The organism is Marinobacterium jannaschii DSM 6295, from assembly GCF_000620085.1.
In the GTDB taxonomy this organism is placed as follows: domain Bacteria; phylum Pseudomonadota; class Gammaproteobacteria; order Pseudomonadales; family Balneatricaceae; genus Pontibacterium; species Pontibacterium jannaschii.
Genome location: NZ_JHVJ01000030.1, coordinates 1 through 57,671 on the forward strand (window position 1 = coordinate 1; position 57,671 = coordinate 57,671).

A 57,671-nucleotide genomic window follows, 5' to 3' on the forward strand; every position below is an offset into this window, starting at 1 on the left:
CATCACCGATGGGTTCATCACGAAAGAGTGCCATACCCAAGACCATCCATAGAACCTGATCAGACGGTAGACGTCGTCGGCGAATACTCGCCTTGTCAGTCAGGGTCAGCGCTGACTCTATCCATTCAATCGGGATGTTCTGAGTGAAGGTGCTTTGATCTGAGAACTGGTGCAGCTCATCAATCTCAAGCAAGGTTTGGTGTAGGGGCATAAAAAAAATCCAGCAACCGACAGGGATGCTGGATTTTATTCAATTATGCCGTTTTTGGCTTAAGTGAACAGCATTGGCTTAACCAGCCGCCTTTTTTGTGCCCGCAGGTTGGATGTCTGCTGAACAGTAACTGCGGTTAATGGCTGTACAGCGACTTACCGCCATCCACGGCCAGGACCTGCCCGGTAATAAAGGGCGCGCGGGCAAGGAAGGCGACAGCGCTGGCGATATCCTCTGGAGTACCCGCTCTTCCAAGCAGGGTCTTATCCAGAATAGCCTGCTGCTCTGCAGGACTGATCGCTGCCGCAGCCTCGGGCCACAGGATTGGCCCCGGCGCGACACCGTTTACCCTCACCTCCGGCGCCAGTTCCTTGGCCAGTGACAGAGTCATCATCTGCAGACCCGCCTTGGCGATCGAATAGATTGGATAGCCGGGCAGGGCCCGTTGTGCATGGATATCAATCAGATTAATAACGGCGCCGTTATGCTGTTTCAGCTGATCGGCCAGTCTGGCACAGAGGAAGTAGGCACCGCGCAGGTTGGAGTTGATCAGGCTGTCCCACTGCTGCTGGTCGCTGGATTCCAGCGGTGTCGGGTAGAAGTCAGAGGCGTTATTCACCAGCAGGTCGATACGGCCGAAGCTATTTGTTGCCTCGACGGCCAGCTGCTCGACCTGATCCATCTGCTCCAGATCCGCCTGCAGCAGGCGGCAGCTGTCGGTGCGGATCGCGTTGAGTTCTTGCGCCAGCGCCTCGGCACAGGCAAAAGAACGGCGATAATGCAGCAGTACGCGATAGCCCTGATAGTGCAGGGTACGGGCGATCACCGCACCGATGCGTTGGGCGGCACCGGTCACCAGTGCCACTTTGGCCACTTCAGCCATTGTCAATCTCCAAGCTGAACTGCTCACACAGTTGTAACTGGCGGCGGGCTATCTCAGTCCCCAGAGCTTTGCCTTTAAAACCCTCAGCCATCAGTTGTTTGGGTGCGATTGCATTCAGCTGTACCAATAGTGCAGGCAGGGCCTGGTTAAGGGGCGAGGACCGGCCCCCGGACAAGGCTTCGCTGCAGGCGAGGAGGCCGGACAGGCGCTGTTCCCGGCGTAACAGATCTACACCCCCGATCAGTTCCAGCCGTTCTTCCCCACTGATCTGGTCAAACCGCTGTAATGCCTGATACCACTGGCGGCAGTGCAATGCCTGTTCTCGATAGAGTTTCGGGCTACGCAATCGCTCACACAGGGATTCGATCAGTGCGAGTGCGGTCGGGGATTCCAGTGATGCGGTTGCGAGGGTCAGCAGGACGCTAAAACGGTTACAGCTGTTGCTGCCCCGGGTCACCTTGTCGGCGATGCCATCGAGCTCTCCGTTTTGATAGAGCGGTAGTAGCTCTGGCAATAGTACTTCCAGTGCACCGGCTTGAAACAGCACATCAAAGAACACCATCGGTGAGGGCTCACCCAGCGCCCGTTCCAGCTCTTTCCATACCCGCTCGGCCGTCAGGTGCTCCAGCTCATCTCCGGCAGACAGTTGCTGCATCAGCGCGATAGTTTCGTCGGCCACACGGAAGCCCAGATGGGCATAACGGGCGGCAAAGCGAGCGACCCGCAGCACCCGCAGGGGGTCTTCGACAAAAGCCTCGGAGACATGGCGTAACAGTTTAAGCTGCAGATCCTGCTGGCCATTATAGGGATCGATCAGTTCGCCATTTGCCGACTTGGCGATGGCATTAATCGTGAGGTCGCGGCGGATCAGATCCTCTTCCAGCGTCACGTCCGGGCTGGCATGGTACTGAAACCCGGTATATCCCTTGCCAGACTTGCGCTCGGTGCGGGCCAGCGCATACTCTTCGCCACTCTCGGGGTGAATGAACACCGGAAAATCCTGACCCACCGGCTTAAAACCCCGGGCCAGCATCTGCTCAGGTGTTGCCCCGACCACGACCCAGTCCTGGTCGTAGACCGGATAGCCCAGCAGCTCATCGCGGACAGCGCCGCCAACCAGATAAATCTCCATCAGCGTTCGATCTGCTCCGGCTGCTCGACCCGCCAGCCCTCAAAGCCGCCGTTGACGCTGTAAACCTCATCAAAGCCCTGGTGGGCTAGATACTGGGCTGCTGACTGACTGCTGATGCCGTGGTAGCAGCATACCAGCAGCGGCTTATCCATATCAGCGGCGGCGATAAAGTCTGGCAGGTTTTCGTTGTTAACATTGATGGCGCCTGGCATATGCCCCTGGGCATAACTTTCAGGGTCGCGGATATCGGCGACAGCCGCGCCATTCTGCAGCAGGGCCAGGGCTTCGGGAGAGTCGATGCAGCGATACTGATCCATGAATATTACCTTTGTAGAAAAGCAGGGGTATTAAGTTTGGGGTTATGGGTATTGCGCAGCCCTATACAGGCGTAGCTAAACAGCTGGCGGTCTTCTAGGCGCATCGCCGTCAGGGTGTTGCCCCAGACACAGCCGGTGTCGAGTGCAAAAACATGCTCCGCCTCGGCTTCACCCTCCAGCGCGGCCCAGTGGCCGAAGATGATCGGCAGATCCGGGTTTTTGCGTGGCTGGCGGAACCAGGGCAGGAAACCATCCGGCTGGGTGTCGAGGCCGCCCTTGGCACTGAAGTCCAGCGTACCCTGGGCATCGCAGAAACGCATCCGGGTGAAATAGTTCGTGATACAGCGCAGCCGGTCCCAGCCTTCCAGGTCCCGGTGCCAGCGATCCGGGTGATTGCCGTACATATGCTGAAAGTATTCGCGGGCCAGGGTGCCTCTGAGCACCGTTTCTACCTCTTTGGCCCGTTTGCGCGCTTTCTTGACACTCCACTGTGGCGGAATTCCCGCGTGTACCATCACATAGCCCAGGGATTCATCGGCGATCACCAGATTCTGCTGCCGCAGCCAGTGCATCAGCTCGTCACAGTCGGGGGCCTCGAGAATCTCATTCAGGGTATCACCACGTTTTGCGCTAGCGGCACCGTAGTAGACGGCCAGCAGGTGCAGATCATGGTTACCGAGCACGATCCGGGCTCGATCGCCCAGCTGTTTCAGGAAGCGCAGTGTTTCCAGTGACTTCGGGCCGCGATTGACCAGGTCGCCGGCGATCCAGAGCTGATCGTCCGGCGAGAACTGGATCTGTTCGAGAAGCTGCTGCAGTTCATCAAAGCAACCCTGAATATCACCGATCGCATAGGTAGCCATAGTGGTGCTTGCTGTCCTTTATGGGTTAACTGATTCTGCTGGCGATTCTACCAGATTCGGCAGCGGCAATGCCTCAGGCGGGTTGCCGGACGGGTGCAGGGTATTTGAATGAATAGAAAATCTAATGCTGTTGGGGCTAAATTCTGTGATTTATCGGCGAAAACTGTCACCTAAGTGCAATCAGTGGCTTTTAGCATGGCGCTTATCAATTTCCGAGTCACTCATCCATTAGTGAAGCTATTACTACAATGAGCAAGCTTATCCTCATCATGGTCGACGGAATCAGTGCCGACTACTTCGAAAGTATCCGTCACCAGTTGCCCCATCTCGACCGCCTGGCTCGCAGCGGGACACAGGTAAACGGTGTTACCCCGGAGATGTGCGGTACCTCCTGTCCGGGGCGGACCTCTATTGTGGCCGGTGTCGCCCCGTCCGAGCATGGCATCTATGGCAATCATATCTGGGATGGCGAGCAGTTTCGCTGGGCTAACCCGGAAGATGTGCGGGTGCCGACGCTACCAGCCTACGCCAAGGCGCAGGGTCTGGATGTGGCCGGTCTTGGTTACGGCATGATCCGGCCGCAGGACTGTTCGCTCTACAAAGGCCCCTGGTGGGTGGATGAGATGCTGATGCGTGGCCGGGATGCCGAGCCCATGCCAGCGGATACCGTCTGGCTCAGTGCCGGTGCCGACTACGATGATCAGGGCCGCCTGGCGGCACTGCAGGCGCAGGGGATCAATCTGGAGATTGTCGCGCCGAATAAAAACCCGGATATCAAGCTGCAACTGGGGATGCTGGCCGACCAGCAACTGCTGGATGTGGCCGCCGGCCTGGCTGCCTCTGCACAGGCTCCGGACTTTATGCTACTGGAGATCGGTATCACCGATTACTTCCTGCACAAGTATGGCGCCGATCATGCCCTGACCGAATGGTCGCTGAGGGCGGCTGACGCCCAGATCGGCACCTTACTGGAGCGACTGGAGCAGGCGTCTGTGCTGGACCGGTACAACCTGTTGATCTGCAGTGATCACGGGCATGCGCCGATGTGCAGTGGTCTCTATGTCGACCGCCTGCTGGGAGATGAGGTGGTCTGGTCCAGCGAAGGTGGCGTGCTGATGGTGAAGCCGCGCGATCAGGCTCAGGCCATCTGGGTTCAGGCCGCACTGGCTGAATACGGTATCGAGCTTTGGAACAACGATCACCTGCCGCCAGAGCAACAAGACCAGTTGCTGACCTTTGTGGTGCCTGAAGGCTCCGATATCAGCTTTGAAAGCCAGATTGTCGGTGCATCCGGTGTCTCCGGCCCATCCAAGTATCTGTCTAATCACGGTATGCGCCCCGGCAGCCGCGCCGATATGCGCTTCTGTATCTTCAATGGTCCGGCGATACCACGGCAACGCATTGAGTCCGGCCTGGCGAATCAGATCGCTCCGACCATGGCGGCAATCCTCGGTGTCGAAACACCCTGGCAGGCCGAGCCATTGTTTACCCCGCTGACACCGTCAAATACCTCGATTGAGTGCGCCCGCGACAGCGCCGAATGATCTGACTTTACGAATAAGGAATAACTCCAATGAAACGCCTGCTTTCTACTGTATTGATCTCTGCCGCTGTCCTGGCTGGCACTGCAACCGCCGGTACCTTCCGCATGGCCCATGATGTGGGTTACGCCGGTGCCGAATCCCTGGACCCGATCTCACCCAGCCGCTTCTTCGATGCCAATCAGGTGTTGTACTCCCGCCTGGTGCGTCAGGATGCGAAAGGTATGCCCAGCCCGGATATCGCCACTGACTGGCAGGCTTCTGCCGATGCCAAAACCTGGACCTTCGAGCTGCGCAAAGGGGTGAAATTCCATGACGGTTCCGACCTGACCGCCGTTGATGTGAAGTACTCCCTGGAGCGTATCAAAGACCCCGAGATTGATTCGCCAGTGGCGGCGGTACTGGGTGTGATCGACCGTGTCGAGATCATCAACGAGCACAAAGTGGCGATCAAACTGTCTGCGGCACATGCCGATCTGCCGCTGCTGTTGATGGATTACCGCGTGCGGATGATCCCGGAAGGTTCCGGCGACACGATCGCTAAGACCGGTATCGGTTCCGGCCCGTTTATGTTGGAGGAGCTGGATCCTGAGGGCACCACTGTATTGAAGGCTTTTCCTGACTACTGGGAAGGGCGTCCGGCGGCTGACAGATTCGAGATTATCGGTATCGCCGATTCCCAGGCCCGTGTCCAGGCACTGATGGCCGGCCAGCTGGATTTTGAAGACAGCGTGATCTCGCAGCAGGTACGCCTGTTCCAGAACCCGAACTTCAAGACCCAGAGCATCGCCACCGGCGAATGGCGTGCCCTGGTGTTCCGCACTGATACCGCGCCATACGATGATGCCCGGGTGCGTAAAGCGCTGCGTCTGGCGGTAGACCGCGAAGGTATGATGAAACTGGCGTCCGGCGAAGGTGCAGGTACCGTGACCTGTGACCATCCGGTCTGGTCCGGTGACCAGTACCGTGCCGAAATCGATTGCAGCCAGAACATCGCTGAAGCCAAGCGCCTGCTGAAAGAGGCGGGCTACCCGAACGGTATCGATATCGAGATCAGCGCGGCGGATAACGAGCCGGAGTGGATCCGCATGATTGAGGTCTACCAGCAGCAGGCGAAGCAGGCCGGTATCAGCGTCAAGCTGAAGGTAGCAGCCTCCGATGGTTACTGGAGCGATGTCTGGATGAAGGAACCGGCTTTCGCAACTCGCTGGTCCCAGCGTCCGGCCGATCAGGTACTGAACGAAGCGTTCCGTTCTACCGCCGCCTGGAACGAATCCTTCTTTAAGAATGAGACGTTCGACGGCAAGCTGGATGCGGCCCGCAGTGAGCTGGACTTCACGAAGCGTAAAGCGCTCTACGCCGGCTTGCAGAAGTCTCTGTGGGAAGAGGGCGGCGCGCTGATCCCATACCACCTCAACCAGACCCGCGTGATGCGTGCCGGTGTCACCGGCCTGGATCCGGTCGAGCGGTTCTCTATCCGCTGGAACAAAGTGGATGTGAAGTAACGCTCCGCCGCTGGCGAACGGCTACCGCTGACCCTAACAGGGTCGGCGGTTCTTTGGTTTCCTGCCGCAACTGTCCCGGCGAAACCGTCCCTCTTTGACAAGCCTGTAAAAACTCTGCCGATGCTGAAACTGATACTGCAACGACTGGCGCTGGCCATGCTGACACTCTTCGCTGTCTGCATCCTGGTGTTCAGTGTAACCGAAGCCCTGCCCGGCGATGTCTGTACCGCTTACCTGGGACGTGATGCCCAGGGAACCCGGCTGGAAAACTGTCGCCAGCAGCGCGGCCTTAATAAGCCTGCTTTCGAGCGCTTCAGCGACTGGGGTGCGGGGGTTATTCAGGGTGACCTGGGTACTTCGCTGAAACGCGATAAACCGATCAACGATATGCTGGCCAACCGGATGCGCAACACCGCAGTACTGGCCTCGGCAGCGGCGGCGATCGGGATTCCGCTGGCAATTCTACTCGGGGTCTTTGCCGCTTTGCGCCGCGACAAGCCATTGGATGTAGGACTGTCGACCGGAGCGATCTTCGCCATGACCATTCCGGAATTTGTTACCGCCACTTTACTGATCTTTGTTTTCGCCATTCAGCTGCAATGGTTCCCGGCGGTGACCACGGTGCGCAGCAGTGCGCCGATCTCGGAGCTGCTGCCCAATATCGTGCTGCCGGTGATCACCCTGGCCTTCGTGATGGTGGCACATATTATGCGCATGGTGCGCAGTTCGATGATCGAGGTGATGGCCGGTGACTTTGTGCAGATGGCCCGCCTCAAGGGCGTGCCTTACTGGCGCATCGTCTGGTACCACGCGCTGCCCAACGCCATGTTGCCGACTATCAATATTATCGCCCTCACCATCGCCTGGCTGCTGGGCGGGGTGGTGATTATCGAGCAGGTGTTTAACTACCCCGGTGTCGGCACCCTGATGATCAAGGGGATCTACGACCGTGACCTGCCGCTGGTACAGGCGATCGCCCTGGTACTGGCCGCCGTCTATATCGGCTGCAACCTGCTGGCGGATCTCGCCAGTCAGGCGCTTAATCCGCGCCTGAGAACAGCCCGCTAAGGAGGCACTATGCAAGCAATCACTGCCAATACAGCGGATGCTGCTGTGAATAACTACCGTCAGACGCCGCGTTGGTTGCAGGTCTGGCGCAATATGCGCCGCTCACCCTCAGCATTGATCGGCCTGAGCATATTGCTGGGGCATATGCTGGTGGCGCTGCTCGCCCCCTGGCTGGCGCCCTATGACTGGACGCTGCAGAACGGCTATATCATGTTCCAGGCTCCAAGCGCCGAGTACTGGTTCGGCACCGATAATATGGGTCGCGACGTCTTTAGTCGTACTCTGATGGGCGGTCGTGAGGCGATCAGCGTGACCCTGCTGGGCACCCTGCTGGCGATGGGCTGGGGCGGTTTTATGGGGATGTTTCTGGGCTTTGTCGGCGGCCGTCTCGATGAGTGGATGATGCGGCTGGTGGATGCCCTGCTGGCGATCCCCTGGCTGCTGTTCCTGCTGCTGATCATCTCCATGGTGGGGCAGTCCGGTGTGACCCTGATCTTTACCCTGGGCTTCTTCTACGGTATCGCGGTGATCCGGGTGGTGCGCGGCGCCACACTGGATTTCGTCGCCCGTGACTTCGTCCTGGCCGCCAAGACCCGGGGTGAAAGCCGTTTCACCATCGTCGTAAAGGAGCTGCTGCCCAACGTACTGGATGCAATGCTGGTGGAAGGCGCGATGCGCTGGGCCTGGATGCTGCTGGCCTTCAGCTCACTGTCGTTCCTGGGCTTTGGCGTAGTGCCGCCAACCCCGGACTGGGGCCTGATGATTGCCGATACCCGCGGCATGATGTCAATTGCCCCCTGGGCTACGCTGTTTCCGGCCCTGGCCCTGTCGACCCTGATAATCAGTATTAACCTGACTGCCGACGCTTTTGGTAAAGCGATGGGACTGGACCGTGCCAAGGCACCGGTGTGAGGAGTGAGTCATGAATAACCAAGCGGCAAACGCTGAAACCCTGATGCATGTGGATAACTATTCGCTGGGTTACAGCAACAGTAAGGGTCAGTTGGTCTCGGTACTGCGCAATGTCTCGCTGCAGATCCGCAAAGGTGAGGCGGTGGGACTGGTGGGGGAGTCCGGTTGCGGCAAGAGCACCCTGGCGCTGAGTATGCTGGGCTTTTTGCGCAGCGGCAGCCAGGTGCAGAGCGGAGCGATTCGCTATCGCAAACAGTCCCTGTTTGAGCTGCCGGAAAAGGAGCTGGCTAAACTGCGTGGCGGCCGTATCGGCCTGATCCCGCAGAATGCCGGTCAGTCGCTGACTCCGACCATGACCATCGGTGCACAGATGATCGAAGCCCTGATGCTGCATTCGGAACTGGCTCCTTCGGCACGCCCGTCGCGTGCGATCGAACTGCTGGGTCTGGTGCGTCTGCCGACGCCGCAGCAGATGATGGATCGCTACCCTCATCAGCTGTCCGGTGGCCAGCAGCAGCGGGTGGCGATCGCCATGGCGCTGGCGGGCAATCCGGAACTGTTACTGCTGGATGAGCCGACCACCGGCCTCGATGTTACCACCCAGGCGCATATCCTGGAGTTGCTGCGCGAGCTGCGCCAGAAGCTGGGTACCACGATGGTGTTTGTCAGCCATGACCTGGGGGTGATCGCCCGTATCAGCGATCGGGTGGCGGTGATGTATGCCGGTCAGGTGATCGAACTGGGCGACAGCGGCGAGGTGCTGCGCCAGCCTGCGCACCCTTATACCCGGGGCCTGCTGGCCTCGATCCCGCGCCTCAATCAGCCGGGACTGCCGCCGTCGATGCAGGGTTATCCACCGGCGGTCGGTTCTGTCAGCAAAGGCTGTGCCTTTGCTGCCCGTTGTGAGCACTGCTCGCCGATCTGTCAGGATCTCGACCTGCCGCAGCGTAATCTGGCCGGACGTCAGGTGAAATGCCATCTGGATGATGAGGCGCTGCGCCAGCGGATTCCACTGCGCTCGGTTGAAGTGGAGGCGGCAGAGCTGGGCGATAACCTGATCCGGCTGGATCAGGTCGCGGTCAGCTACCATAAACCGGACCTGCTGGAGCGCTGGCTGGGGCGTGATAAGCAGATCATCCCGACGGTGGATGGCGTCGGGCTGCTGTTGCGCCGGGGGGAAACCCTGTCGCTGGTGGGCGAATCCGGCAGTGGCAAGTCCACCATTATGCGCGCCGTCTCTGGCCTGCAGCCGCCGCTTCGGGGAGATATCAGCCTCGGCGAGGAGAACCTCAACATGCCGGTGGAAAAACGCGATGGCCAGCTGAAACGTAAGGTGCAGATGATCTTCCAGAACCCGGATGCCTCGCTGAACCCGCGCCATACCATCGCCGAGATTCTGGAGCAGCCGCTGAAGCTCTACTTTGGCCTCAGCAAGGCGGAATGCCGCCAGCGCGCCGCCGAACTGCTGGCCCAGGTCCGCCTCGGCGAGCACTACCTCGACCGGATGCCAGCCCAGCTTTCAGGCGGTGAAAAGCAGCGGGTGGCGATCGCCCGGACCTTTGCCGGTCAGCCGGAACTGGTGCTTTGCGATGAGGTGACCTCTGCACTGGATGTGTCGGTACAGGCAGCAGTACTGAAGCTGCTGAAAGAGTTGCAGCGCGACAAGGGTGTCAGCTATCTGTTTATCGCCCACGACCTGGCGGTGGTGCAGGCGATCTCCGATCAGGTGGCGGTGCTCTATCAGGGCCGTCTTTGTCAGGTGGGGCCAACCGGGCAGATCTTTAACGGCGCAGCCCATCCCTACACAGAGACCCTGCTGGACGCGGTGCTGCAGCCCGACCCGGATCACCAGCCGATCCTGCACAGCGATGATGTGGTGGAAGCTTCACCTCCGGCCGCCGGATGTCCGTTCCAGCGCCGCTGCCCACGTAATCTGGGTGCGCAGTGCAACGAGCAGTCGCCTCCCTGGCAGGAGCAGGCGGGCAACCGTATCCGCTGTCATCTGCCGATCGAACAGTTGCAGCCTTCAACAATGATCGAGCCGTCGCAACGGGTCGCTGTTGGCTAGGCGGTTGTAACCTCTGTCGGATACCGGAAGGCGCCGGTGCAGATTGGTTTGCACCGGTGTTTACTTTTTATGACATCGGCCATGACTATTGCTGGCGAAGTGGTTATTTTGTCGTAGACTCTTAAATACTAAAATTGCAGCGGCTCTGTATAGCTGCTGCTCCTTCCACGGAACAAAAGGACGTTTCTCATGGCAGAGACAAAATACCGCCTGGTAACCCGTAGTGACTTTGATGGTCTGGTTTGTGCGGTGCTGCTAAAGCACATTGATCTGATTAACGAGATCAAGTTTGTGCATCCTAAAGATATGCAGGATGGCAAGATCGATATCACCGATCAGGATATCACCACCAACCTGCCTTACGTTCCCGAAGCCTGGCTGGCATTCGACCACCACCTCTCCGAGACCATTCGTAACGATAAGCAGGATAATCATATTATCGACCCTGATGCGCCTTCGGCGGCACGGGTGGTATTCGACTATTACGGTGGTTATGACATCTTTCCACGTGAGTGGGAGGATATGATGGTAGCGGTGGACAAGGCTGACTCCGCCCAGTTCAGTCAGGATGAAGTGCTCCGGCCGCAGGGCTGGGAGTTGCTGAACTTCCTGATGGACGCCCGAACGGGACTGGGACGCTTCCGCCAGTTCCGTATCTCCAACTACAACCTGATGATGGATCTGATCGACTACTGCGGCAACCACAGTATCGCCGAAATCCTGCAGCTGCCGGATGTACAGGAGAGGGTTGAACTCTATATGGCACAGCAGGATCTGTTTATCGATCAGATCAGACGCTGCGCCAGTGTACACGGCAACCTGGTGGTGCTGGACCTGAGAGAGGAGGAGACAATCTGGGCGGGCAACCGCTTTATGATTTACGCCCTCTATCCGCAGTGCAATATCTCCATCCATATGCTGTGGGGTCTGAAGCAGCAAAATACCGTACTGGCTACCGGCAAGTCGATCTTCGACCGCAGCTCGGCGACTAATGTCGGCGAACTGATGCTGAAGTATGGCGGCGGTGGCCACCAGGCAGCCGGTACCTGTCAGGTGGAAAACGATCAGGCGGAAACCGTGCTGGATGAACTGATCGCACGGATCAATGCGGACGGTTGAGAGCAGCTGACAGCTTAAAGTCTTAAGCTGTCAGCACGCACTGCGAATTCTCAGTCTTGAAGCTGACCGCTTTCAGCTTATGGCTTAACCAAGATGCCGGACCTTTTGGGTCCGGCATTTTTATGGGTGTATTTCCGGGAGGTGGATTCAGGCTGGTTGCAGCCCGATCCGACGTATTGCGTAACGCAGGCCGATTGTCAGTAGCAGCAACAGCGCCAGTGAGCTTAACCAGCCAATTGCCAGTACCATCTCCGCCAGACCGATCAGTGGCAGCAGCATCACCCGGACCACTGCACGGGCACTGTCGTTTGTGGCGATCCAGCCTGCCAACGGTGGTGACAGGTGATAATAGCTATCGACCAACCACTGACCCCAGCCGTAGGGCAGCAGGGCCTGATCACGGAACAGCCGCAGTCGCTGCACGCTGGCCTGTTGATAAGAACCAAAGGCCGCCGTCGCAATAAAGCAGCCGCCACTGCTATCCTCACTGCCGATAATCACATTGTTGCCTTCGCCGCCACCGACGGTGGTAAAGGCAAACAGGCCCTGGTCGGTGCCGCTGAGCAGGTCATCGAACACCAGTTTACGCACCTGTTCGTGATCCGGCTGGCAGCTGCTGCCATAGGCGCTCCAGCTGCTGCCGCCATCGCTGGATTCGCGGATACAGTTGCCGTAGGACACCCAGACATGGTTGGCATCGGTGACATCGACCGCCACTGAATTGAACTGGCTGGCGCCTGAGGCGGTTGGCGTGACCTTACTCCAGCTCCAGCTGGAGAAGCCGCCACTGCTGCCGGACGGCAGTTCGCCCTTATAGACGTTGTTGAGGGTGGTGATATAGACGCTGTAGCTGCCGCTGATCTTAACGCCATCGATGGCGGTGACCACTTCGGTCTGCAAGTCGGTAAAGGCCGCATCGCTGCTGCTCGGCTTCCAGAAACTCTGGCTGCCGCAAAGGCTGAGGCGGGCGCGGATACCGGTTTCGCTGCTGCGGCTGGCGCCGGTTCTGTCGCCCACTCCCACCCAGACGGTCGTGTCGCTGACCCAGAGGGCATTGACCGGCATCTTCAGCAGGGTTGACGGGTTTAGATCGTCGATAGTCCAGCTGGCACCGCTGTCGTCGGAGTAGAACACCCCGCCTTCGCTGCCGGTATCGTTATTGGCGGCGGTCATGTAAACGCGACTACAGCTGCCTCCCTGCTGGTATTCAATCGCGGTAGTGCTGGTGCGCTCGGAGCGGGCGCTCTCCAGCGGCTCGCCAACGCCATCAAAGTCGGCCGGATCGAAGGTGCGGCTCCATGTTGTTGCCGCCTGGGGAAGCTGGTCGGCCTGGGTGTTGCGGTAGATCTTACCGTTCCCGGCCAGTACTTCGGCATTGTTGCTGGGGTTGATCGCTACGGCCGTGGGCGGCGCGCCATCATCCAGCGGGAAGATCGGGTAGACCCAGTCACCCGCCGTGGTGGTACTGGCCGGATCGCTGGGGTTGAAGTTCAGTGCCTTGCCCAGGCCGCTCTTGGTGGCGATCCATAGATCTTTATTGGTAGCCGAGTGGGCGTAGAAATCCATATCGTTAATTACCACACCCTCGATACCGAGGGCATTACCCTTTTCAGAGCCGACACTTCCGGGGCCGGCCCAGGCGCTGTGGCTGATCTCACCAATCGCCAGGTCGGTGGCGATAAACAGGGTGTCAGGGTTGTTCGGGTCGATCGCCAGCGAAGGGTCGTTAGCGTGGGTGGTGAAGTTGATTACCGTCGGGCCTGAGGGGCCGCTTGGGCTGATCGTCGAGGAGAGGTTGGCCACCTGCAGCCAGGTGGGGGTACCGGCATCGTTATCCAGCTGAGAGGTCGAGACAAAGATATAACGGCTTTCGTTGCCACCGGAGGCGGTGCCTTTGAAGCGGATCACGCTGGGAAAGCCATCCATAAAGGCAAAGCCGGTACAGCCATTGGCGGGCAGGCTGCACTGGTAGTCCCAGCCCTGGTTCCAGCTGGTGCCGCCATTGGTGGATTTAAAGATCATGGCATTGACCGAGGAACCTGCGACATACAGTGTATTGCCGCTCGGATCGGCCGGATCGGATGCGACCAGACGCAGGTCGACAGCACAGCTACTGATCGGGCAGCTACTGCTGCGCTGTTGCACCGGCGCCTGGGTAGGCAGGCTGAGGAGTAAGTCGCTACCGGCAAAGTCGGTCAGGTAAAGGCGCAGGTTATTGCTGCCGTCACGTGTCAGGACATAGCCGCGAAACGGTGCATGCACTGCAAAAGAGATAATCTGTTCTCCACCGGGCGCAGTAAACACGGTGACAAAAGGTCCTGTCGCAGAGCCGCCATTCTGCCAGATCTTGCCCTGATTATCCGAGGCGTAGATACCGCTGCTATGGCCCACCAGCTGCTGGATCTCTGTGAGTTGGCTGCTGCCGGAATCGAGAGCGGCCTGCCAGCTGACCGCGCCGCTGCTGAGATCGCCACGATTGGCACTGACCCAGAGCCCCTTATTGACGCTGCCGGAGGAGATGACGGCATAGACATTACTGCTGAACCTGGGGTTGACCTCAACCTGGGTGGCGGTGCCGGAAAAAGCACCGGTCGTGGTTGCGGAAGGGTAGGTGGTGGAACGCCAGCGGCTGCCATCCCACTTAAAGATCCCTTTCTGGCTGCTGTCTACCGCAATCAAAAGGTCGGTGTTACCACTGCCATCGTCCAGCGCTTCAATATCCGCCACCTGACCGCCATAGAGGCCCAGATTGATCCGCTCGACGGCGGCCTGAGCCGCTGTAGCAGTGAGAAAGAGGGAGAGAATGAGGCTTAGGGTTAGCATGGGTGTTCGGCATCGGGCGGAACTTAAAAGTTGTTGCCAGCCGGGGGTTCCTGATCTCTGCATGAGCATCTCCTGATTGCAGACTCCATATCCGTTATCCAAGTGTAGGCAGAGAATGGCGATTCGGCATGAATGGGTGCATGCAAAGTGATCAGTTGTCGGCCGGAGTCCGGTGCCTGCTGCCTCGGTAATGATTCAGTGGCGGTAGCCGGTCAGGACTATAAGGCGTGCTTTAACCGCTGCAGTCAGCGGTCTGTTGGCTGAGAAAGCGCTGCCGGAATTCGTCTGCACTGACCGGGCGGCTGAACAGGTAGCCCTGAAACCGCTCGCAGCCGAGATGTTCTAACTGCTGCAACTGGGAGGGGGTTTCCACGCCTTCGGCCAGGCACTCAATACTGAGGCTGTTCGCGATGGTCATAATGCCGCTGACGATTCCCCGCTTGGTCGGGTCGCTGTCGAGTTCCTGAACGAAGCTCTGGTCGATCTTCAGGGTATCCAATGGCAGCCGGTGCAGGTAGGTCAGGGAGGAGAAGCCGGTGCCGAAATCATCGATGGCGATTCGGATGCCCATCGCTTTGAGCTGGACGAACAACTGGTTTGCGGCATCGGTATCGTGCAGGTAGATATTCTCGGTAATCTCCAGTTCGAGTGCGTCTCCGGGCAGCTGATGGCGCTGCAGCGCAGTTTGCACCGTCATCAACAGTTCATCCGGGTTGTGGCAGTCCTGGGCTGATATATTCACCGCCACATAGAGGTCCGGCTGGCTGTTACGCAGTTGTTTAATGGTTGTCAGCGACTGCTCCAGCACCCAGCCGGTCAGCTTCTCGATTAAGCTGCTCTCTTCCGCCAGCGGAATAAAGTCCCCCGGGCTGACCCGGCCCAGCTCCGGGTTCTGCCAGCGAAGCAGTGCTTCGATAGCGATCACCCGCTCGCCCAGCAATTGGGGCTGAAACAGCAGGTAGAGTTCGTCATTTTCGATCGCATTGTGCAGGGCGCTGTGTAACTGCTGGCGGTAACGTATCTGTTCTGACAGCTGTCCTGAATAAAACTGGTACAGGTTACGGCCCAGTGCCTTGGCGCGATACATGGCGATATCGGCAAATTTCACCAGATCCGCTTCATCCGTGGTGTGTTCCGGGGCCAGGCTGATACCGATACTGGCGCCGATAAACAGGTGATGTCCCTCCAGGGAAAAGGGCATGGACAGGGTGGTGATGATACGTTGCGCCGTCGCGCTGGCTTTCTGGCTGGCCTCCTTGCCCGGTAACAGGACGACAAACTCATCCCCCCCCAGGCGGGCGACCATATCGTTTTCACGTACAACCTTAAGGATGCGTTTGGCGACCTTCTGCAACAGCTGGTCGCCCACCCGGTGCCCCAGGGAATCGTTGACCGCCTTAAAGCGGTCAAGATCGATAAACAGCAGCGCGAAGGGCGATCTCTGACAGAGCTGTGCCATCTGTTTCAGGGCACGGTTAAACAGGTGGCGGTTGGGGAGGCTGGTCAGGGGATCATAATTGGCCTGATAGGCGACCCGCTGCTGAGCCTGAATACGCTCCAGCGTCGTACCAATAAAGGCCGCCAGGGTTTCCAGTACCCGGGTTAAGCGGTCACCGTCAGCGACCTCTATTGCCGTTGCGACGTTCAGAATACTTGTGACCGTTCCGTTGCAGCGAACCGGAATACTCCAGCCGGAGATCAGGCCTGCTTCAGACAGGCTCTGATGTTCCGGATATTCCGTCTGACTCATATTGGCAATAAACAGTGAGCGGTTTTGATTCAGTACCCAGCCCAGGGACGAGTTCTCGGCAGAGATAGCGGCATGCCCTTCGACAGCCCGCCTGCCGGAGAGACGTGAAATGCTGAAGCTATGTGTGGCTTCATCATAAACGGCATAGCTGGTGCGTTGGGCGGGCAGAATTTCCTGAATCGCTTCGGAGATGACCCGTAGCAGATCGCTTTCGGTGGTTGTGGCGGTGACCTCCTGGGCGGTGCGGTTAACGGTCTCCAGTTGCTGGGCATAGCGCTGATACTGACTCACCGCGTTACTGCGCTGCTGCAACAGTCGCCGACGTTCAAGGTTAATCGATACCAGTCGGGCGACCAGGCTTAGGAGTTCAAGGCTGTGGTGATCAAACCGGGCCGGGTCATTGACCGCACAGTTCAGCGTGCCGATCGCTTTTTCCTGCACCACCAGCGCGGCATTCATGCAGGCGGTGAGGCCTCCTGCCAGCAACGCCTGTGCATCGGTTTCCGGTGAATCGCTGCCCAGCCGGTTGGAGATGGTGGTTTGCCGGTGAAGGGCATTGCCTACCAGAGTGTTATTGATCGGCAGGGACATACCGACAGGCATTACACCTTCGCTGCCACTCAGGGCGAAGATATCCAGCGCCGTATCGTCGGCATTAAGTAAGGTAACGCTGGTGCGATCATTGGGGATCAGCTCATTAAGATGCTGTGCCAGGGTGACGTAGATCGCCTGTTCTGATTCAGCGTTGGTGATTTTGACAATAAAGCGACCCAGCGATAAAGCGCATTCCGGTGCCAGCTCAATGTGATCCTGATTGATAAGGCTTTCTGATAGTTCCATATTCACTGTCCGATTCCTGAGACTGCTCCCTTCAGAACTATCACCCCTGTGAGTAATCTGGTTAATGTCCTGATAATCCAAGATAGCACAGCACTCAGGCAGCTGCTTTTCACCCACCGAATAACATTTCAGATTTAGTTATTGCCCGCTACGGGACAAGGGCTGCCGTCCATGAATAGCGCTGGCGCGGCTCAGCTGCTTTCGCCGCTCCGGATCACATTGTCCGGTTGTTCCCTCATGGGATCACTTCGAACAAACCCTTGGTCAGTCAGTGAAGACATAGAATGCTGCTAGGTTTCAGGCTTCGATCAGGAATGCTAAGGCCGCAGAGGACTTCGTCGGCACCATTTCGATGATTTCATAGTTGGCAAGTTGCTCGCGATAAAAGGGATCTTGCGCCAGTATCTGCTCCAGCTTTACACGATTCTCGACCGTAGCCAGGATAACTCCGCCGGTACGAGGTTCTTTACGGCCCGATAGCTGGAAGTACCCACGCTCGTACTGGCTGTTCAGGAACTCAATATGTTGCGGAATATGCTGATCAATTTGTTCCAGCGGGGCGGTATAGGTAAGGGAAACGATAAACACTTTGATTCCTTGTGCGACAGGTTGTTTTTGGCCGTTAAAATATTTACGGAGCGTCAGTAACTGTGTTGTTGCTGGGGAAATTCTATAGATAACTCTAAGCTAACTGCGAGCTAATTCAGCCGCTGGCTGATCTGCTCGATCAGCAGCTCGACACTGAGGGGCGGATTGCCCGCAAAGGTATGCAGTGCGTAGACCGGTACCGGCGATAACTGGAAACCGGGCAGCAGCTCAACCAGCAGTCCCTGTTGCAGGCTTTGTTGGAAAATAAAGTCCGGCAAGATACCAACACCGGCGCCGGACTCCAGCAGGGTGCGACAAAGTTGCAGCGAGTTGGCCCGGCTGCTGGGGCGGTAACTGAGGCAATGCTCCTCGCCCTCGGCATTCACCAGGCGGTGCTCAATCCGCGTGCCCTGCCAGGTATTTGCTACATAGGGCAGGGCTTCTGCGCCCCTCTCCTGTAATTGCGGTGCGACACAGAGCACATCGCGAAACTGGCCGATACGGCGCTGGCGCAACTGGCTGGAGGCGGAGCTGCCGACCCGGATCGCCAGGTCGATCTGTTGCTGCATCAGGTCTAAATGCGCATCGCTGGCGATCAGTTCCGGCCGCAGCGCCGGGTGCTGGGTAACCAGCTGGCCTACCAGTGGTGCGATCAGGGATGTCATCAGCGCATCGGGTGCGGTGAGTCGGATAGGTCCACCCACTGTCTTATGCTGGCTCTGAACTTCAGTCCAGGCTTCTTCGGCAATACGGTTCAGCTCACGACAGCGTTGATAGAATTGCTCTCCCGCAGCGGTCAGGTGCTGACGTCTTGTGGTGCGTTTCAGCAGCATCACACCTAACTCGGCTTCGAGGTTCTTCAGGTGCTGGCTGACCACCGATTTCGATAGTTCAAGCTGCCCGGCGGCGGCGCTGATCGAGCCTGCTTCCACCACCCTGGCAAACAGCGACATCTGGCGCAGCTGGTTCATGTTTGATTGTCCGCTTTATCTAAACACAGGTTTCTGATTGTACTGTTTTTCGTTGTTTTCAGCTGACTAGAATAGAAACCATCACTGATTAAGCGGAGACAATCATTATGGATTCACAAGTTCTGCAACCTTGTCAGGCTGGAATTGCTGCCTGGCAAGCGGCGTTTAACCGTCAGGATGCAGCGGGCTGTGCGGCGCAGTATGAGGCCGATGCTGAGATGCGCGCTAAACCCTTCGGGACTTTCAAGGGGCGTGAGGCGATTCAGGCGTTCTGGCAGCAGATTATCGATCAGGGCTTTAGCGATGTGCAGTACAGCGATGTCGATTGGCAGCCTGCGGGGGAGGATGGCTACTACCTGTCATCCCGCTGGACCATGAACAAGGCATTCGGCCTCGTACATCGCGAGCACTGGAAGATCCAGCCGGACGGCACCGCGTTGCTGCATGACGATGAGTTTGAAGTGCTGGGTGAGCGCTAGATCCTCTGGCAAGGATGACAGTGCCATCTGAGTTAGCCAGATGGCTTTGCTGTTTGCCTAGCTACTTTTTACCGCCTGCGGGCTTTCGGCAATCTGCTCCAGCAACCAGTCGCGGAAGGCGATCACTTTTGGCGTCATCTGACGATTGGGCAGCACCAGATAGTGGGAACCGCTGGACTCCAGGGTGAAGGGGTGGGCTTGTACCAACTTGCCGCTGGCCAGGACCGGTTCCAGGTGGAAGCTGCGGGTCAGCAACAGGCCGACATGGTTGCAGGCGGCCTCGATCGCCATGGTGCTGGTATCGCTCTCCAGCATAGGCTCGATATTGATATCCATAATGCCCTGTTTACGGAACCAGATCGGCCAGTTCTCGCGATCGCCGATGGTGCTGAGCAGCGGATATTGCAATAGCTGCAGCGGATCATCCGATACCGGATGAGCATCGAGAAACTCGGGGCTAGCCACCACCAGCCACTTCTCCTGGGTCAGGCGCTCGACCTTCATACCGCCCCAGTCCCCAAAGCCGTTGGAGATCTCCAGGTCGGCTTCCTCCACTTCATCCTGTGAAGGCCATACCGCAGACATCAGGCGGATACGAATACCGGGATTCTTATCGTAGAAGTCCTTCAGCCGAGGTGTCAGCCAGCGGTGGATAAAGCTGGTGCCGCACTTGATGGTGAGCAGGGCGCGGTGATCGGTGCCAAACAGTTCATTGGTACTGGTCAGCAGGCTGTTAAAGGCATCGGTCAGTACCGGCAGGTAGGCCCGCGCTGCATCGGTGAGTTCCAGTTTGCGCGGTTTGCGGTGGAACAGCTGGGTATCCAGGTATTCCTCCAGCAGCTTTACCTGCTGGCTGACAGCGCCCTGGGTGACATGCAGCTCTTCGGCGGCACGGGTCAGGCTGCGCAGGCGGGCGGAGGCTTCAAAGGCCTTCAGGGCGTTCAGGGGCGGCAGGGACTTGCGGCGGTTGCTCATAGGGCGATGTTTATTGTTAGATTTTTTAAGGAAAAGAGGTGGTCAGCTCTCAGGGCGACCGTTATTCATACCAGCCTATCTTTACGGAATTGTTGCGATAAGTCCGCTGATTTCTTATGCCAGGTAGTTTTTTAGCGCTTTAAGCCTGTGCCCGGGCGACAGAGCCCCGTCAATAGGGGAGCTAACTTATCCCTGAGAAAATCTCGGGAATTCAGGAAGAAATGCTCCATTTTTTTCCGCCTGGCACCTCCCCACAATGGCGTTATCTGAAGTGACAAACCTAACAGGTAACGAAGATGACAGCCTCAACCGACCAGCAGGTCCAGGCGCGCCAGCGCTGGATCTCTGTGCTGGCTAAAGCGGACAGCGAACAGTTGCAGCAGCTCTGGCAGCAGTGCCTGATGCAGCTGGGCGCCGCGCCGGACTACCAGTTTATCCGTAAGCCGGAATCAGGCCTGACCATGCTGCGCGGCCGTATCGGCGGCAGCGGCCAGCCCTTTAACCTGGGTGAGATGACCCTGACCCGCTGTGCCCTGCGACTTGAGAGTGGCACTCTGGGGGTGAGCTATATCCAGGGCCGCAATCATCAGCATGCCCTGCTGGCGGCACTGGCCGATGCCCTGCTGCAGCAGGACGAACATGATCTGATCCAGCGGCAGCTGATCACGCCATTGGCGAGTCAGCAGCGGGCCGATCGGGAGGCCCGTGACAGCGCCAGCGCCGACACTAAGGTCGACTTTTTCACACTGGTAAGGGGAGAGGACTGATGGCTGTTGTAAGTGACCAGCTGATCGCCGGGTTTAGTGATCCGGTACAGGATTCCCAGACCCTGTTCCGTACCCTGCTGAAAGCGATGAGTGAGCCGGGCCTGATCCGCCAGATCGAACAACCTGAGCGCGCCCCGGGCCCGCTGTCATTGGCGGGCTGGGCTGTGGCGCTGGGGATGCTGGATGCCGATACGCCCCTGTGGCTGAGCCGCTCGCTGATGCAGGACAGCACCCTGAGCAGCAACCTGCGTTTCCACTGCCAGTCACCGTTGACTGCGTGTGCGGCAGAAGCTGACTTTGCGCTGGCGCTGGCAGCAGAGCTGCCGGAACTGGCGAGCTTTAATCAGGGCTGTGCTGAATACCCGGATCGCTCTGCGACCCTGATTATTCAGGTGGAAGGGATCAGCGATGAGCCGGACTGGACTCTGACCGGCCCCGGAATCGAGTCCGAGCGTGGCCTGACTATCAGGGGCCTGCCCCAGGCGTTCACAGAACAGCTGATCGCCAGCCGACGTCGCTTCCCGCTGGGCGTGGATTGCATCTTTGTCTGCGCCGAGCAGCTGGTGGCCCTGCCCCGTTCAACCCAGATCCGCATCGGAGGTGCCTGAGCATGTATGTAGCTGTTAAAGGGGGCGAGAAGGCGATCGACAACGCCCATGCCCTGATGGCCAAGCGCCGTCGCGGCGATACTGGAATCGCCGAACTGAGTGTCGAACAGATCCGCCAGCAGTTGCCGCTGGCAGTGGACCGGGTGATGAACGAAGGCTCGGTCTATGATCCGCAATTGGCAGCCCTGGCGCTGAAACAGGCCAGCGGCGATGCCGTCGAGGCGATCTTCCTGCTGCGTGCCTATCGCACCACGCTGCCGCGTATTGGTTATTCCGAGCCGCTGGATACCGAGGCGATGCAGATCGAGCGTCGTGTCTCCGGCACCTTTAAGGACCTGCCGGGCGGCCAGATCCTGGGGCCGACCTATGACTACACCCACCGCCTGCTGGACTTCAGCCTGCTGGCCGATGCTCAGGCTGAGGGCGCAGAAGAGGCGGCTGAGTCTGCTGATTCCAAGCTCGCTGTTGAAGTCGAAGCCTGCCCAAGGGTGCTGGAGCTGCTGAACAAAGAGGGGCTGATCGAGAACTCGCGCCAGCCGGACGAAGCCGACCAGGTGCCGGGCGATCTGACCCGCCAGCCGATCAGCTATCCGGCCGACCGTGCCCTGCGCCTGCAAAACCTGGCGCGCGGCGACGAAGGCTTTCTGCTCTCCCTCAGCTACGCCAGCATGCGTGGCTACGGCGACAGCCATCCCTTTGCCGGTGAGATGCGCTGTGGTCGGGTGACGGTAGAGCTGGTGCCGGAAGAGCTGGGTTTCCCGATTGAGGTAGGCGAAGTACAGCTGACCGAGTGTGAAATGGTTAACCAGTTCCACGGCAGCAAAGAGCAGCCGCCGCAGTTTACCCGAGGTTATGGCCTGGTGTTTGGGTACAGCGAGCGCAAAGCGATGAGCATGGCGTTGATCGACCGCTCCCTGCGTTGCGAGGAGCTGGGCGAGCAGGTGCTCTACCCGAACCAGGACCAGGAGTTTGTGCTCTCCCACAGCGACTGTGTTTCCGCCAACGGCTTTGTTTCCCATCTGAAACTGCCGCACTACGTCGACTTCCAGTCTGAACTGGAGATGATCCGTCGCCTGCGCAGTGAAAGCGTCGAGGTACAGAGTGGTGACAATGCAACCGAACAGCCGGAGGCAGAGGCATGAGCCAGACTGAAGGTTATAACTTCGCTTACCTGGATGAGCAGACCAAGCGTATGATCCGCCGCGCCATCCTCAAGGGGGTGGCAATCCCCGGCTATCAGGTGCCTTTTGGTGGCCGTGAGATGCCGCTGCCGCATGGTTGGGGTACCGGTGGTATGCAGGTGACTGCTTCGGTGATCGGTGCCGACGACCGCCTTAAAGTGATCGATCAGGGCGCCGACGATACCACCAATGCGGTCAGTATCCGCCGTTTCTTCGCCCGTACCGCCGGTGTCGAGACCACCGAGCGTACCGTTGAGGCAAGCCTGATCCAGACCCGGCACCGAATCCCGGAGACGCCGCTCAGCAACGATCAGATCATCATCTACCAGGTGCCGGTGTCCGAACCGCTGCGTTTTATCGAGCCGCGCGAGACCGAGACCCGCAAGATGCACGCCCTGCGGGAGTATGGCGCGATGCAAGTGAAGCTGTATGAAGATGTGGCCCGCTTCGGCCATATCGCCACCAGCTATGACTACCCGGTGCTGGTGAACGACCGCTACATGATGTCGCCGTCGCCGATCCCGAAATTCGACAACCCGAAGATGGACCGGATGCCGGCACTGCAGCTGTTTGGCGCCGGTTTCGAGAAGCGGATCTATGCGGTACCCCCTTACACCTCGGTGAAGAGTCTCGACTTTGATGATCATCCGTTTGAGGTGCAGCAGTGGCAGGAGAGCTGTGCCATCTGCGGCAGTGATCACAGTTTCCTCGATGAGGTGATCACCGATGATAACGGCAGCAAGATCTACGTCTGCTCCGATACCGACTACTGCGCCGGGCGCGTCGCTGCCTCTGAGGAGCCACAGCAATGAATGAAGTACAGAGCTGGCAGGATATCGAGCCCCTGCTAAGCGTGCGAAACCTGACCAAGTTCTACAGCCCGGGCAAGGGCTGCGGCGATGTCAGTTTTGATCTCTATCCGGGTGAAGTACTGGGGATCGTCGGCGAGTCCGGCTCCGGCAAGTCGACCCTGCTGAACAGCCTCTCCAACCGCCTGCGTCCGGACAGCGGTGAAATTCTCTATAACAGTGAGCAGTTTGGCGAGCTGAATCTCTACGCGGCGGAGGAGTCGGAGCGGCGCATTTTGATGCGCTCTGAATGGGGCATTGTGCACCAGCACGCCCGTGACGGCCTGCGGATGAATGTCAGTGCCGGGGCAAATATCGGCGAGCGCCTGATGGCGGTCGGCGAGCGGCACTACGGTGATATCCGCCAGCGGGCGCTGCAGTGGCTGGAAGCGGTGGAGATCGAGGCTGGTCGTATCGATGATAAGCCGAGCCAGTTTTCCGGCGGTATGCAGCAGCGGCTGCAGATCGCCCGCAACCTGGTGACCCATCCACGGCTGATCTTTATGGATGAGCCCACCGGCGGGCTGGATGTCTCGGTGCAGGCGCGTCTGCTCGACCTGCTGCGCAACCTGGTGGCCAACCTGGGGCTGTCGGTGATTATTGTTACCCACGACCTGGCGGTGGCGCGTCTGCTGGCGCACCGCCTGATGGTGATGCGCCGTGGTGAGGTGGTCGAGAGCGGCCTGACCGACCAGGTGCTGGACGACCCACAGCACCCGTACACCCAGTTGCTGGTTTCCTCCATTTTGCAGAATTGATGAGCTTTACGGACCCGCTATTACCGCGACGCTTTGCTTGCGGGGCCCTGTTATTGGGATTCGCAAGCTCATCCCAACCTACGGTCGCATCTGTAGGTTGGGAAGCGGAGTGTAGCGACAAATCCCAACATGAATTTTTCCCGCTCTTCTTGCGAAAGGGAATAGCGCGGGCCGTAAACAACAGGTATCAGACCGATGACAACCATGATCGAAGTTAAAGGGGTGGAGAAGCAGTTCACCCTGCACAACCAGGGCGGCGCCAGTTTTGATGTGCTCAAGGGCAATGACCTCAGCGTGACTGCCGGGGAGTGCGTGGTACTGCACGGTCAGTCCGGCGCCGGTAAAAGTACCCTGCTGAAGGCGCTGTATGCCAACTACAAGGTCAACAATGGCAGCATAAGCCTGCGCGATGGCGAGGAGCTGGTGGATATCACCACTGCGCTGCCACGGCGCATTATCGCCCTGCGCGAGCGCACTCTGGGTTATGTCTCCCAGTTCCTGCGGGTGATTCCGCGGGTGCCTACCTTGCAGGTGGTGATGCAGCCGCTGCTGGACCTGGGCGAAGAGGAAGCGGTTTGCGAGGCCAAGGCGAAAGAGCTGCTGAGCCGCCTCAATGTGCCGCAGCGACTCTGGACGCTGGCGCCTTCGACCTTCTCCGGCGGTGAGCAGCAGCGCGTCAATATCGCCCGTGGCTTTATCGTTGATTACCCGATCCTGTTGCTGGATGAGCCGACTGCCTCGCTGGATGCCGCCAACCGCCGGGTGGTGGTAGAGCTGATTGATGAGGCTAAGCAGCGAGGCGCGGCGATTGTCGGCATCTTCCATGATGAGGATGTACGCGAGGCGGTCGCTGACCGGCTGGTCGACCTGCGGGCCCTGTAACGGATATGAGTAACTGGCAGCCTGAAACGTGGGCTGCCTAATCTGAGCAAAGACAATGCAAGAACAGATTCTGAGTAACGCGCAGTTGATCCTGCGTGATGAAGTTAAGACCGGCACCCTGCTGGTTCGTGGCGGTAAGATCGCCGATATCAGCTTTGGCAACAGCAACCTGTCCCAGGCGGAAGACCTGCAGGGCGACTACCTGCTGCCGGGCCTGGTGGAGCTGCACACCGATAACCAGGAGAAGTACTTCACGCCACGGCCGAAGGTGGACTGGCCGGCGCATCTGGCGATGGCGACCCACGATGCCCAGCTGGCATCTTCCGGTATCACCACCTCGTTTGACTCGGTGGCGCTGGGCGATATCGCCGGTGACAGCACCCGGGTAGAGAAACTGGATAGCATGATTGCCAGTATCGTGGCTTCGGAGCAGGCGGGTCTGAACCGGATTAACCACCTGCTGCATCTGCGCTGTGAGGTGACCTTTCCGAAGATGATGGCGTTCTTCGAGCGCTATATCGGTAATGAGATGGTGAAACTGGTATCGGTGATGGATCACGCGCCGGGCCAGCGCCAGTTCCCGCCGGAGAATCTCGGCAAGTACCGGGACTATTATCAGGGTAAGTACGGTTTCAGCGACCAGCAGATGGATCGGTTTATAGTCGAGCAAAAGGCCAATGCCGCCAAATACAGCGACAAGTACCGCCGCCAGCTCTGCGAGATCTGCAATGAGCGTGGTATCGCTCTGGCCAGCCATGATGATGCCACCTTGGAACATGCTGAGGAGTCGGCTGCCCTGGGAATGCAGGTGGCGGAGTTTCCGACCACTGTCGCGGCGGCGCAGGCCTCCCATGAGCTGGGCTTGAAGGTGCTGATGGGAGCGCCGAACATTATCCGTGGCGGTTCCCACTCCGGCAACGTAGCGGCGAAGGAGCTGGCGGAGCTGGGTTGCCTGGATATTCTCTCGTCCGACTACTATCCATCGGGCCTGCTACCGGCGGCGTTCAAGGTGGCTGAGCTGGATAACGGTTATGACCTGGCGGCCGCGGTGGCGCTGGTGACGGCAAATCCGGCGTTGGCGGCCAACCTGTTTGATCGTGGCGAGCTGAAAACCGGCCTGCGCGCCGACCTGGTTCAGGTCCATAAGCATGAACTGATGCCGATGATCCGCCGGGTCTGGAATCTGGGCCAGCGGGTCTTTTAAGGAGAGCAATATGACCGGTACCCTGTTCTATCTGGTGGGCGCCTCCGGCGCTGGCAAGGACTCCTTGCTGGAAGGGGTACGCCAGCGCCTGCGCCCGGAGCATTACTGCTATGTAGCACACCGTTATATCACCCGACCGGCTGCTGCCGGGGGGGGAGAACCATGTGGCCCTGAGCGAAGTGGAGTTTAGCGAACGCCTGAAACACGACTCCTTTGCCATGCACTGGCACAGTAACGGCCTGAGCTACGGTATCGGTAGTGAGATGGACCTGTGGCTGGAGCGGGGGATCAATGTGCTGGTCAACGGTTCACGTGGCTGGTTGCCCGAGGCGCTGGACCAGTATGAGAATCTGGTGCCAGTCTGGGTGCGGGTTGAACCCGGGATGTTACGCCAGCGGCTGGAAGCGCGTGGCCGCGAGGATCAGCAGGCGATTGAAGCCCGCCTGGCGCGTAATGCCGAACTGGAGCAGGCGATGCCGCCGGGCACCCTGTTTGTGGATAACTCCGGCTCGCTGGAGCAGGGGGTGATGCAGTTGCTGGATATCGTCGCCGAGCAGGGCTGGCGCCAGCCAGTGACTAATAAAGGCTGAAACCGGCAGGGGCGAAACGGCCGGGACAGGAAAAGCAAAAAACCGCTGCAGCGAAGAAGCTGGAGCGGTTTTTTTGTAGCCGCAAACGAAGCTGCTTAGTGCAGGGCGTTGGGCTTGGCCAGAGTAAAGGGGGTAATCGGCGCGGTAAAGGTCTGACCGTCGTCAGCCTTCATCTGGTACTGCCCCTGCATGCTGCCGACGCTGGTCGCCAGCACGGTGCCGCTGGTATAGCTGTAGCTTTCGTCCGGCGCGATCACCGGTTGCTCACCCACCACACCTTCGCCTTCGACCTCCTGTACCTGCTCGTTGCCATCAACGATCATCCAGCGGCGGTTAAGCAGCTGCACCGGCTGCTCATTCCGGTTGGTGATGGTGATATGGTAGGAGAACACGAACCGCTTGCTCTCAGGGTCAGATTGATCTGGCAGGTATGCCGTCTCAACAGCGATATCAACGTTGTTACCCAAGGTCAGGTCATCCATAAAGTGAATTAGTCTTGTTCAGGTGATACGGCTTTGTCAGTCAGGTAGTCACTGATTCTGACAAACTCTTCCAGCGTCAGGCGTTCAGGACGCAGGCCCGGATCGATACCAAGCTGCTCCAGCGCTTCTGCACCCAGCAACGGTTTGAGGTTGTTACGCAGGGTCTTACGGCGCTGGCCGAAGGCTGTGCGCACCACCAGATCCAGCTGCTTCACATCCTTGGCTTCGTGCGGCAGCGTTTTATAAGGTGTCAGGCGGATAATCGCGGAGTCGACCTTCGGACGCGGGTCAAAGGCTTCCGGCGGTACGATAAACAGCGGTTCCACGGCACAGTAATACTGCGTCATGATACCGAGGCGGCCGTAGTTGTTTTCGCCCGCGCCTGCAGCCATCCGGTCGACCACCTCTTTCTGCAGCATAAAGTGCATATCGAGGATATCCCCGGCATGGCTCAGCAGGTGAAAGATCAGCTGGGTGGAGATGTTGTAGGGCAGGTTGCCGACCACGCGCAGCGGCGTACCATGCTCCTGGCTCAGGGCATGGAAATCGAACTTCATCGCGTCTTCTTCAAAGATACGGAACTTATCGCCGTAGCTGAAGAACTTGGTGCGCAGGATCGGTGGCAGATCGCGGTCCAGCTCGATAGCATCCAGAGCGCCGGCATCACCAAGAATTTCTTCGGTCAGCGCGCCCAGCCCCGGGCCGATCTCAACCATATGGTCTTTTTCAGACGGCGCAATACTGCGCACGATACGGCGGATAATGGCCGGATCCTGCAGGAAGTTCTGCCCGAAGCGTTTCCGGGCTTTATGCATAGCGGGTTTTTTACTCATCGATTCTTTTTCAGTGGGCCTGGTGACGGTGATGCGACATCTCGGCGGCGTAGTCGATTGCGGTCAGCAGACTGCCATGGTCAGCCTTTCCGGTACCGGCCAGGTCAAGGGCGGTGCCGTGGTCGACTGAGGTGCGGATGATCGGCATGCCAAGGGTGATATTCACCGCCCGGCCAAAGCCTTTGTATTTTAGGACCGGCAGACCCTGATCGTGATACATCGCCATCACGGCGTCAGCGTCGGCCAGATATTTTTCGGTAAACAGGGTATCGGCAGGTAGCGGGCCGATAAGGTTGATGCCCTGGTTACGCAGTTGTTCCAGTACGGGTTCGATTACCTCGATCTCCTCCCGCCCCATATGTCCGCCTTCTCCGGCGTGCGGGTTGAGTCCGGCAACCAGAATGCGCGGTGCGGCAATGCCAAAATCCTGTTGCAGGTCCCGGTGCAGCACACTCAGTACCTGTTCCAGCAGCGGTGCGGTAATTGCACCCGGCACGGCACTCAGTGGCAGATGGGTCGTTGCCAGGGCAACGCGCAGCCCTTCAGTGGCCAGCATCATAACAACCTTCTGGCTGCCGGTCAGCTGTTCGAGGAATTCGGTATGGCCGCTGAACGGGATACCGGCATCGTTGATAACGCCCTTATGCACTGGTGCCGTGACGATGGCATCGAAGGTACCGTCGAGGCATCCCTGGGTAGCCGTGCGCAGGGTTTCCAGCACATAGGCGGCGTTGCGGCTGTCCAGGGTACCGGCAACGCATTCCTGTTCCATCCGTACCGGCAGCACAGTCAGGCTGCGTGGCAGGGTCGGGCGTGGTGTCGATTCGGGATCAAATTGTTCCAGATTGATCTCGAGATTCAGCTGAGCGGCACGCTGGCGCAGCAGATCAGGATCTGCCACCACCACCAGTTCGTGGGCATGTCCCCGCTGGGCAATCTGGATACAGAGATCGGGCCCGATGCCGGAGGGTTCTCCGGCGGTAATTGCCAGTCGTTGTACGCTCACTCGGAATCTCCTTTTACTTGATCTCAACGTAGGCCTGGGAACGTAACTCCCGCAGCCAGCTGTTCAGTTCTTCATTGAACCTGCGTTTACGGATGCTCGCCCGGGCACGGTTTTCCTGCACGGTCTTACCGATATCCTCAGTACGGATATCACGTACGGTCAGCAGGTGCCAGCCAAAGCGTGACTTGAATGGGCGTGAGATATTCCCCTTGCGGGTTTCATACATCACTTTTTCAAATTCGGGGACCATCTGACCGGCCTGAACCCACTCCAGATCACCGCCTTCTGAACCGCTGGCCGCATCGTCAGAGAACTGACGGGCCAGAGTGGCGAAATCCTCGCCATCCTGCAGGCGGCGATAGATCTCTTCTGCCTTGCGCTTGCTCTGGGCGTCGTTACGGATTTCGGTGGCTTTTAACAGGATATGGCTGACCAGGCGCTGCTCGACCAGTTTGACGCTGCCGCCGCGCTTATCGTTCAGTTTCAGCAGGTAAAAGCCGTTTGGTGTTTTGATCGGCTGGCTGAAGTCACCGGTTTTCAGGTTCTCCGCATTGCTGGCCAGCAACGACGGCAGTTCAGAACCTTTACGCCAGCCCAGGTCACCGCCCTGCAGGGCGTTCGGAGCATTGGAGTTGGCGATCGCCAACTCTGCAAAATCCTGCCCCGCTTTCAGCTGGCTGTAGAGCTGATCGGCTTTCTCTGCGGTCTTCTGAATGATTTCCGGTGAAGCCTGCTCGGGCAGGGACAGCAGGATAATGCTGAGCCAGTAATCACTGCTGGCGCCACCGTTTTTCTTTTCTGCGTCGAGGAAGTTCTGCAGTTCCTGGTCGGAGATGCGGATGCGACGGTTGATATTGGCCTGCTGCACCTGGGAGAGCAGGATTTCACGACGGATCTGCTCCCGGGCCTGGTCGTAGTCCCGGCCTTCGGCGATCAGCTCGCTGCGGAACTGGGCCAGTGACATACCGTTTTTCCGGGCGATATTGCTCATCGCCGCATCCAGCTGGCGCTCGGATACCCGGATACCCTGACGCTTCGCCAGTTGTAACTGGATATTGTCGACCACCAGCCGGTCCATCACCTGCTTGCGCAGTATCTCCTGGGCTGGCATACGGGTGTTACCGGCCCGCAGGCGTTCGACCACCAGGCTGAGGCGGCTTTCCAGTTCGGATTCAAGAATGGCGTCATCGTTTACAATGGCGACAATACGATCCAGCTGAACGACGTCTGCCATGACAGAGACGGAGCAGGTGGTGGCGGCCAGAGAAAGGGCCAGCATACCGCCTAGTTTAGAAAGGGTCTTGTTCATCACGTTCTTCAAATCCGTAGATATCGTTCAGGAATTCATCGTTACTGCTGCGCAGTGAACCCAGGCCTTTCAGCAGGAAGCGCAGGAAGATGCCGTTATCATACTCGGAGGCATCAGTCAGCCAGCGGCGGGTGGTGAATCGGATCGCCCAGCAGCAGCTCTCGTATTCGACGCCCAGTGCCGTATCCAGGTTCTCTGAGTCTTCCAGATCATATTGCCAGCGTCCCATAGCCGTCCAGTGGTTGTTGATCGGCCAGATGGCGGAGGTATCAAACTGGTTACGGACCTTGTCTTCGAAACGGTAGCTGAAATCGATGCGGTGGTTGAGGTCTCCGGTATAGCGTACCCGGAAGTTACTCTTCTCTGCCTTGAGGTTTTCGTGGGCAAAGATGTTTTCCAGCGTCAGGCGCCACTTCGAATTGAGGTACCAGTTGGCACTCTGGGCTACATCAGACTGACCGTCGGTTTCCACTGCTGCGCCGTCGATAGTGACGTCGCGGTCATCAAAGTAATAGGCCTGGCCGATACTGAAGTTAAACCATTCGAACCCCCGTTCCTCATACAGGCGGGTGGTTATCCCCAGCGACAGCTGCTGGGCGTCACCGATACGGTCGCGGCCACTGAAACGGTTGGTCTGGAACAGGGTGCTGTAGTTGAAGTCACGCCGGGCCGTATCGAAATCCGGCGCATCGCTCTGATCTTCATCCTTAACGTAAAGGCCAAACAGTCTGGGCTCCAGTGTCTGAATCCCGCCGGATGCAGTATCCCGCTCGAATACCAGGCCACTGTCAAAGCTCAGGACCGGCACCGCATAGTTTGGAGTCTCATCCAGTCCGGTGGTCTGATTATCCAGACTGTACTGGGTCAGCCAGGCTTCCGCTTTGGGTTCCAGAAATCCCCAGGCCTGTCGCATCGGCACCGAGATAGCCGGGTGGTAATGGACTCGGCTGCCGACAATCCGGTCGGTTCCGGTCAGGCCGGAAATGTCGCGGTCAAATGAGACGATCTCCACCAACTGGTTGAATTCTGTGGTTTCATCAATCGTCTCGCTGTTGAACAGTACCTGAGGCAGGCGGCGGTACGGCGTGAGACTGTTATCGATGGTCTGGTAGGTATGCAGCCGTGTTGTCAGGGACCAGTTGTCCTTGCGATAGACCATCTCGGCTTTCTTATCGAGGTGGGACTGCCGGCTGATCTCCAGATCGGTGGTCAGGTCATCGAAGTAGTCATCATCACTGACCGCTGTCAGGTCGACGCTGGTGGTCAGTCCTGGTGCCAGGGTGGCATTGTGCGTCAGGGCACCGAGCCAGCGATCGTCACCGAATGCTTCGTCGTTGGCCAGGTAAGCGGCGCTGAAACGGGCTTTTTGCCAAGGACCGAGATAGCGGAACTCATTCTCAAACATCAGTCCACGCTTGCTGATATGACGTGGCGTCAGGGTATCATCGTAGTTCGGTGCCAGGTTGATATAGTAGGGCAGCGCTATATCCAGACCGTTGTCGTTGGTGTAGCTGATGCTTGGGTAGAGGAAACCACTGCGGCGACGGTCATCGATTGGAAACGACAGGTAGGGGGCATAGAGGATCGGTACCGGCCCGACCTTAAGCACCGCATCTTCGGCTGTGCCGACCCCTTCGATCTGGTCCAGAGTGATTCGGTCGGAGTGCAGGGTCCAGTCGCTGTTTCCCGGCGGACAAAAAGTATAGAGGCCTTCGTCCAGCATCAGTCGCTCTGTGGTGGCATCGCGGTAGATCCGCTCGGCCATGCCGCGCAGGTGGGCACGATGCAATACAAACTGGGCATCGTTGAATTCACTCTGCTCGGTGTCCATCTCCAGCGTGGCATTATCACTCACCAGCAGCACGCCCGGTTCGCGGTATTCAACCTGTTGCAGGAATACCGCCGTGTTATTGCGCTGGTCCAGTCGGGCAGAGCGGGCGGACAACTGTTTATTCAGATGCCTGAGGCTCACTCCGTCACTGAGGTTGCTGACTGAGCCCAGTTCGGTGGAGGATTGACCGGCTTCCAGGTAGACCGGTTGTTCCGGATCGCTGCTTTCCGGGATCGGTGCCAGAGCGGGTTCGGCATAGTAGCCACGGCAGACGTTTCCGGCCTGATGGACCGGGTTATTAACCCAGTCCATCGGGTGAAAGACCGGGCCCCGGGATAGCGGCGCATTAATAATAGCCTGTTGACTAAGTGGCTGTCCCGCACTGGCACCCGCTGTCGTTGTCTGGTCAGCTGCAACACTGGCACAGTCCCACTCGCCCGAAGGCGTCGCTTTACACTGCCAGTTTCCGGCAGCCGTTGCGGATTGAGTCAGTGGAATCTGGGAAACTATCAGGGTGCCAAGCAACCATAGGGGGCTCTTGCATGAGCGTTTGTTCAGGGACATTCAGTTAGTCCATTTCCGGCGAATTCTGCCTGAGCAGTTTTGCGCCGAACTCCTGTCGAGTAACATAGTGGGTCAAACCAAGAATGATAATGCTTCAATGGGTTATGTGCTAGGGGATCGACCTGAATGGATCCAAGAGAAAGTCAGCTGAGCGGCTGGCTTGGGCAGATTTTGCCCGGAGTTGTGAATGTGTCGCCCGACTGGTCGGTCAAGGGACTGGGTGGTGATGCCAGTGTGCGCCGATATTTCCGCGTGGCCGATGGTGAACGCAGCTGGATTGCGGTGGACTCACCGCCGCAGCTGGTGCCCTGTGAGCCATTTATAGCCATCGCCGACAGCCTGCAACGGCAGGGTATCCGGGTGCCGGAGGTTATTGCCGCCGCGGCTGAACAGGGGTTGATGTTGCTGGAAGACCTGGGTGACAGCCTGTTACTGGATCAGCTGAATCCGCAGACGGCCACGGGACACTATCGCGATGCCATCGATCTGCTGTTAAAGCTGCAGGCATGTGATGCGCCACAGGAGCATCTCCTGCCGGATTATGATGGCGCTTTTCTGCAGCGAGAACTGGACCTGATGCCCGAATGGTTTCTGGCAGCCCTGTTGGGGCTGGAGATCGATCCGTCGGAACAAAAGATGCTGGACGCTGTCTCTGGACTGCTGCTGAATTCGGCACTGGAACAACCGCAGGTGTTGGTTCATCGTGATTACCACAGTCGCAACCTGATGCTCAGCCATGAACAGCTGGTGATGATCGATTTTCAGGATGCCGTCCATGGCCCGCTCAGCTACGACCTGGTCTCGCTGTTGCGGGATTGCTATATCCGCTGGCCGCAGCAGGATGTTGAAAACTGGTGTCTCTACTATCTGAACCAGCTGGACAGGGCGGATATCACCGCACAGCAGTTTATGCGCTGGTTTGACCTGATGGGAATGCAGCGCCATATCAAGTGTCTGGGTATCTTCGCCCGACTGAAATTGCGCGATGGCAAACAGGGCTACCTGAAGGATATCCCGCTGGTACTGGCCTATATACAGCAGGTTGCCGGGCAATACGAGGCGCTGACGGAGTTTAATCAATGGCTCGAGTGCAGAGTTAAGCCTGCTATGCAGCGCAGTGGCTACTTTACCCAGGCACAGCTTCAGCTGGCGGACGGGAATACCGGATGAAAGCAATGATTCTGGCCGCCGGTGAAGGACGGCGGATGCGCCCCCTGACCCTGTCAAAGCCCAAGCCATTGTTGCCGGTCGCGGGGAAACCGCTGATCGAATACCACCTGCAGCGGCTGCAGCAGGCCGGTTTCCGTGAGCTGGTGGTCAATCATGCCTGGCTGGGTGAGCAACTGGTTAGCTTTTTGGCTGATAGCCGCCGGGAAGGGCTGAAGATAAGCTTGTCTGCTGAAACGCAGGCGTTGGAGACCGCCGGTGGTATCTGTAAGGCATTACCGCTGCTGGCGGACGCCGGCGAGAGCTTTGTTGTTGTGAATGGCGATGTATTCACCAACTATCCCTTTACGCAGCTACGTCCCCTGCCCGCAGGTAAGCTCGCCCACCTGATTCTGGTGGAAAACCCGGCGCATAACCCACAGGGCGACTTTAATCTGTCGGCCGGGATGCTGAATGATAACAGTGGGCCGCGTTACACGTTCAGCGGTATCAGCGTGCTGTCGCCGCAGCTGTTTGCCGGTCTCAATGCGGGTGAGCCTGCTGCACTGGGACCCCTGTTACGCCGGGCGATCGCCGCCGGACAGGTTAGCGGTGAATACTTTGATGGCTTCTGGACCGATGTGGGTACGCCGCAGCGGCTGGCAGAAGTAGAACAGATGGTTTTGGAGAACAGAATAGATGGCGTTTGACGCAGAAAATATCGGTCGTGAGCTGGGAGAGAGCGTAAAGCGTCACTCCACAGCGATTGTGGTAGGCAGTCTGATCGGTTTGGCGAGCGGAGGTATCTGGGGGCTGTTCTTCGGCGGACTGATCGGTTTCTGGATCTCCCGCGGCCTGAAACGGGCAGTACAGAAATACAATCCCCAGGAATCCTTTTTTCGCGCGACGTTTGCCGTGATGGGCAAACTGGCTAAGGCCGATGGCCGGGTTACTGAAGATGAGATCGCCTTTGCCCGCGGAGTGATGGACCAGATGCGGCTGGATGAAGAGCGCCGCCGTTCGGCGATCGAGCTGTTCAACCGTGGCAAAGAGGATGACTTCGATATCGCAGAAGTGCTGCGACCGCTGGCGGCTTTCCTGCGCTATCGGCCGAATGTGCGGGTGATCTTTGTTGAGATCCAGCTACAGGCGGCGATGGCGGATGGTTCGGTGAGCGAAAATGAGCTGAAGATCATCCAACAGGTTTGCCTGCAGTTGCAGATGACTCAGCAGGAGATTATGGCACTGGTGGCGCGCATGCAGGCACAGCAGTCTTTCCACCATCAGGGTGGCTTTGGCAGTGCCGAGAGCGCCGCAATGCTGCTGAAGGATGCTTATGGCACTCTGGGCGTCAGTGAGGACGCATCTGACGCGGAAGTGAAGAAAGCCTATCGTCGTCTGATGAGTCAGCATCATCCGGATAAGCTGGTCTCTAAGGGCCTGCCGGAAGATATGATCGAGCTGGCTAAGGAGAAGGCGCAGGAGATTCAGGCCGCTTATGAACGGATCAAGACAGCGCGCAAAGTAAGCTGACCGATTCGGTCTGATTGTGGTACGCCCCTTAGACGCCGGGAGACCCGCCCGGCGGTGCTTCTGTCGGAGGCGACTCCGGCGTATCAACCTCCTGCAGGGCTCTGACGTTCTTCTCATCTGCTTCAACTATATAGCGCTGTAGCATCCCTTTTACGTGCCTGACCAGCCAGCGCTCCTGCTGTTTCCAGTTGAAGGCCGCCGCAGGCATACGGCGCTGGCGATAGTTCTCCTGATTGAGGTGACGTGCTTGACGCATGCGTTGTTCCGGCCCGCCTTCAAGATAGAACGCCTGCGGTCGGCTGCCATGATAGAGGTCCAGTGTCGTGCCTTTGATATCAGCCAGCAGGCTCATCAGATTGGGGGCTCCGGGGAATTCCGGCTGACGGGCATTCATCATCACCAGGCGAACGTCCTGGCTGGCCTGATGTTCCTGTACATATTTAGCGGCCCAGGTTGCGCCGGTACCCACTCCCAGCACAATAATCCGGTTGTGGCCGCGGCTGCGCATCATCTCGTAGGCGGCACCGGCATAACGCTGGATCACCGCATCATAAGGTTCGGCCGGCTCTTCCGGTTCGGCATCCGGTGATTCCTGAGCCGGAGCCGGGTCACCGGCGCTGCTGTTGTTGTCCGATTCGTTGCCCGCTCCTGTCTCGCTGGGAGAGGCTTCTGCGCTCTGATCGCTGCTGGTTTCGTCTTCTGTCGTGGCCGCAGCTTCATCACCGGCTTGATCTTCCGATGCCGGCTCTGTGGGCGGAGTCAGACTGACCAGTGTGGGCAGGGTTCGCTCCGGTACCGGCATCCGTGGCGGGCGGGGCATATAGAGCGCAAGGGTATACCAGCCCGCATCGGCAAGACCCTGTCGTAGCGGGTTGATCGCGGCGGGCCACTCAGGATGGGCATCCTGATCAGGAAACAGAATAACGCCACCCAGATGACGGCCTTTACCCTCAGCAAGGTAGAGTGACATCACCTGTTCTTTACCACTGTCGAGCCAGACAATTTCTGACCCCGGGCTGTGCAGGCGCACTAGGTCGGCGATAGTATTCTGGTCGGGGTTAGCGGGAATTCTGGGAGGCAGCGGCTCGACCGGCGCATCTGCCGCGTCTCCGGCCTGCTGAGCGCCGGACTCGGTGTCAGTGCTGGCCTCCGCTGGCGTTTCTTCGTCAGCGGCCAGTACGGGTTGGCCCAGGAGCAACAGCAGACTGAGCAGGCAGGTACGGAGTTTCATCTGATCAATTATCAACAACCTTCGCGAACTCAGCAAGAAAGCATTTGCTGCCCCTATGTGCCGAAGCGCAGCCTCAGGTACAATAGCCGCCATTAAAATCAGGCACGCGGAGCCTGAATACCCAATCTCCGGCGACAGGACGTCAGCCACTGATTCAATGACAAGAGAAGATCATGTCCGACTTCAAAATTGCTCCTTCGATTCTTTCTGCTAATTTTGCCCGTCTGGGAGAAGAGGTGGATAACGTGCTGGCGGCTGGTGCCGACTATGTCCATTTCGATGTGATGGATAACCATTACGTGCCTAACCTGACCATCGGGCCTATGGTGTGCAAGGCGCTGCGTAAGCACGGTATTACGGCTCCGATTGATGTGCACCTGATGGTCAAGCCGGTTGATCGTATCATCGGTGACTTTATTGAAGCAGGTGCTTCTATTATCACCTTCCACCCGGAAGGTTCCGAACATATCGATCGCTCCTTGCAGATGATCCGGGACGGTGGCTGTAAGTCCGGTCTGGTGTTTAACCCGGCGACACCGCTGAGTCATCTGGAATATGTCATGGACAAGGTGGATATGGTGCTGCTGATGTCGGTGAACCCGGGCTTTGGCGGTCAGAAGTTTATTCCGGGCACGCTGGATAAACTGCGTCAGGCGCGCAAGATGATCGACGACAGCGGCTACGATATTCGTCTGGAGATTGACGGCGGTGTGGGTATCCAGAATATCCGCGAAATCGCCGAAGCGGGTGCAGATACCTTTGTTGCCGGTTCCGCCATCTTCAATACCGAAGACTATAAAGCCACTATCGATGCCATGCGCGCTGAACTGGCACAGGCCGCTAAGTGATGATGCAGCGCCTGTTTAACGGTCGTGATCCGGCGCTGGTGCTGTTCGATCTGGACGGTACCCTGGTCGACAGTGTGCCGGACCTGGCCCGGGCGATCGATCGCATGTTACAGGCGCTGGGACAGGCGCCTGCCGGAATCGAGCGGGTCCGCCACTGGGTCGGTAATGGTGCCCAGGTGCTGGTTAAGCGGGCACTGGCCGGACAGCATGATGTGGGTGATATTGAGCTGCCGGCAGCACTGTTTGAGCGCGGTTATGCCCTGTTTCTGGACTACTACGGCGAAGCGACCGCGGATCAGAGTGAACTCTATCCCGGCGTTATCGAGTGTCTGGATGGCCTGAAAGCACGCGGTATTACGATGGCGGTAGTGACCAATAAGCCGATCGCCTTTACCCGTACCATGTTGGACGGCTTTGGCCTGACGCCATACTTTGCGGTGGTATTGGGTGGCGACAGCCTGCCTACCCGCAAGCCTGATCCGCAGATGCTGCTGGCGGCGATGGCGGAATGCGGCGCTACAGCGGCGCAGTCGCTGATGGTGGGGGATTCGCTGAACGATGTCGGAGCTGGTCGCAATGCCGGTTGTGCCGTGGCCTGTGTGCCTTACGGCTACAATCATGGCCAGCCGATCGCGGACGCCAGGCCTGACCTGATTGTTGAGCGGCTCGATCAGTTACTCTGACTGCTCGATCTTAAACAGGGTTCGCCGGGCGCTGTTGGTAACTGCCAGCACGCCGGGATGGCGGATCCTGCGCTCCAGTGAGATGGCATAGAAACGCTCCGGAATCGCCTCCACCCGTGCCAGCGTTTTAACGTTGTATTGCCGCTCGATCTGCGCTTCCAGTAGCGCCGGGCCGCAGAATATCCCCTTACCCGCCATACCGAAAGTGCCCAGCAGGGCATGATCGACACACTCCACCACGATCTCCGGACTGAGTCCCTGACTGTCGAACCACTTGCGCAGGCTGGCACCGATAATGGTATCGCTGGTGGGCATCAGCATCGGTGCGCCCTCCAGCGAGCGGGGGAAGCCCGGTTGATAGCGCTCGACCAGCTCTGCACTGGCAAACAGCGACATCGGGCAGTCGCCCAGCAGGTGGTTATAGGCCTTGACGTTAAAGCCCGCATCCACCGGTCGGTCTGTCAGCACCATATCTACTTTATGCGCCGCCAGGTCGGCTAGCAGGGTTTCCATACTGCCCTCCCGACACTCCAGGTGTACCGCTTCATCCAGCTCCAGCGCCGGTTCCAGCAGGTGGTAGGAGATCAGTTTTGGCAGCACATCGGCGATGCCTACACTGAAGCGTCGCAGCGACTGGGCCGGGTTTTTCAGTTGTTCCTGCAACGCCTCACCCATAGAGAAGATCTGTTCGGCATAGGCCTGGGCATGACGTCCGGCATCGGTCAGTCTCAGGCCGCGGCCGGCGCGCTCGAACAACTCAACCCCCAGCTGATCCTCCAGCAACTTCAGCTGGCCTGAAATCGTCTGGGGTGTCAGGTTCAGAGTTTCACTGGCCTGGGCAATCGACCCGGCCTGGGCGACGGCAAGAAAATAGCGCAGGTGTTTGAAGTTGAGCTGGTGAAGCATAGTTCGTAAAAATCTTATTAAATTTGCATTAAATACGAATTTTATTGTTGGTTGGTGTGACTATACTGAAAACCAGTTGTAAGGGAACAGTTTATTTCACCCTCAATGAATAAACGGTTTCTTCTAAGGTCTCCCTCAAAAGACGGTCTTCTGCAAAGACTAAAAACTTAGCAGGCTCTAATCACAATGCTATTTGCCCGCCCCGACCTTGTCGGGGTTTTTTTTTGCCCGAAATTCGGCGGCAGGACTTTTAGCCGAGCTAACGCGGCCAGCGCAGGTGGTGTTCGTCAATACTGAACGGGTGGCTGTGGCGGACCGCTTCATGATCGTGCGGGTGGGAGTGAGGCTCCGGGCCTTCCCAGCCTTCGTGACTGTGCTGGTGGTGGTCATCGCCATGACTGTGCAGATGCTGGTGCCTGAGTGGATCATGGCTGTGCTCCAGAGTCAGTGAGTCAGTCGTGGGCCAGCTGCGCCAGGCGTAGCCGGTGGCCAGCAGGCTCAGCAGCGCCAGTAGCAGGAACAGGGACCCCAGTGAGAGGCTGCCCACCAGACCCGCCAGTGGGTAGGCGATCAGCCAGCAGCCATGGGACAGGGCGAAGTTGGCGGCGAAGTAGGCATTGCGATCCTGCGGCTGGCAAGAGAGCCGGATCACCCGGCCGGTGGGAACCAGGATCAGCGCGTTGGTGATGCCGAGCAGGAACCAGAGCGTCAGCAGTGCGGGCCAGCTGTCGACCAGCAGGCCGCTGAACAGCGCCAGTGAGCTGATCAGTGCCCCACTGAGTAATACCGGACGGTCCCTGGTGACATTCAGCAGTGAGGGGATCAGCAATGCAGCCAGCATCGCACCGCAGCCATAGGTTGCCATGGCAAAGGCGACGTCTGCTTCAGTCATGCCAAACTGCTCGCGCACGAAGACCACGGTGTTGACCAGCACCATCGCGCCGGCCAGCGAGACTACAAGGTGTAAGCCGAGCACCGCACGCAGGCGCGGCGTCTTCAGGTAGGCACGGCAGCCAAACAGGGTGTTGTAGAGAAAGCCCTGTTGTCGCTCCACCGGGCGGTTGCCCGGCAACTGCATCAGCAGAATCACGCAGGCAGCGATCAGGAAGGCCAGGCTGTTGAGGTTAAACAGGGTGCTGTAGTGGCTAAAGCCCAGTAGCAGCGCAGCCAGCAGCGGGCTGGCCAGATTCTCCAGCTCCATCGCCAGGCGGGAGAGGGAAAGGGCGCGGGTATATTCCTCGTCATCCGGCAATATATCCGGCAACATCGCCTGAAACACCGGCGTATAGGCTGCGGCGCAGGCATTGAGGGCAAAGATTAACAGCAGCAGTTGCCACAGCTGGTCGACCCAGGGCAGCGGCAGCAGGATCAGGGCGCGAAGCAGGTTCAGGCTGCTCAGTAGTGGCCTGGCCGGACGGCCTTCGGTCAGGGCGCTGGCGATCGGTGCCACCAGCAGGTAGGCCACCATCTTGATCGTCAGGGCGAGTCCCAGTACCAGACCGGCAGAGTCAGGATTCATTTCATAGGCCAGCAGTGCCAGGGCGATGCTGGTCAGGCCGGTGCCCAGCAGTGAGATCAGTTGTGAGGCAAACAGGCCGCTGAAGCGGCGGTTAGCCAGCGGCGACAGCAGGGCGGGCATTTTCACAGGATCTCTCCTCCAGCAGTTTACCCGCTTCCAACCGGATATGGCGGTTACAGATCTGGCTGAGGAAGTCAGGCTCATGCGAGATGATAATCATCGCCTGGGGCAAGGTTTGCAGGGTATCGATCAGGCGCTGGCGGGCCTTCTGGTCGAGGGCATTGGAGGGCTCGTCCAGCAGCAGGACCTCCGGCTCCATCGCCAGTACCGCCGCCAGTGTCACCATCCGCTTTTCGCCGCCAGAGAGCTGGTGGGTGATGCGCTCTTCAAAGCCGGACATGCCCAGCCGGGTTAAAGTGTCACGGGCGATCTGCATCGCCTGTTCACGGCTCTTGCCCAGGTTAAGCGGTCCGAAAGCAACATCTTCCAGTACCGTGGGACAGAACAGCTGATCGTCCGGGTCCTGAAACAACAGGCCGATGCGGGCGCGCATCGGCACGAAGTCACTTTCCTGTTCGCAGCACTGGCCAAAGGCGATCACCTCGCCCTGTTGCTTTTTCAGCAGGCCGGTCAGGAGATGGAACAGGGTGGTCTTGCCGGCCCCGTTATCGCCGGTCAGGGCGATCTTTTCCCCTCGCTGTAACCGGAAGTTGGCTTGGTCGAGCACCTTGCCGCGACGGGGGTAGGCGTAGCTGAGGTTTTTCAGTTCGATCAGGGGGCTTTGCATCAGGTTATCCACCATTGGAGAGCAGGAGCGGGCTGTTGAGTTCCAGTCCGGCAATAATCGCCAGAATCGCTGTCGCCAGCAAACAGCAGAAGCTGTCCTGCCTGCGCCAGTGAATCTCATCCAGCAGGTAGAGCTGGCCCTTAAAGCCGCGGCACTTCATTGCCATCATTATGCGTTCTGAGCGCTCCAGCGAGCGTACCAGCAACATCCCGAACAGGTAGCCGAAGGTGCGCCAGGTATGCAGGTCGCTGCGGGCGACAAAGCTGCGGGCGCGCATCGCCATACGCATGCGTTTGTACTCGCGGTTGATTACGTCCAGGTAGCGTACGGTAAACAGCATCAGGTGCACCAGCTTCTCGGGAACCTTCAGCCGGGCCAGCGCGTGTCCCAGGGTGCTGGCATCCATGGTGCCGACCAGCGTCAGCAACATCAGGATCACCGCATTGGCCTTGAGGATAATCACCAGGGCCTGGTGCAGGCCCTGCCAGCTGGCACTCAGGCCTGCCAGTGTCAGAAAGCTGTCGCCGGGTACGCTGAAGGGGAGCAGGATCAGCAGGAAGATCATAAACAGGTCCATCGCCAGCACCCGGCGCAGGGTGCGTTTGCGATCGACCCGGGCGATCATCGCGGTAACCAGCGAGACCAGCAGGGCAGAGATCAGTGCCGGATAGTGCTGGCAGCTGACCACCAGCAGCGCAAACAGAAACGTCAGTACCGCTCGCAGGCGGGGGTCCAGCCGGTCTATCGCACTGCTGGGGTGTTTCAGTTGCTGGCCCTTCCAGCTGACGGTACTGTGTTCGAGAAACTTAGGCACTGCTTAATTCCGCTGTTGTGAGGCAATGGTCAGCTTCTTCTCCTTCTGCCGTGTTGCCACCCAGGCACCGACGCCGAAAAGGCCGAAGATATAGCCAATGCCGCCTAGTATATCCTGAAACTGACGTTTCTCTTTCAGTGCGCTGATCTCTTTGCGCAGTGGCTTGATCTGACGCGCCACCGCCTGGCGGATCTCTTCGCTTAAACCCGCTGCTGCAATCCCGGAAGCGGCACCCGCCTGCACTGCTGCAGTGATTGCCGCTTTATCAGCTGTCATGCCGCTGGAGCCGGGCAGGCCCGATAGCTCGTCGGCAGGCAGCATGAAGTCGGCGATATGCCCGGCACTGAGATCGGCGAAGAAGTGATGATCGGCCGCGACCTCAGCCTGCCAGCTGAAGAACCCCTCGTCGTCGATCACGGCCTCGCCGACCTTCTGACCTCCAACCGATACCTGAACCAGGGTGCCTGCCTTGGCCATATCGCCGTTGGAGAAGCCGATCTCGCCCTCAATCAAGTGACCGTTGCCGTAGGCGGATGCCAGTACCTTGTGCGCCAGTGCATTAGCGGACAGCAGGCTGCTGGCAATAATCAGGCAGCCGACAAGCTGTTGTGGTCTGCTCATGCCCGGTCTCCGCTAACGCCGAGGATCTCCGGTTTTACTTTGCTCAGCAGCAACACGGTGGCGCCGGTGAGGAAGCCTTCCAGCAGCATTACCGGGATATGGGAGGCAAATGCCAGCTTGGCTGCGGTGATAAAGCCTTCGCCGGACAGCGCCAGGGAGGCGCCAACCAGCAATGCGGTAAAGGCGATCGCCAGGGCACCGGCGGCCGCACCCCATAATGCAGCGACCTTAGGATTGAGATGGCGCACGCCGTGGCCGCATATCAGATAGACCAACAACGCGGGCAGGGCGATATTAAAGGTGTTGACCCCCAGCACCAGCAGGCCGCCGAAGCCGAAGAACACCGCCTGTAGCAGCAGGGCGATCAGCAGGGCCGGGAAAGCCGCCCAGCCCAGCGCAATACCGATCAGGCCATTCAGTATCAGGTGGACACTGGAGAAACCGACCGGCACATGCACCAGCGAGGCGATAAAGAATACCGCACTGAGGATGCCTGTCTGGGGCAAGCGATCCATATCCATCTTTTTCAGCCCAATAGCCACACCTGCAGCACTCAGCAGCGCGCCGGCGATAACCACTTCATTGGCGAGGGCGCCATCAACAATATGCATAGTGGGGTCCTGATATCAGGGGGTCAGGGATTTGGCTTCGATCCAGAGTACCGCATCCTGAGATAGCTCTTTACCCTTATGTTCCTTGTCCGGACCGACACCCAGTGCGGCAAAGCCCCAGATCCCGGCGACGGGAACGCCAAAGGTGAAGGTGCCGTTGGCATCGGCACGGATACTCAGGGTTTCATAGAGGCCGCTGGGATAGTTGTAGGTTGCTTTATCGTCGAAGCGATTAGCCTGCATATCCGGCTTATAGTTGATCAGCTCCACCTCGATTTCGGCAAAGGGAACCGGCTTGCCTTCACTCTTTACTACCCCGGAGAAGGTACCACCTGCGTAGACAGCATAAGGTGCCTGCAGCGGCACAATCTCAGCCTTCAGGCCCAGCTCATTTTCCCAGTCAGTCGGCAGGCCGCCGACATTAATAATGGTCTTGGTGATCTGCTGGATATAGGCGTCTTCTGATACTTCCAGGTAAGGTTCAGGGGTCAGCAGGTAAACATAGTCGCCCATACCGCGAAGCTTGGCCAGGGCCTGCCAGGCCGCGGCCTGTTCTTCACCACCGGACCAGCCGATCGGCTCCAGCTTGCTGCTCAGGTCCTTCTCTTTACCTTTATGGATCAGTTTCAGTGACTGTGGCCTGGCCATATCCATCACGCCGCCGTTGCTGCCAGGATGGGCAAATGGCATTTTCAGGGTCAGGCTTTTGCCTCTCTCCAGCGCCAGTTCGGGGGTGTAGATCAGCTGGAAATGGGCCTGAGCTGACAAGCTGCTCAGCGCCAGTATAGCGCCTGCTAGTAGTGCTTTTTTCAAGGGAACCTCTCAAACATTAGAAATTGAGAAGGAGGACACAGGGCAGGGGTAGATCTGGAGATCAGATACGACAAGCCGCACCGGGCCAGCAAGCCTGATGCCGAAAAGCGGATTCTAAATTACCCTCGCCGGTAAAGCCCTCCGCTTTACCAATACGAACCGCAAGGAACGGAAGTTCCTTTTCACGGTGTTTCTGGCCGGTATCCGGGCTTATGAGGGGGAGTCCAATACTCCCGGTATCCGCCTTCCCATGCCCTGGCGGGGCTCAGTGGCTTAAAATGGATACCTTTACTCATCTACCGTTGCGGGGGCAGCGTCGGCTTAGCTGAAACAATTGAACCGACTTCCCGATTAAAGCGACTGCTTGGTCGCTACCAGAGACAGCAGGGATTATTGCAGGCATGGGCCTGAAGTCAATCAATTCGCAAGCAGGGAATGAGAAGCTTTCTCAGTTGATGCTGAATGGAATTCATAAACGAAAAATGGCTCCTGCAAGAGGAGCCATTTTAGCTGTCACGATTCAGCATAGGGCCGCAAGGGGCTTATTTCACTTTCCAGCTGATCTGCTCACCGGCACGGATCGGCACTACGCTGGAATCACCCAGAGGGTAAGTTGCCGGTACATCCCAGCTTTCCTTAACCAGTGTAATGGTGTCGCTGTTGCGCGGCAGTCCATAGAAGTCGGGACCATTGAAAGAGGCGAAAGCTTCCAGTTTATCCAGCGCACCTGCTTCTTCGAAGGCTTCGGCGTACAGCTCAATTGAGGCATGCGCGGTATAGGCACCGGCACAACCACAGGCCGCTTCCTTCTTGTCCTTATAGTGCGGTGCCGAGTCGGTACCGAGGAAGAACTTGTTGCTGCCGCTGGTGGCTGCCTTAATCAGTGCTTCCTGATGAGTGTTGCGCTTCAGGATCGGCAGGCAGTAGTAGTGCGGGCGAATACCGCCCGCCAGCATATGGTTACGGTTGTACAGCAGGTGGTGGGCGGTAATGGTGGCGCCCAGGTTTTCACCGGCGGCCATCACGAAATCGGCGGCATCTTTAGTGGTGATATGTTCCAGTACGATCTTCAGGTTCGGGAAGTCATTGACCACCTGTTTCAGGGTGGAATCGATATAGGCCTTCTCGCGATCGAAGATGTCGATGGAGGAGTCGGTCACTTCGCCGTGCAGCAGCAGCAGCATGCCGACTTCCTGCATCGCTTCCAGTGCTGGATAGATGTTATTGATGGAAGTCACACCGGAAGCGGAGTTGGTGGTCGCACCGGCCGGATACAGCTTGGCGGCATAGATCAGGCCGCTTGCCTTGGCTTTGCGGATCTCTTCCGGAGAGGTGTTATCGGTCAGGTAAAGCACCATCAATGGATCAAAATTACCCTGCGGGCCCGCTGCCATAATCCGCTGGCGATAGCTTAACGCCGTTTCGGTGCAGGTCGCTGGAGGTACCAGGTTTGGCATGATGATCGCGCGGCCCATATAGCGGCTTGCATCACGTACGGTATCGACCAGTTGCTCACCATCTCGCAGATGGATGTGCCAGTCGTCGGGGCGGGTAATTGTCAGTGTGGTCATATCAGGCTCAGTGTCGGAGTGTTGCGGAAAGTGTCTGTGGCTGTCTCAGGGGCAGGCCAAGACTAATTATCTCCTGTCGGCAGGCAAATAACTATCCCTGTCATCAGCACGGCCTGGCGGTGTGCCGGGTTAGTCAAAGCCCAAAGGTGGCAACCGGCCTGTTCCTGAATTGCGTGAAAGATCCGGAATGTTTTGAAGCGGCCTGGGAGACGCTGGATCCGGAGTGCCCAGGCGATGATGGTTTCCTGATTTTGGATTTCTTCACATTTTCTCCACGATTGTGGCCGGGTCTTCGGAAATTTAACTGATAGAATAATTGTGAGCCTTAAATAACAGACCTGAAAATAAGTAAAAAGTGTCGCAGATTGGAGTCATCTTTGTGGTCTTTGAATTGTAATGAATTAATTACGGTAAGCGATTTCTGGGTGTGAATAGATATTAAGTGATCGATAAAGAATTATTATCGTACGGTTGTTTAAATCAGATGTTACTAATGTATTTAAACGATTGTTTGAATAAGGTTTTTCTAATGTTTGCAAATGGGCTGATTTTACAGGCGATTTGAATTTGAGATCAGCGAAGATCGTGACCTTGGTGTACTTTTGGTTGTTTTGTGCTCTGCTGTTTTTTGTCAAAGGTCATGTAAATACCGTTGATTGATCAATGCCTTATGCTAGAATTGCCGAAATTGACTGATTTTTGTACGAAAAATAACCTACTCACTGGTAGGCAATTTGTGGGGCTGCTTGCGTAGCCGGCCTCAGGCTTTTTTCGTACTGAAAGAAAAGTGAAATGATAACTTTCTATCATTTCAGCGACCGACATCCTGTGATACCTGTAGATACCTTGGTCCTATTGTTTATTTTAAGAGATCAAAACCGGTAGGTTGGTCTGTACTGGTCGATCTTAAGGCTTCTTAAGATTCACTTAATATTCACTGAGTATGATGCCCTGGCGGATGTCGGGGGCTTGATATTAAGTTTCTGGTTTTTAGTCATCCGTATGTTTAATGGCGCTGGTTATCTTTAGTTAATTTTGAGGCGCTTTATACCCGTTTTTTGTCTGGATGGATTATTTTCCGAAGAACTCGGAAAAAGTCGGTCTGGATTTTCTGACGCCCCGGAAAGGGTGTTTGGCGTGGGGACGGCCAGAGGCTGTATCTCATCAGGTAATTAAACAATTAGTATCTAAGAACTCCGTCATATTCATGGGGGATTGGGAACCTGTGCCTGTAAGGATTGGGAACCCCCTGGGTGAGTGTAAAAACGGGAGTTGGCTCTGCTGATTGTTACTGCCGGTTGGGTGCGTCTTAGGCTTTAACAAATAGGGTGAGAAAAAATGGATCTTTCCAGGTTGTATGAGAAGCGCTGGTGGGTAGTGCTTCTTAGCATTCTGAGCATTATTGTAGTGGCCACCGGTGCTGCGAACGTCGTGCAGACGGCCGACTACAAAGTCTACTTCGATAAAGGCGACGAGCTGCTGATGCGCTCGGAAAAACTGGGAGATGATTACTCCCGGAGCGACAACGTGCTGTTCGTACTGGCACCGAAAAACGGTGAAGTATTTACACAGCAAACCCTTGCTGCGGTTAAGACACTAACCGAAAAGGCATGGAAGCTACCCCTGTCGACCCGGGTCGACTCCATCACCAACTACCAGCATAGCTATGCCGACCAGGATGAGCTGATTATTGCTGATCTGGTGGCCGACCCGGCTGCACTGGATGCGCAGCAACTGGCGGCGGTGAAAACAACCGCGCTGGCTGAGCCGAACCTGAAAAGACGCCTGATCTCTGAAGACGGCAAGGTGACAGCGGTCAATGTCACCATCAACTTTACGGATGGCAAGGTCGATACCGAGACCCGTGAAGTGGTTGCCGCAGCCCGTGCCCTGGTGGCCGAGACCGAGGCGGCGCATCCGCAGATCGACCTCTACCTGACCGGTATCGTGCTGATGAATAACGCCTTCCCGGAAACTTCCGAGAAGGACGGTGCCACCCTGGTACCGGCGATGCTGCTGATCATTCTGGTGGGCCTGTTCCTGCTGCTGCGCTCTGCCGCTGCCGTTGGTGTAACGCTGCTGGTGATGTTGCTTTCCATTGCCGCTTCCATGGGTGTGGCTGGCTGGATGGGTTATAAGATCAACCCGGTTTCCGGCGCGGCGCCGATTATTATCCTCACCGTGGCGGTGGCGGACTGTGTGCATATTCTGATCAGTTTCTTCCACAACTTCCGCAATACGGCGATGTGTAAGGGCGAAGCGATGGGCGCGGCGATCAAGAGCAATGCCCGTCCGGTACTGCTGACCACGCTGAGCACCGGTATCGGTTTCCTCAGCATGAACTTCTCCGATGCTCCGCCGTTCCGCGAGCTGGGTAACATCGTTGCCGGTGGTATCTTCGCGGCCTGCTTCCTGTCGCTGACTCTGCTGCCAGCGCTGCTGACCCTGCTGCCACTGAAGAAGGGCAAACAGGAGGGCAAGCAGAATCTACGCCTGTCCAACGCACTGCTGTCACTGTCGAAGAAGGTCTGGGCGGCACCGCGTCAGATCCTGATTGGTGGCCTGATCGCCTCTGTCCTGCTCAGTGCGGCGGCGTTTAAGAACGAGCTGAATGAAGATTTCGTGCGCTACTTTGACGAGAGCTTCGATGTCCGCGTCTCCACCGAATTCACCCTGAAGAACCTGACCGGTATCAGCGTGGTGGAGTATGACTTTGCCGCCCCTGAGGGTAACTCTGTCAGCGATCCGGCTTACCTCAACAAGCTCGACAGCTTCGCCCAGTGGCTCTACCAGCAGCCGGAAGTGAAGCACGTTAATACGTTCTCCGACACCATCAAGCGCCTGAACAAGAACCTCAATGGTGATCGCGAAGAGGCCTATCAGATTCCTGACAGCAATGATCTGATCGCCCAGTACATCCTGCTGTACGAAAACTCCCTGCCGTTTGGCCTGGGTATTACCGACCGCGTGCTGTTCGATAAGTCCGGCAGCCGGGTTACTGTGACTCTGGGTGATGTCACCAACAACCAGTTGCTGGCTTTCGAGGCCCGCTCACAGGGTTGGTTGAAGCAGAACTTCCCGCAGGCGATGCGCAGCGAAGGGCTGGGCTGGTCGATGATGTTTGGCGGCGTAGCGCAGAAGAATATCGCCAGCATGCTGGAAGCGACCTTCCTGGCGGTGCTGCTGATCTCAGTGATCATGGCCTGGTCGTTCCGTTCGGTGAAACTGGGCGTGCTGAGCTTGCTGCCTAACCTGGCACCGGCCTTTGTGGCGCTGGGTGTCTGGGGCCTGACTGTCGGCTTTATCGGCATGGCGGCCTCAATCATCACCGCGCTGACCTTTGGCATCGTGGTGGATGACAGCATCCACTTTATCAACCGCTACATGCATAACCGCCGCAGTTTGGGGATGTCCCTGAAGGACGCACTGGAGAACACCTTTGTCACTGTCGGTAAGGCGATTGTGGTGACCTCGGTGATCCTGGTGATCGGCTTCGCACTGCTGACCACATCCGGTTTCAAGGTTAACAGCGTGATCGGTTACCTCTCTGCTATCACCATCTTCGTTGCGGTGGTGATGGATCTGGTGCTGCTGCCAGCACTGCTGATCAAACTGGACAAATGGCTGTTCCCTTCAAACAGCGATGCGAACGCAACGGCCGCTGACAAAGCGACCGTCTCCGCCCAGTAATCCTAAAACGACAAGCGAGCCGTGGAGCTGCCTGATATGGATAATTCAGGTGGCTCTGCCCTGAAAGCCATGAAAGAACTAATACCTTTTGAGGGTGATTCACTGATCGACCTGATCCGCTTCCGTGCGCGTGTTCAGCCCGATCAGCTGGCCTACACCCATCTGAAAGAGAAGAAAAACGAGATCGCCGAGATCAGTTACCGCGAACTGGAAGAGCGGATTCTGATCCTGGCAGCCCGCCTGCAGCGCCGACAGGTAGCCGGTGAGCGGCTGATCCTGATGTACCCTTCGGGGCTGGATTATCTGGTGGCTTACTTTGCCACCCTATTTGCCGGCGCCATTGCGGTACCTGTTTATGAGCCGCGCCAGAGCACCCATTACAATCGACTGGAGAGCATCCTAAAGGATGCAAAACCCAGGCTGTTGCTGACCGATCAGGCGACGCTGCAGCGCTCCAGCGAAGAGAGTATCGCCAGCCTGAGCCTGTTCGGTGCCGAATGGTTCTGCACCGACAGCGACGAGGCTGAGCCGGTCAGTGCCGCTGACTGGCAGCCGATCGAGCTGGCGCAGGACGATGTGGTGTTCCTGCAGTATACCTCCGGCTCCACCGGTAACCCCAAAGGGGTGATGGTGAGCAACGGCAACCTGATGCACAACTCGGCGATGATCAAGGCGGCGACCAAGCCCCATGCGGATTTCGTCAATGTCTCCTGGCTGCCGCCTTACCACGATATGGGGCTGATCGGGGCACTGCTGCAACCGCTCTACAGCGGTTACCACTGTGTCTTTATGTCGCCGGTAACGGCAATCCAACGTCCGATTCGCTTGCTGGAGGCGATCCAGAAATACCGCGGCACCATCTGCGGCGGGCCGAACTTTATCTACGAAGCCTGCGTCAGCCGGATCCGCGATAAGCAGTTGGATGGCTTAGACCTGAGCAGCTGGGAAGTCGCCTTCAACGGTGCCGAGCCGATCAATGCCGACACCCTGAGCCGTTTCAGCGAGCGTTTCGAGGCCTTTGGCTTTAACCCGGATGCCCATTTCCCTTGCTACGGCATGGCCGAGACCACCCTGTTCGTGTCCGGTGCCGAGACCTTTGCCGGGGCTGTGGTTCGTGGTTACGACAAGGAGGGCCTGGCCCGGGGTGAAGCGATTGCGGCGCAGGGTGATAAAGCCCGCGAACTGGTCAGCAGTGGCCGGGTGTTCGAGTCGGAGATGACGGTCAAGATCGTCGATCCGGTCAGCTGTCTGCCCTGCGATGAGCGCCGCATCGGCGAGATCTGGATCCGTGGCGGCAGCGTCGCCAGCGGCTACTGGCAGCGCGACGAGGTGCCGGGTGAGGATTTCTTCGGCCTGATCGAGGGTGATAACGCCCACCGCTACCTGCGTACCGGCGACCTGGGCTTCTTCGATGGCCAGGAGCTGTTTATCTCCGGCCGCACCAAGGACCTGATCATCATTCGCGGCAAGAACCACTACCCGCAGGATATCGAGTACAGCGTAGCCGGCGCCCATGCCGAACTGAAGCCGGACTCCGGTGCCGCCTTCGCGGTGGATATCGACGGCTTCGAGCAGCTGGTGATGCTGCAGGAGCTGAATATCCGTATCGACGAAGCCGGGCAGGGGGAGATCCTTGAGGAGATCCGCACGGTGGTGTCGCGTCAGCACGAGATGCAGTTGGCGGACCTGCGCTTTATCCGTCCCGGTACTTTGCCCAAGACCACCAGCGGCAAGATCCAGCGTCAGGCAGCGAAGCGGATGTACCTGGCGATGCTCAACGGCGATAGCCATAAATAACAGGAATAACAACAATGGAAGCTACAATTTCGCAGCTGGCTAAACTGCCACAGCACCAGGCGGCGATCGACGTTGAGTACGCCCTGGGTGATCCCAATGATGAAACCAGCCTGATGTCCTACAAGCGGGTGATGGAGCTGGATGAGGCTGAATTCTTCCAGGAGGAGTTCTTTCAGTACCTGCTGTCGATCAAACTACACCACAACTATGTGCCGGCGGAGCTGGGCGGCAAGTTTAAAAGCTACGAGCAGCTCTACGCCCTGGGGAAGGTACTGGCGCGTCGTGACCTGGCCACCGCTGTGACCATGAGCACCATGATCTGGTCAAACCTGGTATGGATCGGCGGCGATCAGGCGTTGAAAGAGCGTTGCGCCGAGATCACTAAATCCTACAACGGTGCCATGTGCCTGGCCTACTCCGAAGAGGATCATGGTGCCGACCTGCTGGCCAATAAGCTGACTGCCACCGAAACCGACGATGGCTTTATCCTCGACGGGGAGAAGTGGCCGATCAACCGCGCATCCCGCTCCGAAGTGGTGATGTTGCTGGCACGCACCGCCAACGATCGCGGTGCCCGTAACCTGTCCCTGTTTATGGTGGAGAAGAGCAAGATCGATTGCTCCACCTTTACCTACCTGCCGAAGGTGAAGACCCATGGCCTGCGTGGCTGTGATATCTGCGGCATCCGTTTCAGCGGTACCAAGCTGCCGAAATCGGCACTGATCGGTAAGGTCGGTGACGGCCTGGAACTGGCGATCAAGACCTTCCAGGTGACCCGTACTCTTTGTGCAGCGTTGTCGGTGGGTGCGCTGGAAAATAACCTGCGGGTGGTAATGGAGTTTGCCCTGGAGCGCCAGCTTTATCGCGGTAATGTGTTCGATATTCCTAACGCCCGTCACTATCTCAGCGGAGCTTTCGCCGACCTGCAGGTGAGCGATGCCATGGGCACCGCCCTGTCGCGTGCCCTGCATGTGATCCCACAGCAGTTCAGTATCCTCTCAGCGGTAGCCAAGTGTTTCGCACCGTATAAACTGGATAAGGCGCAGAAAGACCTGGCCACCGTGCTGGGTGCGCGCTTCTTCTTCCGTGAGAAGCACAAAGAGGGGATCTTCCAGAAGTCCCTGCGAGACAGCCAGGTGGTGAGCCTGTTTGATGGCAGCTCCGAGGTCAATCTCTACTCCATGACCACCCAGCTGCCGATCCTGGCGCGCCGCCAGCGCAAGGCATTTGGCAAGGGCAAACTGGTGGATCCGCAGACCCTGAGCGCCATTTTCGATGAGAGTCAGGCGGTGGAAACCTTTGATGGCAGCCGACTGGATCTTTCCAGCCATGGCCGTGACTTCATTATGGAGAGCTTCCCCCAGGCGATCGCCGCGCTGCAGCAGATTGAAGCGCCGAACGAGACCCAGGTCTGCATCCTGCAACTGGCCGAGACTTTGTTTGCCAAGCATAGCGCCAACATGGCTCGGATTCTGGAAGGGGGTGAGCGCAAGATCGAGCTGCAATCGCCAACTATGTTCACCCTGGCACGCCAGTACTGCATTATCCACGCTGGTATCTGCGCCCTGAACTACTGGCTGCATAACCTGCAACACAGTGACAGTTATGTCGCCGCCGGTGACTGGCTGGCCCTGGGCCTGCAGCGCCTGCTGCTGGAGCTGCATATCGATGATCAGGAGATCCCGGAGGCGATCAATCAGCGTGTCGCCGATGAACTGCTGGCCCGTAGCACCGAACAGGACAGCTACAGCCTGGTCTCCCTGTCCCTGCCTGAAAAACAACTTGAAGCCGTTGAGAAAATCGCATGACTGATATGACTACCGCCGCCCCAGCCGTGACCGATGTACAGAACAAAGTTGTCGAACTGCTGGCCGAGTGCCTGAAAGTCGACCGCTCCGAGATCGACCTTGAGAAACAGCTGACCAGCTACGGCCTGGATTCGATCGATGCCGTCACTATGGTCGGGGATATCGAAGACTGGCTGGAGATCGAACTGCCCAGCACCCTGTTCTGGGACTGCGAGAACATTCGTGAAGTCGCCAGCTTCATTGTGGATAACTTCGACGACCTGGCTGAGTAATCAGCGGGCAGGCGGGCCACAGAGCCCGTCTGCCAATACCGGCCACGTATCAGGATTTTCAAGGACGCTTCTATGACCCTTTCCGTCAGACCGATTACCGATGTGCAGAAGGGACTGGTCTACCTGCAACAGATCAATCCCCAGACCGCTGCCTACAATGTGGTGTTTGCCGCCAAGATTGAAGGAGAGTTTGATTTCGACTCCTTGCAGGCCGCTTTTTATCACCTGCAACAGCAGCACCTTGTGTTGCGCGAGCTGTTTGCCGAGGAAAATGGCGAGCTGATCGCCCGCGAACAGTCGACGCTGAAACTGGATATCCGCCGTGAGGATATCGCGTCGCTCTCCCCTGAGCAGGCGCACGCCCATATCTATGCCGCCTCCAGGGTGGCGTTCAATCTCTATCAGGATCTTTGTCTGAGGGTTGAACTGTTCCGTCTCAGTGAGAGCGAAACCGTGATGACGCTGGTCGCGCATCATGCCAATTTCGATTTCTGGTCACTGGCACTGCTGCTGGAGCAGCTGGCGGGGCATTATCAGGCCCTGAGTGCGGGTGACAGCCTGGCGCTGGACAGCGAGGCGATCCAGTTCGATCAGTACGTTGATCACCTGCAAGCGCTGCAGCAGAAGGATAAGTACCAGGCTGCCCGCGAGGAGCTATTGGCAGGCTTGCGGGGCAGCGACGGGGTGCTGAATCTCTCCACCGACCACTCGCGGTCACGCCTTAACCCGATGTCGGGTACTTCCTACAGCTTCGCCATTCCTGCGGATCTGACGGCAGCCGTGCATGAAACCGCCAAGGCACATAAAGTCACCCCGTATATGTACCTGCTCAGCGCCTTCCAGCTGGCGCTGCACCGCTACAGCGGTCAGGATGATCTGCTGGTGGGTACCCCGGCGGCCGGTCGCGATAAGCGTAAGTGGAACGGGGTGATGGGTAACTTCGTCAATACCCTGGTGCTGCGCAGTCAGGTCGATGAGACGAGCGACTTCGCCCAGATGCTGGCCAACACCTACCAGCGCGTCGTTACTTCGGTGCGTCACCAGAGCGTGCAGTTCCCGCAGCTGGTGGAAGGGCTGGGGCTGAAGCGTGACAGCAGCCGTACGCCGCTGATTCAGGCCAGTTTCGCCTGGGACCGGCTGCCGCAGTTTGCCGATATGGCTCACTTTTTCAGCCACTCCGATTGCAGCGCCACTGTAGAGTGGGGCGGCCTGAACCTGAGTCCGTACTGGATTCCTCAGCAGGAAGGTCAGTTTGATCTGGCGCTGGAGATGGGGGCCGAGATCGCCGGTGAGCTGACCGCCACCCTGAAATTCCGCGACGACCTGTTTGAGGCTGAAAGCGCCGCCTGCTTCGCGGCTAACTTTGTTGAGCTGCTGGGGCAGGTGACCGCCGATCCACAGCAGAATATTCACCAGGTGAAGCTGGTCGATGCTGAACAGCAGCAACGGATACTGGGGCTGGCCGACTCCGATATTCCGGTCAGTCCGGCGGTGAATACGGTGCATGGCCTGTTTCAGCAGCAGGCGGGAGAGACCCCGGATGCGATCGCCGTGCGTGATCCGGATGGTGCTATGAGCTACCAGCAGCTGGAGACTGAATCCAGCCGTATCGCCGCCCTGCTGCAGTCGGAATACAAGGTGGCGGGTAAGCGGGTGGCGATCTGTCATCAGCGCAACCGCTACCTGCTGGTCAATCTGCTGGCGATCTTTAAGGCCGGTGCCAGCTATGTACCGATCGATCCCAATGTACCGGCGGCGCGCTCGCAGATGATCATCGAGGATGGTGACCTGAGCCTGCTGATCCAGGACGAGGCGATCAATCACCTGGATTTCTCTGCCGAACTTCCGGTAGTCGGTGCCAGGATGCTGGGGATCGCGGCGGCTGCGGCGGAATCCCTGCCAGCCGCTCAGCCAGCGGCGCAGGTATCGGGCGATGATATCGCCTATATGATCTTTACCTCCGGCTCTACCGGACGGCCCAAGGGCGTATCCGTGCCGCACGGCTGCGTGGTGAACCTGCTGAGCAGCTTTGCCCAGTATCCGGGGATACGCCAGCAGCAGAGCCTGCTGGCGGTAACGACGATCTCTTTTGATATCTCGGTGCTGGAGCTGTTCCTGCCGATTACTCACGGTGGTGAGACTATCATTATCGGCAGTGACGCTTCGGCCGATCCGCAGCAGCTGATCGCCTATATGGAGCAATTTCGGCCGCAGATCATGCAGGCGACCCCATCCCACTGGCGTATGCTGCTGGAAGCCGGCTGGCAGGGTGATCAGGCACTGACGGTCTACTGTGGCGGTGAGGCGCTGCCGCGCTCGCTGGCGGAGCAGCTGCTGGAAAACTGTGCCGATCTCTACAATGTCTACGGCCCGACCGAGACCACCATCTGGTCGACTATCGAACACTACCGTGGCGGTGATGTCAGCATCGGCCGACCGATCGCCAACACCCAGGTCTATGTGGTGGACAGCAACCACCAGATCGTACCCCAAGGCGTGGTAGGCGAACTCTGCATCGGCGGTGACGGTGTCACTCAGGGCTACTTTGAAAAGCCACAGCTGACCGCTGATGCCTTTATTGAGGCAGACTTCGTCACCGGAACTATCTACAAAACCGGCGACCAGGCGCGGATTAACTCCCGCGGCAAGCTGGAATGCCTGGGCCGGATCGGCAACCAGGTGAAGATCCGCGGTTTCCGTATCGAGCTGGACGATATCGAAGAGAACCTGCGCAAGATCGATGGCATCAGCAACGCCGTGGTGGCAGCCAAAGCGCAGGCTGACGACAAGGTGCTGGTCTGCTACTACGTGGCTGAGGGCGAAAGCGCGGTCGAGAGCAAAGCAATCCGTGAGCAGCTCAAGGCAGCGTTACCCGCCTATATGGTACCGAACCTGTTCCAGCCAATGGCGCAGTTGCCGATGACCGCCAATGGTAAGGTTGACCGCAAGCAGCTGCCGGAGCCGCAGGCGCAACAGAGCGATCGCGAATTGATGGCACCGCGCGGCGAGCTGGAATCCCGGTTGCTGAGCCTGTGGCAGCAGGTGCTGAAGCAGGAACTGATCAGTATTGAGGATGACTTCTACGATATTGGTGGACACTCTCTGCTGGCGGTACAGCTAACTGGCAGGATCAACCAGCAGCTGGGGCTTGAACTGGATAATCAGTTTTTGCTGAGTAACACCACCATCGCCGCGATGGCTGCCGCGATCGAGTCGGGCGAGACCGACAACGCCCACCCCACCCTGGTCACCCTCAATAAGGGTGATAGTAGTCGCACGCCGCTGTTCCTGATGCACCCGATCGGCGGCACGGTTTACTGCTATATGGCGCTGGCCCAGGCGATGGATAAGCAGCAACCGCTCTATGCCTTCCAGTCGCCGGGGATCGAAGAGGCGGAAGAGGCTGAGGTCGGTATCGAAGAGATCAGCCGTCATTACGTCAGGGTGATCCAGGAAGTACAGCCGGAAGGCCCAATCCTGCTGGGCGGTTGGTGCTTCGGTGGCGTGCTGGCCTATGAAGCAACCCGTCAGCTGCAGGCGGCCGGACGTGAAGTGGCGCAGATCTACTCCTTCGACACCCGTGCACCGATCGTCGCTAACCACCCGGACGATGGCGACGATGCCACCCTGCTGTCCTGGTTTGCCCGCGACCTGGCGGTACCGCACAACAAGACCCTGCATATCCCGCCCGAAGAACTGCGCGAGATCGAGGTCGACGAGCAGTTTGAGTATGTACTTGAGCGCGCCAAGGCGATCGGCGTAATCGACGCCGATGCCGATGAGGAGAAACTGCTCAACTACTTCTCCGTCTATATCGCCAACGGCATGGCACTGCAGATGTACGAAGAACACAGTGTCGATGTGCCGCTAACCCTCTATTTCGCCCGTGATGAAACGGTCGACTACGGCCCGCTGCTGGGCTGGGATCAGCTGCTGCAGCAGGGACTGTGCAAGGTCGATATCGCCGGTGACCATAACTCGATTATGTATAAGCCGCAGGTGCAGCAGATCGCTGATGACCTGAGCTGCCGCCTGAACGACTACCATTTTCAAACCACGGCCGAGGTCGTGACAGAGGAGGTTGCCTGATGAGCAACACTAAAGAGATCACTA

51 protein-coding genes and 1 riboswitch (1 of these 52 running past the window's edge) are annotated in these 57,671 nt (G+C 58.1%); of the genes, 27 read left to right on the plus strand and 24 right to left on the minus strand.

Translation table 11 applies throughout. The annotated features are described in order from the left end of the window. The 5 genes from Q354_RS0113710 to Q354_RS25775 all read right to left on the minus strand — a co-directional run. Window positions 1-211: transposase domain-containing protein (locus tag Q354_RS0113710; RefSeq protein ID WP_027858107.1), on the minus strand; the 211-nt coding region annotated here is incomplete at its 3' end. A 136-nt stretch (window positions 212-347) separates the two neighbouring features. Next, the gene (locus Q354_RS0113715; protein WP_027858108.1) at window positions 348-1,094 is read right to left on the minus strand and encodes a pteridine reductase; all 747 of its coding nucleotides are present in this window, start codon (window positions 1,092-1,094) and stop codon (window positions 348-350) included. Next, the gene (locus Q354_RS0113720; protein WP_027858109.1) at window positions 1,087-2,226 is read right to left on the minus strand and encodes a CCA tRNA nucleotidyltransferase; all 1,140 of its coding nucleotides are present in this window, start codon (window positions 2,224-2,226) and stop codon (window positions 1,087-1,089) included. The genes Q354_RS0113715 and Q354_RS0113720 overlap by 8 nt, the downstream gene beginning before the upstream one ends. Continuing rightward, window positions 2,226-2,543 (minus strand): thiosulfate sulfurtransferase GlpE, encoded by a 318-nt coding sequence (gene glpE, locus Q354_RS0113725; protein ID WP_027858110.1) that lies wholly within the window; start codon window positions 2,541-2,543, stop codon window positions 2,226-2,228. The genes Q354_RS0113720 and glpE overlap by 1 nt, the downstream gene beginning before the upstream one ends. Before the next feature lie 5 nt (window positions 2,544-2,548). Further along, window positions 2,549-3,406: a symmetrical bis(5'-nucleosyl)-tetraphosphatase gene (locus tag Q354_RS25775; RefSeq protein WP_051560136.1), complete on the minus strand. Its 858-nt coding sequence runs from the start codon at window positions 3,404-3,406 to the stop codon at window positions 2,549-2,551. Window positions 3,407-3,654: 248 nt separating this feature from the next. Here Q354_RS25775 and Q354_RS25780 point away from each other — a divergent pair, with 248 nt between their 5' ends. The 6 genes from Q354_RS25780 to Q354_RS0113760 all read left to right on the plus strand — a co-directional run bounded on the left by Q354_RS25780 (window position 3,655) and on the right by Q354_RS0113760 (window position 11,619). Next, the gene (locus Q354_RS25780) at window positions 3,655-4,950 is read left to right on the plus strand and encodes an alkaline phosphatase family protein (RefSeq protein WP_051560137.1); all 1,296 of its coding nucleotides are present in this window, start codon (window positions 3,655-3,657) and stop codon (window positions 4,948-4,950) included. A 29-nt stretch (window positions 4,951-4,979) separates the two neighbouring features. Next, window positions 4,980-6,452 carry an ABC transporter substrate-binding protein gene (locus Q354_RS0113740; protein WP_027858111.1) on the plus strand — a complete coding sequence of 491 codons (1,473 nt, stop codon included), beginning with the start codon at window positions 4,980-4,982 and terminating at the stop codon, window positions 6,450-6,452. A 120-nt stretch (window positions 6,453-6,572) separates the two neighbouring features. After that, window positions 6,573-7,520, plus strand: a complete 948-nt coding sequence (locus Q354_RS0113745; RefSeq protein WP_027858112.1) for an ABC transporter permease — start codon at window positions 6,573-6,575, stop codon at window positions 7,518-7,520. A gap of 9 nt (window positions 7,521-7,529) precedes the next feature. Continuing rightward, the gene (locus Q354_RS0113750) at window positions 7,530-8,432 is read left to right on the plus strand and encodes an ABC transporter permease (RefSeq protein WP_084332606.1); all 903 of its coding nucleotides are present in this window, start codon (window positions 7,530-7,532) and stop codon (window positions 8,430-8,432) included. Between the two features lie 10 nt (window positions 8,433-8,442). Beyond that, window positions 8,443-10,500 (plus strand): dipeptide ABC transporter ATP-binding protein, encoded by a 2,058-nt coding sequence (locus Q354_RS0113755; protein WP_027858114.1) that lies wholly within the window; start codon window positions 8,443-8,445, stop codon window positions 10,498-10,500. Window positions 10,501-10,689: 189 nt separating this feature from the next. After that, entirely contained in the window at window positions 10,690-11,619 is a 930-nt protein-coding gene (locus Q354_RS0113760) for an exopolyphosphatase (RefSeq protein ID WP_027858115.1), read from the plus strand. A 147-nt stretch (window positions 11,620-11,766) separates the two neighbouring features. Here the strand turns inward: Q354_RS0113760 and Q354_RS27465 are convergent, their stop codons facing one another. The 4 genes from Q354_RS27465 to Q354_RS0113780 all read right to left on the minus strand — a co-directional run bounded on the left by Q354_RS27465 (window position 11,767) and on the right by Q354_RS0113780 (window position 18,591). After that, window positions 11,767-14,442 (minus strand): CFI-box-CTERM domain-containing protein, encoded by a 2,676-nt coding sequence (locus tag Q354_RS27465; protein ID WP_027858116.1) that lies wholly within the window; start codon window positions 14,440-14,442, stop codon window positions 11,767-11,769. A gap of 232 nt (window positions 14,443-14,674) precedes the next feature. Next, window positions 14,675-17,032: a bifunctional diguanylate cyclase/phosphodiesterase gene (locus Q354_RS27470; RefSeq protein WP_051560138.1), complete on the minus strand. Its 2,358-nt coding sequence runs from the start codon at window positions 17,030-17,032 to the stop codon at window positions 14,675-14,677. Between the two features lie 297 nt (window positions 17,033-17,329). Continuing rightward, window positions 17,330-17,620, minus strand: a complete 291-nt coding sequence (locus tag Q354_RS0113775) for a YciI family protein (protein WP_027858117.1) — start codon at window positions 17,618-17,620, stop codon at window positions 17,330-17,332. Window positions 17,621-17,730: 110 nt separating this feature from the next. Then, entirely contained in the window at window positions 17,731-18,591 is an 861-nt protein-coding gene (locus Q354_RS0113780) for a LysR family transcriptional regulator (protein ID WP_027858118.1), read from the minus strand. A 107-nt stretch (window positions 18,592-18,698) separates the two neighbouring features. On the opposite strand from Q354_RS0113780, the gene Q354_RS0113785 reads away from it, so the two are divergent. Continuing rightward, window positions 18,699-19,070 carry a YybH family protein gene (locus Q354_RS0113785; protein WP_027858119.1) on the plus strand — a complete coding sequence of 124 codons (372 nt, stop codon included), beginning with the start codon at window positions 18,699-18,701 and terminating at the stop codon, window positions 19,068-19,070. Between the two features lie 57 nt (window positions 19,071-19,127). Here the strand turns inward: Q354_RS0113785 and Q354_RS0113790 are convergent, their stop codons facing one another. Beyond that, window positions 19,128-20,045, minus strand: coding sequence for a LysR substrate-binding domain-containing protein (locus Q354_RS0113790; protein ID WP_027858120.1), 918 nt, complete (start codon window positions 20,043-20,045; stop codon window positions 19,128-19,130). A gap of 296 nt (window positions 20,046-20,341) precedes the next feature. Here Q354_RS0113790 and phnG point away from each other — a divergent pair, with 296 nt between their 5' ends. The 9 genes from phnG (at window position 20,342) to Q354_RS25795 (ending at window position 26,883) form a co-directional block, all read left to right on the plus strand. Next, window positions 20,342-20,812 carry a phosphonate C-P lyase system protein PhnG gene (phnG, locus tag Q354_RS0113795; protein WP_027858121.1) on the plus strand — a complete coding sequence of 157 codons (471 nt, stop codon included), beginning with the start codon at window positions 20,342-20,344 and terminating at the stop codon, window positions 20,810-20,812. Then, a complete protein-coding gene (gene phnH, locus Q354_RS0113800; RefSeq protein ID WP_027858122.1) occupies window positions 20,812-21,420 on the plus strand; it encodes a phosphonate C-P lyase system protein PhnH in 609 nt (202 codons plus the stop codon). The genes phnG and phnH overlap by 1 nt, the downstream gene beginning before the upstream one ends. A 2-nt stretch (window positions 21,421-21,422) precedes the next feature. Then, the gene (locus Q354_RS0113805; RefSeq protein WP_027858123.1) at window positions 21,423-22,562 is read left to right on the plus strand and encodes a carbon-phosphorus lyase complex subunit PhnI; all 1,140 of its coding nucleotides are present in this window, start codon (window positions 21,423-21,425) and stop codon (window positions 22,560-22,562) included. Next, window positions 22,559-23,413: an alpha-D-ribose 1-methylphosphonate 5-phosphate C-P-lyase PhnJ gene (locus Q354_RS0113810; RefSeq protein WP_027858124.1), complete on the plus strand. Its 855-nt coding sequence runs from the start codon at window positions 22,559-22,561 to the stop codon at window positions 23,411-23,413. The genes Q354_RS0113805 and Q354_RS0113810 overlap by 4 nt, the downstream gene beginning before the upstream one ends. Further along, entirely contained in the window at window positions 23,410-24,207 is a 798-nt protein-coding gene (gene phnK, locus Q354_RS0113815; RefSeq protein WP_027858125.1) for a phosphonate C-P lyase system protein PhnK, read from the plus strand. Before Q354_RS0113810 ends, phnK begins: the two co-directional genes overlap by 4 nt. Before the next feature lie 195 nt (window positions 24,208-24,402). After that, entirely contained in the window at window positions 24,403-25,089 is a 687-nt protein-coding gene (gene phnL, locus Q354_RS0113820) for a phosphonate C-P lyase system protein PhnL (RefSeq protein ID WP_027858126.1), read from the plus strand. Between the two features lie 55 nt (window positions 25,090-25,144). After that, window positions 25,145-26,293 (plus strand): alpha-D-ribose 1-methylphosphonate 5-triphosphate diphosphatase, encoded by a 1,149-nt coding sequence (locus Q354_RS0113825; RefSeq protein WP_027858127.1) that lies wholly within the window; start codon window positions 25,145-25,147, stop codon window positions 26,291-26,293. A gap of 10 nt (window positions 26,294-26,303) precedes the next feature. Continuing rightward, window positions 26,304-26,483: a nucleoside/nucleotide kinase family protein gene (locus tag Q354_RS28735; RefSeq protein WP_245601050.1), complete on the plus strand. Its 180-nt coding sequence runs from the start codon at window positions 26,304-26,306 to the stop codon at window positions 26,481-26,483. Next, the gene (locus Q354_RS25795; protein ID WP_245601051.1) at window positions 26,458-26,883 is read left to right on the plus strand and encodes a hypothetical protein; all 426 of its coding nucleotides are present in this window, start codon (window positions 26,458-26,460) and stop codon (window positions 26,881-26,883) included. The genes Q354_RS28735 and Q354_RS25795 overlap by 26 nt, the downstream gene beginning before the upstream one ends. Window positions 26,884-26,978: 95 nt before the next feature. On the opposite strand, the gene apaG is transcribed toward Q354_RS25795, so the two are convergent. The 5 genes from apaG to Q354_RS0113855 are packed head-to-tail and all read right to left on the minus strand — an operon-like array spanning window position 26,979 to window position 32,908. After that, entirely contained in the window at window positions 26,979-27,365 is a 387-nt protein-coding gene (apaG, locus tag Q354_RS0113835; protein ID WP_036229868.1) for a Co2+/Mg2+ efflux protein ApaG, read from the minus strand. Between the two features lie 8 nt (window positions 27,366-27,373). After that, a complete protein-coding gene (gene rsmA, locus Q354_RS0113840; RefSeq protein WP_027858129.1) occupies window positions 27,374-28,198 on the minus strand; it encodes a 16S rRNA (adenine(1518)-N(6)/adenine(1519)-N(6))-dimethyltransferase RsmA in 825 nt (274 codons plus the stop codon). A 10-nt stretch (window positions 28,199-28,208) separates the two neighbouring features. Next, complete coding sequence (pdxA, locus tag Q354_RS0113845) at window positions 28,209-29,204, minus strand: 4-hydroxythreonine-4-phosphate dehydrogenase PdxA (RefSeq protein ID WP_027858130.1); 996 nt, start codon at window positions 29,202-29,204, stop codon at window positions 28,209-28,211. 13 nt (window positions 29,205-29,217) lie between these two features. Continuing rightward, on the minus strand, window positions 29,218-30,513 hold the full coding sequence (locus Q354_RS0113850) for a peptidylprolyl isomerase (RefSeq protein WP_036229871.1): 1,296 nt from the start codon (window positions 30,511-30,513) through the stop codon (window positions 29,218-29,220). After that, window positions 30,494-32,908, minus strand: coding sequence for an LPS-assembly protein LptD (locus tag Q354_RS0113855; RefSeq protein WP_027858132.1), 2,415 nt, complete (start codon window positions 32,906-32,908; stop codon window positions 30,494-30,496). Before Q354_RS0113855 ends, Q354_RS0113850 begins: the two co-directional genes overlap by 20 nt. A gap of 126 nt (window positions 32,909-33,034) precedes the next feature. Between Q354_RS0113855 and Q354_RS0113860 the strand changes: the two genes are divergently transcribed. The 3 genes from Q354_RS0113860 to djlA are packed head-to-tail and all read left to right on the plus strand — an operon-like array spanning window position 33,035 to window position 35,587. Then, window positions 33,035-34,078: an aminoglycoside phosphotransferase family protein gene (locus Q354_RS0113860; RefSeq protein WP_027858133.1), complete on the plus strand. Its 1,044-nt coding sequence runs from the start codon at window positions 33,035-33,037 to the stop codon at window positions 34,076-34,078. After that, window positions 34,075-34,764: an N-acetylmuramate alpha-1-phosphate uridylyltransferase MurU gene (gene murU / locus Q354_RS0113865; RefSeq protein WP_027858134.1), complete on the plus strand. Its 690-nt coding sequence runs from the start codon at window positions 34,075-34,077 to the stop codon at window positions 34,762-34,764. Before Q354_RS0113860 ends, murU begins: the two co-directional genes overlap by 4 nt. After that, window positions 34,754-35,587, plus strand: a complete 834-nt coding sequence (gene djlA, locus Q354_RS0113870) for a co-chaperone DjlA (RefSeq protein WP_027858135.1) — start codon at window positions 34,754-34,756, stop codon at window positions 35,585-35,587. Before murU ends, djlA begins: the two co-directional genes overlap by 11 nt. Window positions 35,588-35,615: 28 nt before the next feature. Here djlA and Q354_RS0113875 read toward each other — a convergent pair whose 3' ends face one another. Further along, window positions 35,616-36,818: a DUF3530 family protein gene (locus tag Q354_RS0113875; protein WP_027858136.1), complete on the minus strand. Its 1,203-nt coding sequence runs from the start codon at window positions 36,816-36,818 to the stop codon at window positions 35,616-35,618. A 173-nt stretch (window positions 36,819-36,991) separates the two neighbouring features. On the opposite strand from Q354_RS0113875, the gene rpe reads away from it, so the two are divergent. Together rpe and Q354_RS0113885 are read left to right on the plus strand one after the other, a co-directional pair. Continuing rightward, window positions 36,992-37,666 carry a ribulose-phosphate 3-epimerase gene (rpe, locus tag Q354_RS0113880; protein WP_027858137.1) on the plus strand — a complete coding sequence of 225 codons (675 nt, stop codon included), beginning with the start codon at window positions 36,992-36,994 and terminating at the stop codon, window positions 37,664-37,666. Then, entirely contained in the window at window positions 37,666-38,349 is a 684-nt protein-coding gene (locus tag Q354_RS0113885) for a phosphoglycolate phosphatase (RefSeq protein ID WP_027858138.1), read from the plus strand. Before rpe ends, Q354_RS0113885 begins: the two co-directional genes overlap by 1 nt. Here Q354_RS0113885 and nhaR read toward each other — a convergent pair. The 8 genes from nhaR to pyrC form a co-directional block, all read right to left on the minus strand. Further along, on the minus strand, window positions 38,341-39,255 hold the full coding sequence (nhaR, locus tag Q354_RS0113890; RefSeq protein WP_036229874.1) for a transcriptional activator NhaR: 915 nt from the start codon (window positions 39,253-39,255) through the stop codon (window positions 38,341-38,343). The genes Q354_RS0113885 and nhaR overlap by 9 nt on opposite strands. Before the next feature lie 259 nt (window positions 39,256-39,514). Next, window positions 39,515-40,894 (minus strand): MFS transporter, encoded by a 1,380-nt coding sequence (locus Q354_RS0113895; protein WP_245601053.1) that lies wholly within the window; start codon window positions 40,892-40,894, stop codon window positions 39,515-39,517. Continuing rightward, window positions 40,866-41,561: an energy-coupling factor ABC transporter ATP-binding protein gene (locus tag Q354_RS0113900; protein WP_027858141.1), complete on the minus strand. Its 696-nt coding sequence runs from the start codon at window positions 41,559-41,561 to the stop codon at window positions 40,866-40,868. The genes Q354_RS0113895 and Q354_RS0113900 overlap by 29 nt, the downstream gene beginning before the upstream one ends. A 4-nt stretch (window positions 41,562-41,565) precedes the next feature. Beyond that, window positions 41,566-42,375: a cobalt ECF transporter T component CbiQ gene (gene cbiQ / locus Q354_RS0113905; protein ID WP_051560139.1), complete on the minus strand. Its 810-nt coding sequence runs from the start codon at window positions 42,373-42,375 to the stop codon at window positions 41,566-41,568. A gap of 3 nt (window positions 42,376-42,378) precedes the next feature. Continuing rightward, on the minus strand, window positions 42,379-42,996 hold the full coding sequence (locus Q354_RS0113910; protein WP_027858143.1) for a hypothetical protein: 618 nt from the start codon (window positions 42,994-42,996) through the stop codon (window positions 42,379-42,381). Further along, window positions 42,993-43,607, minus strand: coding sequence for a cobalt transporter CbiM (gene cbiM / locus Q354_RS0113915; protein ID WP_027858144.1), 615 nt, complete (start codon window positions 43,605-43,607; stop codon window positions 42,993-42,995). Before cbiM ends, Q354_RS0113910 begins: the two co-directional genes overlap by 4 nt. Before the next feature lie 15 nt (window positions 43,608-43,622). Continuing rightward, complete coding sequence (locus tag Q354_RS0113920) at window positions 43,623-44,420, minus strand: DUF4198 domain-containing protein (RefSeq protein WP_027858145.1); 798 nt, start codon at window positions 44,418-44,420, stop codon at window positions 43,623-43,625. A 178-nt stretch (window positions 44,421-44,598) separates the two neighbouring features. Next, window positions 44,599-44,814: riboswitch (cobalamin riboswitch) on the minus strand. Between the two features lie 148 nt (window positions 44,815-44,962). After that, a complete protein-coding gene (gene pyrC, locus Q354_RS0113925) occupies window positions 44,963-45,991 on the minus strand; it encodes a dihydroorotase (protein WP_027858146.1) in 1,029 nt (342 codons plus the stop codon). 1,338 nt (window positions 45,992-47,329) lie between these two features. On the opposite strand from pyrC, the gene Q354_RS25800 reads away from it, so the two are divergent. The 6 genes from Q354_RS25800 to Q354_RS0113955 form a co-directional block, all read left to right on the plus strand. Continuing rightward, window positions 47,330-49,681, plus strand: a complete 2,352-nt coding sequence (locus tag Q354_RS25800) for an efflux RND transporter permease subunit (protein WP_036229877.1) — start codon at window positions 47,330-47,332, stop codon at window positions 49,679-49,681. Between the two features lie 36 nt (window positions 49,682-49,717). Further along, window positions 49,718-51,478 (plus strand): fatty acyl-AMP ligase, encoded by a 1,761-nt coding sequence (locus Q354_RS25805; protein WP_156948344.1) that lies wholly within the window; start codon window positions 49,718-49,720, stop codon window positions 51,476-51,478. A 14-nt stretch (window positions 51,479-51,492) separates the two neighbouring features. Beyond that, on the plus strand, window positions 51,493-53,286 hold the full coding sequence (locus Q354_RS0113940; protein WP_051560142.1) for an acyl-CoA dehydrogenase: 1,794 nt from the start codon (window positions 51,493-51,495) through the stop codon (window positions 53,284-53,286). Then, window positions 53,283-53,558 (plus strand): acyl carrier protein, encoded by a 276-nt coding sequence (locus Q354_RS25810; RefSeq protein ID WP_051560143.1) that lies wholly within the window; start codon window positions 53,283-53,285, stop codon window positions 53,556-53,558. Before Q354_RS0113940 ends, Q354_RS25810 begins: the two co-directional genes overlap by 4 nt. A gap of 72 nt (window positions 53,559-53,630) precedes the next feature. Then, on the plus strand, window positions 53,631-57,647 hold the full coding sequence (locus Q354_RS25815; protein WP_051560144.1) for a non-ribosomal peptide synthetase: 4,017 nt from the start codon (window positions 53,631-53,633) through the stop codon (window positions 57,645-57,647). Further along, a protein-coding gene (locus Q354_RS0113955; RefSeq protein ID WP_027858148.1) for an SRPBCC family protein crosses the window boundary here: on the plus strand, window positions 57,647-57,671 show its 5' portion. Its footprint extends 440 nt past the window's final position; 25 of the gene's 465 nt are visible here — the first part of the coding sequence; the start codon lies at window positions 57,647-57,649; the stop codon falls past the right edge of the window. Before Q354_RS25815 ends, Q354_RS0113955 begins: the two co-directional genes overlap by 1 nt.

Bases quoted from the DNA above. Each gene is read 5' to 3' on its own strand.
- phnK (WP_027858125.1), top strand. From the start codon at position 23,410: ATGAATGAAGTACAGAGCTGGCAGGATATCGAGCCCCTGCTAAGCGTG.
- Q354_RS0113760 (WP_027858115.1), top strand. From the start codon at position 10,690: ATGGCAGAGACAAAATACCGCCTGGTAACCCGTAGTGACTTTGATGGT.
- Q354_RS0113780 (WP_027858118.1), bottom strand. From the start codon at position 18,591: ATGAACCAGCTGCGCCAGATGTCGCTGTTTGCCAGGGTGGTGGAAGCA.
- cbiM (WP_027858144.1), bottom strand. From the start codon at position 43,607: ATGCATATTGTTGATGGCGCCCTCGCCAATGAAGTGGTTATCGCCGGC.
- apaG (WP_036229868.1), bottom strand. From the start codon at position 27,365: ATGGATGACCTGACCTTGGGTAACAACGTTGATATCGCTGTTGAGACG.
- Q354_RS0113900 (WP_027858141.1), bottom strand. From the start codon at position 41,561: ATGCAAAGCCCCCTGATCGAACTGAAAAACCTCAGCTACGCCTACCCC.
- Q354_RS0113860 (WP_027858133.1), top strand. From the start codon at position 33,035: ATGGATCCAAGAGAAAGTCAGCTGAGCGGCTGGCTTGGGCAGATTTTG.
- rpe (WP_027858137.1), top strand. From the start codon at position 36,992: ATGTCCGACTTCAAAATTGCTCCTTCGATTCTTTCTGCTAATTTTGCC.
- Q354_RS0113740 (WP_027858111.1), top strand. From the start codon at position 4,980: ATGAAACGCCTGCTTTCTACTGTATTGATCTCTGCCGCTGTCCTGGCT.
- phnL (WP_027858126.1), top strand. From the start codon at position 24,403: ATGACAACCATGATCGAAGTTAAAGGGGTGGAGAAGCAGTTCACCCTG.
- Q354_RS0113750 (WP_084332606.1), top strand. From the start codon at position 7,530: ATGCAAGCAATCACTGCCAATACAGCGGATGCTGCTGTGAATAACTAC.
- Q354_RS0113810 (WP_027858124.1), top strand. From the start codon at position 22,559: ATGAGCCAGACTGAAGGTTATAACTTCGCTTACCTGGATGAGCAGACC.
- Q354_RS0113790 (WP_027858120.1), bottom strand. From the start codon at position 20,045: ATGAGCAACCGCCGCAAGTCCCTGCCGCCCCTGAACGCCCTGAAGGCC.
- Q354_RS0113785 (WP_027858119.1), top strand. From the start codon at position 18,699: ATGGATTCACAAGTTCTGCAACCTTGTCAGGCTGGAATTGCTGCCTGG.
- Q354_RS0113805 (WP_027858123.1), top strand. From the start codon at position 21,423: ATGTATGTAGCTGTTAAAGGGGGCGAGAAGGCGATCGACAACGCCCAT.
- phnG (WP_027858121.1), top strand. From the start codon at position 20,342: ATGACAGCCTCAACCGACCAGCAGGTCCAGGCGCGCCAGCGCTGGATC.
- Q354_RS0113720 (WP_027858109.1), bottom strand. From the start codon at position 2,226: ATGGAGATTTATCTGGTTGGCGGCGCTGTCCGCGATGAGCTGCTGGGC.
- Q354_RS25800 (WP_036229877.1), top strand. From the start codon at position 47,330: ATGGATCTTTCCAGGTTGTATGAGAAGCGCTGGTGGGTAGTGCTTCTT.
- Q354_RS27465 (WP_027858116.1), bottom strand. From the start codon at position 14,442: ATGCTAACCCTAAGCCTCATTCTCTCCCTCTTTCTCACTGCTACAGCG.
- Q354_RS0113885 (WP_027858138.1), top strand. From the start codon at position 37,666: ATGATGCAGCGCCTGTTTAACGGTCGTGATCCGGCGCTGGTGCTGTTC.
- rsmA (WP_027858129.1), bottom strand. From the start codon at position 28,198: ATGAGTAAAAAACCCGCTATGCATAAAGCCCGGAAACGCTTCGGGCAG.
- Q354_RS25815 (WP_051560144.1), top strand. From the start codon at position 53,631: ATGACCCTTTCCGTCAGACCGATTACCGATGTGCAGAAGGGACTGGTC.
- Q354_RS0113745 (WP_027858112.1), top strand. From the start codon at position 6,573: ATGCTGAAACTGATACTGCAACGACTGGCGCTGGCCATGCTGACACTC.
- Q354_RS28735 (WP_245601050.1), top strand. From the start codon at position 26,304: ATGACCGGTACCCTGTTCTATCTGGTGGGCGCCTCCGGCGCTGGCAAG.
- Q354_RS0113875 (WP_027858136.1), bottom strand. From the start codon at position 36,818: ATGAAACTCCGTACCTGCCTGCTCAGTCTGCTGTTGCTCCTGGGCCAA.
- Q354_RS0113910 (WP_027858143.1), bottom strand. From the start codon at position 42,996: ATGAGCAGACCACAACAGCTTGTCGGCTGCCTGATTATTGCCAGCAGC.
- Q354_RS25810 (WP_051560143.1), top strand. From the start codon at position 53,283: ATGACTGATATGACTACCGCCGCCCCAGCCGTGACCGATGTACAGAAC.
- Q354_RS0113940 (WP_051560142.1), top strand. From the start codon at position 51,493: ATGGAAGCTACAATTTCGCAGCTGGCTAAACTGCCACAGCACCAGGCG.
- Q354_RS25775 (WP_051560136.1), bottom strand. From the start codon at position 3,406: ATGGCTACCTATGCGATCGGTGATATTCAGGGTTGCTTTGATGAACTG.
- nhaR (WP_036229874.1), bottom strand. From the start codon at position 39,255: ATGCTTCACCAGCTCAACTTCAAACACCTGCGCTATTTTCTTGCCGTC.
- Q354_RS0113825 (WP_027858127.1), top strand. From the start codon at position 25,145: ATGCAAGAACAGATTCTGAGTAACGCGCAGTTGATCCTGCGTGATGAA.
- Q354_RS0113715 (WP_027858108.1), bottom strand. From the start codon at position 1,094: ATGGCTGAAGTGGCCAAAGTGGCACTGGTGACCGGTGCCGCCCAACGC.
- phnH (WP_027858122.1), top strand. From the start codon at position 20,812: ATGGCTGTTGTAAGTGACCAGCTGATCGCCGGGTTTAGTGATCCGGTA.
- Q354_RS0113755 (WP_027858114.1), top strand. From the start codon at position 8,443: ATGAATAACCAAGCGGCAAACGCTGAAACCCTGATGCATGTGGATAAC.
- Q354_RS0113850 (WP_036229871.1), bottom strand. From the start codon at position 30,513: ATGAACAAGACCCTTTCTAAACTAGGCGGTATGCTGGCCCTTTCTCTG.
- Q354_RS0113855 (WP_027858132.1), bottom strand. From the start codon at position 32,908: ATGTCCCTGAACAAACGCTCATGCAAGAGCCCCCTATGGTTGCTTGGC.
- Q354_RS25805 (WP_156948344.1), top strand. From the start codon at position 49,718: ATGGATAATTCAGGTGGCTCTGCCCTGAAAGCCATGAAAGAACTAATA.
- glpE (WP_027858110.1), bottom strand. From the start codon at position 2,543: ATGGATCAGTATCGCTGCATCGACTCTCCCGAAGCCCTGGCCCTGCTG.
- Q354_RS25780 (WP_051560137.1), top strand. From the start codon at position 3,655: ATGAGCAAGCTTATCCTCATCATGGTCGACGGAATCAGTGCCGACTAC.
- djlA (WP_027858135.1), top strand. From the start codon at position 34,754: ATGGCGTTTGACGCAGAAAATATCGGTCGTGAGCTGGGAGAGAGCGTA.
- Q354_RS0113895 (WP_245601053.1), bottom strand. From the start codon at position 40,894: ATGCCCGCCCTGCTGTCGCCGCTGGCTAACCGCCGCTTCAGCGGCCTG.
- murU (WP_027858134.1), top strand. From the start codon at position 34,075: ATGAAAGCAATGATTCTGGCCGCCGGTGAAGGACGGCGGATGCGCCCC.
- pyrC (WP_027858146.1), bottom strand. From the start codon at position 45,991: ATGACCACACTGACAATTACCCGCCCCGACGACTGGCACATCCATCTG.
- Q354_RS27470 (WP_051560138.1), bottom strand. From the start codon at position 17,032: ATGGAACTATCAGAAAGCCTTATCAATCAGGATCACATTGAGCTGGCA.